This is a genomic window from Microbacterium sp. 5K110 (genome assembly GCF_005774735.1).
GTDB lineage: Bacteria > Actinomycetota > Actinomycetes > Actinomycetales > Microbacteriaceae > Microbacterium.
The window spans coordinates 1-50,304 of sequence record NZ_VBUM01000012.1; the positions used below are offsets into that span (position 1 = coordinate 1).

At 67.1% G+C, this 50,304-nt stretch carries 49 protein-coding genes; 16 read left to right on the forward strand and 33 right to left on the reverse strand.

Translation table 11 applies throughout. The features are described 5' to 3' along the window. From FE256_RS04905 to FE256_RS04975, 14 genes are all read right to left on the reverse strand, one after another. The coding region (locus tag FE256_RS04905; RefSeq protein WP_138173445.1) for an MBL fold metallo-hydrolase at window positions 1-666 on the reverse strand (666 nt) is incomplete at its 3' end. 256 nt (window positions 667-922) lie between these two features. Next, window positions 923-3,154: an alpha-xylosidase gene (gene yicI, locus FE256_RS04915; RefSeq protein WP_138173359.1), complete on the reverse strand. Its 2,232-nt coding sequence runs from the start codon at window positions 3,152-3,154 to the stop codon at window positions 923-925. Then, on the reverse strand, window positions 3,154-4,041 hold the full coding sequence (locus FE256_RS04920; protein WP_138173361.1) for a carbohydrate ABC transporter permease: 888 nt from the start codon (window positions 4,039-4,041) through the stop codon (window positions 3,154-3,156). Before FE256_RS04920 ends, yicI begins: the two co-directional genes overlap by 1 nt. Next, the gene (locus tag FE256_RS04925) at window positions 4,038-5,003 is read right to left on the reverse strand and encodes a carbohydrate ABC transporter permease (protein WP_138173363.1); all 966 of its coding nucleotides are present in this window, start codon (window positions 5,001-5,003) and stop codon (window positions 4,038-4,040) included. The genes FE256_RS04920 and FE256_RS04925 overlap by 4 nt, the downstream gene beginning before the upstream one ends. Continuing rightward, the gene (locus tag FE256_RS04930) at window positions 5,003-6,328 is read right to left on the reverse strand and encodes an ABC transporter substrate-binding protein (RefSeq protein WP_138173365.1); all 1,326 of its coding nucleotides are present in this window, start codon (window positions 6,326-6,328) and stop codon (window positions 5,003-5,005) included. Before FE256_RS04930 ends, FE256_RS04925 begins: the two co-directional genes overlap by 1 nt. A gap of 114 nt (window positions 6,329-6,442) precedes the next feature. Next, on the reverse strand, window positions 6,443-7,459 hold the full coding sequence (locus FE256_RS04935) for a LacI family DNA-binding transcriptional regulator (protein WP_138173367.1): 1,017 nt from the start codon (window positions 7,457-7,459) through the stop codon (window positions 6,443-6,445). Between the two features lie 150 nt (window positions 7,460-7,609). Continuing rightward, window positions 7,610-7,960, reverse strand: a complete 351-nt coding sequence (locus FE256_RS04940) for a hypothetical protein (RefSeq protein ID WP_138173369.1) — start codon at window positions 7,958-7,960, stop codon at window positions 7,610-7,612. Between the two features lie 51 nt (window positions 7,961-8,011). After that, window positions 8,012-8,653 (reverse strand): pyridoxamine 5'-phosphate oxidase, encoded by a 642-nt coding sequence (gene pdxH, locus FE256_RS04945; protein ID WP_138173371.1) that lies wholly within the window; start codon window positions 8,651-8,653, stop codon window positions 8,012-8,014. A gap of 72 nt (window positions 8,654-8,725) precedes the next feature. Beyond that, window positions 8,726-9,565: a hypothetical protein gene (locus FE256_RS04950; protein ID WP_138173373.1), complete on the reverse strand. Its 840-nt coding sequence runs from the start codon at window positions 9,563-9,565 to the stop codon at window positions 8,726-8,728. Continuing rightward, the gene (locus tag FE256_RS04955; RefSeq protein WP_171024203.1) at window positions 9,562-10,428 is read right to left on the reverse strand and encodes a protein phosphatase 2C domain-containing protein; all 867 of its coding nucleotides are present in this window, start codon (window positions 10,426-10,428) and stop codon (window positions 9,562-9,564) included. The genes FE256_RS04950 and FE256_RS04955 overlap by 4 nt, the downstream gene beginning before the upstream one ends. 52 nt (window positions 10,429-10,480) lie before the next feature. Continuing rightward, window positions 10,481-11,203, reverse strand: a complete 723-nt coding sequence (locus FE256_RS04960) for a vWA domain-containing protein (RefSeq protein ID WP_138173377.1) — start codon at window positions 11,201-11,203, stop codon at window positions 10,481-10,483. A 138-nt stretch (window positions 11,204-11,341) separates the two neighbouring features. After that, complete coding sequence (locus FE256_RS18095) at window positions 11,342-15,334, reverse strand: hypothetical protein (RefSeq protein WP_171024204.1); 3,993 nt, start codon at window positions 15,332-15,334, stop codon at window positions 11,342-11,344. Continuing rightward, the gene (locus FE256_RS04970; RefSeq protein WP_171024205.1) at window positions 15,334-16,059 is read right to left on the reverse strand and encodes a PP2C family protein-serine/threonine phosphatase; all 726 of its coding nucleotides are present in this window, start codon (window positions 16,057-16,059) and stop codon (window positions 15,334-15,336) included. Before FE256_RS04970 ends, FE256_RS18095 begins: the two co-directional genes overlap by 1 nt. A 5-nt stretch (window positions 16,060-16,064) precedes the next feature. After that, on the reverse strand, window positions 16,065-17,384 hold the full coding sequence (locus FE256_RS04975) for a hypothetical protein (RefSeq protein WP_171024206.1): 1,320 nt from the start codon (window positions 17,382-17,384) through the stop codon (window positions 16,065-16,067). A gap of 147 nt (window positions 17,385-17,531) precedes the next feature. Here FE256_RS04975 and FE256_RS04985 point away from each other — a divergent pair, with 147 nt between their 5' ends. Then, a complete protein-coding gene (locus FE256_RS04985; RefSeq protein WP_138173385.1) occupies window positions 17,532-18,608 on the forward strand; it encodes an alkene reductase in 1,077 nt (358 codons plus the stop codon). Here the strand turns inward: FE256_RS04985 and FE256_RS04990 are convergent. Continuing rightward, a complete protein-coding gene (locus FE256_RS04990) occupies window positions 18,587-19,030 on the reverse strand; it encodes a nuclear transport factor 2 family protein (RefSeq protein ID WP_138173387.1) in 444 nt (147 codons plus the stop codon). The genes FE256_RS04985 and FE256_RS04990 overlap by 22 nt on opposite strands. A gap of 107 nt (window positions 19,031-19,137) precedes the next feature. Next, the gene (locus FE256_RS04995; protein WP_171024207.1) at window positions 19,138-19,776 is read right to left on the reverse strand and encodes a DsbA family oxidoreductase; all 639 of its coding nucleotides are present in this window, start codon (window positions 19,774-19,776) and stop codon (window positions 19,138-19,140) included. A 101-nt stretch (window positions 19,777-19,877) separates the two neighbouring features. Here FE256_RS04995 and FE256_RS05000 point away from each other — a divergent pair, with 101 nt between their 5' ends. Continuing rightward, entirely contained in the window at window positions 19,878-20,471 is a 594-nt protein-coding gene (locus tag FE256_RS05000) for a TetR/AcrR family transcriptional regulator (protein ID WP_212743477.1), read from the forward strand. 26 nt (window positions 20,472-20,497) lie between these two features. Here the strand turns inward: FE256_RS05000 and FE256_RS05005 are convergent, their stop codons facing one another. The 7 genes from FE256_RS05005 to FE256_RS05035 are packed head-to-tail and all read right to left on the reverse strand — an operon-like array spanning window position 20,498 to window position 29,126. After that, window positions 20,498-21,745, reverse strand: a complete 1,248-nt coding sequence (locus FE256_RS05005) for an MFS transporter (protein WP_138173393.1) — start codon at window positions 21,743-21,745, stop codon at window positions 20,498-20,500. Beyond that, complete coding sequence (locus FE256_RS05010) at window positions 21,742-22,638, reverse strand: nitrilase-related carbon-nitrogen hydrolase (protein ID WP_138173395.1); 897 nt, start codon at window positions 22,636-22,638, stop codon at window positions 21,742-21,744. The genes FE256_RS05005 and FE256_RS05010 overlap by 4 nt, the downstream gene beginning before the upstream one ends. Beyond that, window positions 22,635-23,489, reverse strand: coding sequence for an ATP-binding cassette domain-containing protein (locus tag FE256_RS05015; RefSeq protein WP_138173397.1), 855 nt, complete (start codon window positions 23,487-23,489; stop codon window positions 22,635-22,637). Before FE256_RS05015 ends, FE256_RS05010 begins: the two co-directional genes overlap by 4 nt. Further along, a complete protein-coding gene (locus FE256_RS05020) occupies window positions 23,486-25,222 on the reverse strand; it encodes a dipeptide/oligopeptide/nickel ABC transporter permease/ATP-binding protein (RefSeq protein WP_138173399.1) in 1,737 nt (578 codons plus the stop codon). The genes FE256_RS05015 and FE256_RS05020 overlap by 4 nt, the downstream gene beginning before the upstream one ends. A gap of 4 nt (window positions 25,223-25,226) precedes the next feature. After that, window positions 25,227-26,162, reverse strand: a complete 936-nt coding sequence (locus FE256_RS05025; protein ID WP_138173401.1) for an ABC transporter permease — start codon at window positions 26,160-26,162, stop codon at window positions 25,227-25,229. Between the two features lie 59 nt (window positions 26,163-26,221). Then, window positions 26,222-27,739, reverse strand: a complete 1,518-nt coding sequence (locus FE256_RS05030) for an ABC transporter substrate-binding protein (protein ID WP_171024208.1) — start codon at window positions 27,737-27,739, stop codon at window positions 26,222-26,224. Between the two features lie 49 nt (window positions 27,740-27,788). Next, window positions 27,789-29,126, reverse strand: a complete 1,338-nt coding sequence (locus FE256_RS05035; RefSeq protein WP_138173405.1) for an amidase family protein — start codon at window positions 29,124-29,126, stop codon at window positions 27,789-27,791. A 159-nt stretch (window positions 29,127-29,285) separates the two neighbouring features. On the opposite strand from FE256_RS05035, the gene FE256_RS05040 reads away from it, so the two are divergent. The 4 genes from FE256_RS05040 to FE256_RS05060 all read left to right on the forward strand — a co-directional run bounded on the left by FE256_RS05040 (window position 29,286) and on the right by FE256_RS05060 (window position 34,292). Next, entirely contained in the window at window positions 29,286-30,533 is a 1,248-nt protein-coding gene (locus FE256_RS05040; protein ID WP_138173407.1) for an ROK family transcriptional regulator, read from the forward strand. Between the two features lie 786 nt (window positions 30,534-31,319). Next, window positions 31,320-32,495 (forward strand): TRAFAC clade GTPase domain-containing protein, encoded by a 1,176-nt coding sequence (locus tag FE256_RS05050; protein ID WP_138173409.1) that lies wholly within the window; start codon window positions 31,320-31,322, stop codon window positions 32,493-32,495. After that, window positions 32,492-32,833: a hypothetical protein gene (locus tag FE256_RS05055; RefSeq protein WP_138173411.1), complete on the forward strand. Its 342-nt coding sequence runs from the start codon at window positions 32,492-32,494 to the stop codon at window positions 32,831-32,833. The genes FE256_RS05050 and FE256_RS05055 overlap by 4 nt, the downstream gene beginning before the upstream one ends. Before the next feature lie 190 nt (window positions 32,834-33,023). After that, complete coding sequence (locus FE256_RS05060) at window positions 33,024-34,292, forward strand: Shedu immune nuclease family protein (RefSeq protein ID WP_171024209.1); 1,269 nt, start codon at window positions 33,024-33,026, stop codon at window positions 34,290-34,292. A 149-nt stretch (window positions 34,293-34,441) separates the two neighbouring features. On the opposite strand, the gene FE256_RS05065 is transcribed toward FE256_RS05060, so the two are convergent. The 7 genes from FE256_RS05065 to FE256_RS18105 form a co-directional block, all read right to left on the reverse strand. After that, window positions 34,442-34,657 carry a Wadjet anti-phage system protein JetD domain-containing protein gene (locus FE256_RS05065; protein ID WP_138173415.1) on the reverse strand — a complete coding sequence of 72 codons (216 nt, stop codon included), beginning with the start codon at window positions 34,655-34,657 and terminating at the stop codon, window positions 34,442-34,444. Window positions 34,658-34,672: 15 nt separating this feature from the next. Further along, window positions 34,673-36,019 (reverse strand): SMODS domain-containing nucleotidyltransferase, encoded by a 1,347-nt coding sequence (locus FE256_RS05070; RefSeq protein WP_138173417.1) that lies wholly within the window; start codon window positions 36,017-36,019, stop codon window positions 34,673-34,675. After that, a complete protein-coding gene (locus FE256_RS05075) occupies window positions 36,016-37,212 on the reverse strand; it encodes an SAVED domain-containing protein (RefSeq protein ID WP_171024210.1) in 1,197 nt (398 codons plus the stop codon). Before FE256_RS05075 ends, FE256_RS05070 begins: the two co-directional genes overlap by 4 nt. Window positions 37,213-37,263: 51 nt before the next feature. Next, the gene (locus FE256_RS18100) at window positions 37,264-37,422 is read right to left on the reverse strand and encodes a hypothetical protein (protein WP_171024211.1); all 159 of its coding nucleotides are present in this window, start codon (window positions 37,420-37,422) and stop codon (window positions 37,264-37,266) included. 77 nt (window positions 37,423-37,499) lie between these two features. After that, window positions 37,500-38,507, reverse strand: coding sequence for an ImmA/IrrE family metallo-endopeptidase (locus tag FE256_RS05080; RefSeq protein WP_138173421.1), 1,008 nt, complete (start codon window positions 38,505-38,507; stop codon window positions 37,500-37,502). Then, a complete protein-coding gene (locus FE256_RS05085; RefSeq protein ID WP_138173423.1) occupies window positions 38,497-39,153 on the reverse strand; it encodes a hypothetical protein in 657 nt (218 codons plus the stop codon). The genes FE256_RS05080 and FE256_RS05085 overlap by 11 nt, the downstream gene beginning before the upstream one ends. Continuing rightward, a complete protein-coding gene (locus FE256_RS18105) occupies window positions 39,150-39,674 on the reverse strand; it encodes a sigma-70 family RNA polymerase sigma factor (protein ID WP_171024212.1) in 525 nt (174 codons plus the stop codon). Before FE256_RS18105 ends, FE256_RS05085 begins: the two co-directional genes overlap by 4 nt. A gap of 988 nt (window positions 39,675-40,662) precedes the next feature. On the opposite strand from FE256_RS18105, the gene FE256_RS18355 reads away from it, so the two are divergent. From FE256_RS18355 to FE256_RS05105, 3 genes are all read left to right on the forward strand, one after another. Next, a complete protein-coding gene (locus FE256_RS18355; RefSeq protein ID WP_212743478.1) occupies window positions 40,663-40,815 on the forward strand; it encodes a LysE family transporter in 153 nt (50 codons plus the stop codon). Between the two features lie 420 nt (window positions 40,816-41,235). Further along, window positions 41,236-41,949 (forward strand): alpha/beta fold hydrolase, encoded by a 714-nt coding sequence (locus FE256_RS05100; RefSeq protein ID WP_005050723.1) that lies wholly within the window; start codon window positions 41,236-41,238, stop codon window positions 41,947-41,949. An 80-nt stretch (window positions 41,950-42,029) separates the two neighbouring features. Then, window positions 42,030-42,860, forward strand: a complete 831-nt coding sequence (locus FE256_RS05105; RefSeq protein WP_289508574.1) for an alpha/beta fold hydrolase — start codon at window positions 42,030-42,032, stop codon at window positions 42,858-42,860. 51 nt (window positions 42,861-42,911) lie between these two features. Here FE256_RS05105 and phtC read toward each other — a convergent pair whose 3' ends face one another. Further along, window positions 42,912-43,640 carry a 3,4-dihydroxyphthalate decarboxylase gene (phtC, locus tag FE256_RS05110; protein ID WP_138173429.1) on the reverse strand — a complete coding sequence of 243 codons (729 nt, stop codon included), beginning with the start codon at window positions 43,638-43,640 and terminating at the stop codon, window positions 42,912-42,914. 187 nt (window positions 43,641-43,827) lie between these two features. Here phtC and FE256_RS05115 point away from each other — a divergent pair, with 187 nt between their 5' ends. The 7 genes from FE256_RS05115 to FE256_RS05145 are packed head-to-tail and all read left to right on the forward strand — an operon-like array spanning window position 43,828 to window position 49,181. Then, on the forward strand, window positions 43,828-45,180 hold the full coding sequence (locus FE256_RS05115; protein ID WP_252370902.1) for a Rieske 2Fe-2S domain-containing protein: 1,353 nt from the start codon (window positions 43,828-43,830) through the stop codon (window positions 45,178-45,180). After that, window positions 45,177-45,770, forward strand: coding sequence for a 3-phenylpropionate/cinnamic acid dioxygenase subunit beta (locus tag FE256_RS05120; protein WP_138173431.1), 594 nt, complete (start codon window positions 45,177-45,179; stop codon window positions 45,768-45,770). Before FE256_RS05115 ends, FE256_RS05120 begins: the two co-directional genes overlap by 4 nt. Next, window positions 45,767-46,081, forward strand: a complete 315-nt coding sequence (locus FE256_RS05125; protein ID WP_138173433.1) for a hypothetical protein — start codon at window positions 45,767-45,769, stop codon at window positions 46,079-46,081. The genes FE256_RS05120 and FE256_RS05125 overlap by 4 nt, the downstream gene beginning before the upstream one ends. 14 nt (window positions 46,082-46,095) lie before the next feature. Next, window positions 46,096-46,290, forward strand: a complete 195-nt coding sequence (locus tag FE256_RS05130) for a ferredoxin (RefSeq protein ID WP_005050734.1) — start codon at window positions 46,096-46,098, stop codon at window positions 46,288-46,290. Between the two features lies 1 nt (window position 46,291). Next, window positions 46,292-47,515, forward strand: a complete 1,224-nt coding sequence (locus FE256_RS05135; protein ID WP_138173435.1) for an NAD(P)/FAD-dependent oxidoreductase — start codon at window positions 46,292-46,294, stop codon at window positions 47,513-47,515. A gap of 39 nt (window positions 47,516-47,554) precedes the next feature. Next, on the forward strand, window positions 47,555-48,331 hold the full coding sequence (locus FE256_RS05140; protein WP_252370903.1) for an IclR family transcriptional regulator: 777 nt from the start codon (window positions 47,555-47,557) through the stop codon (window positions 48,329-48,331). Between the two features lie 16 nt (window positions 48,332-48,347). Continuing rightward, window positions 48,348-49,181 carry an aldo/keto reductase gene (locus FE256_RS05145; RefSeq protein WP_138173439.1) on the forward strand — a complete coding sequence of 278 codons (834 nt, stop codon included), beginning with the start codon at window positions 48,348-48,350 and terminating at the stop codon, window positions 49,179-49,181. 94 nt (window positions 49,182-49,275) lie between these two features. On the opposite strand, the gene FE256_RS05150 is transcribed toward FE256_RS05145, so the two are convergent. Both FE256_RS05150 and FE256_RS05155 read right to left on the reverse strand, forming a co-directional pair. Continuing rightward, window positions 49,276-49,512 (reverse strand): hypothetical protein, encoded by a 237-nt coding sequence (locus FE256_RS05150; RefSeq protein ID WP_138173441.1) that lies wholly within the window; start codon window positions 49,510-49,512, stop codon window positions 49,276-49,278. Window positions 49,513-49,697: 185 nt separating this feature from the next. Next, a partial coding sequence (locus FE256_RS05155) for an rRNA methyltransferase (protein ID WP_138173443.1) occupies window positions 49,698-50,304 on the reverse strand: 607 nt, incomplete at its 5' end.

Consider the following 50,304-nt stretch of genomic DNA (forward strand, 5'->3'; position numbering starts at 1 on the left):
CGCCACCCCCGACCGACCATGAACACGAACCGGCACCGTTCTGAAACCGCACGTCGGCGCGTCCGCGCGGGCGGGCGAGGGCGCGCGGATGCGCGGCCGCGCGGGGGCCGGCGCATCCAGAAGGGCGGGCACCGGGTTGCACGACTCCGCCGTCTGCCGCACGTCGGCGAGGTACCGCCGGTCGGCCGCCAGCCGCGCCAGCGCGTCCGAACCCACCGATCCGTGCCCGGGAATCACGACCCGCGCGGCCCGCGCGTACGGCTCCAGCACGTCGAGCGCCCTCTCGTACGCCGGAACGTCGTCCGGATCGAACGGCAACGGCAGCTCGACATCGCTCAGCATGTCGCCGGCGACGAGCACCCGCGGCCCCGGCAGCCAGACCGCCGTATGTCCCGGCGGGGAACTCCGCCCCGACGCCCGCCGCGGCACGTCTCCGAACGACGGATGCCACAGAAGATGGTCGTGATGCGCGTGGGTCGCGAACCCCTCAGCGACCGTCAGTCCCCGCTTCCGCAGCGCCGCGGCGAGCGCGTCGAGTTCGTCCGGCATCCATCCCGGATCGATCAGCAGCGCCCGACCGGATTCAACGACCACCGTCGTATTCGTCTGCATCACGCGGCTCGTGGCGACGAGCACACCCGGTGCCACCTCGCGGAGCGGAACCATCACGGAGCCGCGTCGATCACGCAGAACCGGTTACCCTCGGGGTCCTGCAGGATCACGTAGTCCGCGTCGGCGAGCCTGCCGTCCCATTCCACCTCGGTCGACCGCCGCGCGTCGAGGGACAGGTTCGGCCCGGTGCCGTCGGCCGAGTGCAGCAGCGCGAAGTCGCCGCCGACCAGAACCGGATCTGGGCGTGCAGATCATCGACGCGGATGACGATCGACCCGACCACGAGCATGCCGTCAGCGTACGCCGGGGGTCACTCCGTCACCTCCGCGCGATCCACCAGGAACGTCTCCGTCCGCCCGTCGGGCGCCGTCACCGTCACCTCGGCCACGCCCTCGCCGCCGGGGAAGACGCGCAGCGTCAGCCCGTCGAGGTAGTCGTAGTCGGGCCGATCGTCGCGCGCACCCCACGGCAGAACAGCCCCGGGCCGCACGTACAGCGGCAGCGAGTCGAAGCCGTGCTGCTCGCGCCGCCACCCGCCGCCGGTCACGCGCTCCCCGGTCAGCAGGTGCGTCCACTCCCCCGCGGGCAGGTAGACGCTGACGTCACCGGATGCCGAGAACACGGGCGCCACGAGCAGGTCCGGGCCGAGCATGTACTGCCGGTCGAGATGCAGGGTCGTGGGGTCGTCGGGGAACTCCAGCGCCATCGGCCGCATCATCGGGACGCCGCTCACGGCCGCCTCGCGCGCCGCCGCGTACAGGTACGGCATCAGCCGGAGCTTCAGCCGGGAGAACAGCCGCGTGACCTCGACGGCCTCGTCGTCGAACGCCCACGGCACCCGATACGAGTCCGATCCGTGGAAACGGCTGTGCGACGACAGCATCCCGTACGCGACCCAGCGCTTGAACACCGCCGGGTCGGGCGTGCCCTCGAAGCCGCCGATGTCGTGGCTCCAGAACGCGAACCCGCTCCAGGCCAGCGACAGCCCGCCGCGCAGGGTCTCGGCCATCGACGCGAACGTCGAAGAATTGTCGCCGCCCCAGTGCACCGGCATCGTCTGCCCGCCCGCGGTCGCCGACCGGGCGAAGAGCACGGCCTCGCCCTCGCCGCGCTCGTCGACGAGCACCTCGTGCACGGCGGCGTTGTAGAGCTGCGCGTAGAGGTTGTGCATGCGCTCGGGGTCGGTGCCGTCGTGCCACACGACGTCGGTGGGGATCCGCTCGCCGAAGTCGGTCTTGAAGCAGTCCACGCCCTGAGCGATCAGCCGGCGCAGGGACGACTGGTACCACCGCACGGCATCCGGGTTGGTGAAGTCGACGAGCGCCATGCCCGGCACCCACAGGTCCCACTGCCACGTCGAGCCATCCGGCCGACGCACGAAGTAGCCGTTCTCGGCCCCCTCGGCGAACAGCGGTGAGCGCTGCGCGATGTACGGGTTGATCCACACCGACACGCGCAGACCGCGATCGTGGAGGCGGCGGAGCATGGCATCCGGGTCCGGGAACACGCGCTCGTCCCACGTGAAGTCGCACCAGTTGAACTCGCGCATCCAGAAGCAGTCGAAGTGGAACACCGAGAGGGGCAGGTCGCGCTCGGCCATGCCGTCGATGAACGAGTTCACGGTCGCTTCGTCGTAGTCGGTGGTGAACGATGTCGTGAGCCACGTGCCGAACGACCACGCGGGCACGACGGGCGGGCGACCGGTAAGCGCGGTGTACCGCTCGAGAACGTCCTTCGGGGTGGGACCGGCGATGACGAAGTACTCCAACACCCCGCCCGAGACCGAGAACTGCACGCGTTCGACGTTCTCAGAACCGACTTCGAACGACACGTGTCCTGAGTCGTTGACGAGCACGCCGTAGCCGCCCGACGAGACGTAGAACGGCACGCTCTTGTACGCCTGTTCGCTCGAGGTGCCGCCGTCGGCGTTCCAGATGTCGACCGTCTGGCCGTTCTTCACGACGGGTCCGAAGCGTTCGCCGAGGCCGTAGATCGTCTCTCCGACGCCCAGGTCGAGCTGCTCGTGCAGGTAGTGGCGTGCGGCCGGCACTCCGGTGTCGGCGCCGGCGTTGCCGATCACGCCGGTCTCGACGTCGGCTCCATCGGCGAGGCTCACCCGACCGAGTGATCGGATGCCACTGCCGGTGAGCCGCGTCCCGTCGAGCTCGAACGACAGGTCCCACGGGGCGCCGGGCGCAACGCGGGCGACGAGACCACCGGTCGCGAGGGCGCCCCCCTTGTCGGTGACCTCGACGGAACCGCCGCCGGCCGCGGCGCCGGGGAGTGCGAACCCCGTCGCACGGGTATCTCCGGCGTGGTGGACGACGCGGACCCGCACGACCCCCTCGAGCGGAGACGACAGGGTGACGGTCAGGACCGTGCGGTTGAGCACGTCGCCGCGTTTGGCGATGACCTTCGTCGGTGCGTGCACGACCAACCCCGGACCATCGGGGGTGTCGGTCGGGCCGATGTCGTACGCCTCGGCGGCGTAGTCGACGGTGACGCCCGGACGCATCAGCCAGAACCCATCGGTGAACTTCATTACTTGACTGCTCCTGCCGTGATGCCGCGTGTGAGCGTGCGCTGAAAGATGAGGAAGAAGATGAGCGTCGGGATGATGCCCAACAGGGCCGACGCGCTGATCGTGGTGACGTCCATGAGTCGGTCGCCCTGGAGCACGCTGATCGCGACCGGGACGGTCTGGTTGTCGTTGGATGCCAGGAACGTCAGGGGGATCAGGAACTCGTTCCACGTCCAGATGAAGAAGAAGATGACGAGCACCGACAGCGTCGGGCGGCTGATCGGGAAGATCACGCGCCACAGGATCTGCCAGCGGCTCGCGCCGTCGATCGCGGCGGCCTCGAGGATCTCGCGGGGGAACGTGCCGTACACCGACGACAGCAGGTAGGTGCCGAACGCCGCCTGCACCACGGTGAAGACGATGATGATCGACCACACGTTGTCGTACAGGCCCACGGATTTGAACATGTAGTACAGCGGGTACAGCAGCGCCTCCTGCGGCAGCAGGTTCGCGAGCAGGAACAGCAGCACGATCCCGGTGCGTCCGCGGACGCGCCCGATGCCGATCGCGAAGGCGTTCAGCACTGAGATCAGCACCGCGAGCACCGCGACGACGCCCGAGATGAGGATCGAGTTGCCGACCTTGCGCGGGAAGTCGACGCGGTTCCAGAAGTCGACGATGCCGCCGAAGTCGAGCTGCTGCGGAAGGGCGAGCGGGCCCGAGGTCGCGTAGTCGACGGGCGACTTGAACGAGTTGACGAGCACGAGGTAGAAGGGCGCGAGCACGAGCAGCGCGCCGACGACGACGAGCGCGAGCAGCAGCCAGTCGACGGGGCGGCGACGGGTCATGCCGCCGCGTCCTCCGCGGCGCCGGGGACGTCCCGTGGTGATGACGGCGGTGGTGGTCATAGTCCCGCCCTTTCCTTGCGTTCGAGCGAGGTCTGCACCCGGATGAACACGATCGAGACGATGACGACGACGATCGTGAGCACGGTGGCGATCGTCGCGCCGTAGCCGACGTTCCGCTTGGTGAAGAACTCGAGATAGGCGTAGTACGCCGGGACGATCGTCGATCCCGCCGGACCTCCCTGCGTGATGACGTACACGGGCCCGAACACCTTGAGCGCGGCGATCGTGCAGGTGAGGGTGACGACGAAGATCTCGGGGCGGATGATGCTCATCGTGATCGCGGTGAACCGCTGGAACCAGTTGGCGCCGTCGAGTTCGGCGGCCTCGTAGAGCTCGGGGTCCACGCGCTGCAGCGCCGCCATGAACACCACGACCGGGTACCCGATCTGCACCCAGACCAGCACGACCATGAGCACGATGAGCGCCGAGGGCATCTGCCCCAGCCAGTCATACGAGGGGAGGCCGAGCCCGCCCAGGATCTGGTTGAGCGCGCCGGTGTCGCCGGGGCGGACGATCCACCCGATGACGATGCCGGCCACCGCGACCGGCAGGATCTGCGGCAGGTAGTAGGTGGCGCGGAGGAAGCTGCCGACCTTGCCGCCGAACTTGCGGCCGACGACGTCGAAGAGCAGGGCCGCGACCGCGAGGCCGACGACGGTGGGGACGACGACCATCGCGAGGACCATCCACACCGAGTTGGTGAACGAGGTCCAGAAGTCGTCGTCGGTGAGCAGCTTGGCCCAGTTCTCGAGCCCGATGAACTCGGGGTCGCCGACGCCGCGCCACTTGGTGAAGGTGAGGAACACGTTCCACACGAGCGGCACGATCACGATCACCAGCAGCAGCACGAAGCCGGGCAGCAGGTACAGCCAGTAGCCGGCAGTGCCGCCGCGGCGCTGGGGGATGGCCGGCTGCTCGGGCGGGAGTGCCACCCGAGCAGCCGGACGCGTGAGGAGGGCCATCAGCGGAAGTCCGCCGTGCCTTCGTCGTACTTCTTGCCGAGGTTCGCGTTCGTGGTCGCGGCATCCTGCGATCCGGTGACGAGACCCTGGAGCTCCTGCACGAGCACGTCGTAGAAGCCGGGAGCGGGCCAGTCGGGGTAGAACGACAGGCCGTCGTCGGCGAGCACGCCGTTGAACGTGTCGATGAGCTCCTTGCTCTTGGCATCCGTGATGTCGGCGGTGTTCGCCGCGACGGGAACGCCGCCGTTGTTGCCGATGATCGCCTGGATCTCGGGGCTCATCGTGATGTCGATGAACTGGTAGGCGAGGTCCTTGTTCTTCGAACGCTCCGGGACGACCCACAGGTTGCCCGACGAGCCGAGCGAGAGCTTCGACCCGGGGAAGGCCGCGAGCGTCCAGTCGAACGTCGTGGCTTCGCTGGCCATGCGGCCGTACCACCACGAGCCCGACACGAAGATCGGCGAGGTGCCGTTGATGAAGGAGACGCCGGCGTCCTCGGCCTTCACCGACGAGACGTCCTTGGCGATGTAGCCCTTGTCGACGTACTCCTTGAGGGTGTCGGAGGCGTAGGTCACCTCGGACCCCTTCCAGTCGACCGGGTTCTTGTAGAGCTGGTAATCGTCGACCCACGATCGGTCGGCCTTGCTCAGCGCGAGCTGGTACCACAGCTGCCCGAGCGGGTACTCGGCACCCGCCTCGGCGAGGGGCGTGATGCCCTTCGCGACGAAGGCGTCGAGCACCTTCACGAACTCGTCGTAGGTCTTGGGCACTTCCAGGCCCGCCGCGGCGAAGGCGTCGAGGTTGTAGTAGACGCCGACGAACTCGCCGTAGTTGGGCACGCCGTACCAGGTGTCGCCGCCCATGACGCCGTCGGAGGAGTACTTCGCCGTCGTCTGCAGCGACGGGGCGAGCTTTGCATCCCAGCCGTACTGGGTGACGGCGTCGCTGATGTCGGCGATGAGCCCGGTGCTCGCGAGGAAGCCCGCGGTCGCGTTGCCCTTGTTGAACTCCATGAGGTCGGGCGCGGCGTCGGTGTCGAGCACCTGGCTCGCCGTCTTCTGGATCTGCTCGAAGGACTTCTCCTCGATCTTCACCGTCGCACCGGTCTTCTCCTCGAAGATCGGGACGGCGGCGTTCCAGGCCTTCGCCATGGCGCTGTCGGCGCCTTCGTAGTGCCACAGGGTGAGGGTCTTGCCCTCGCCGTCCGTGGATCCGCTGTCGCCTCCCCCACCGCTGCAGGCGGCGAGGGTCAGGGCGGCGACGGCGATGGAGCCGACGACCGAGAGGGCTCGGGTCGCGCGTCGTTGGGCGTTCGTGCGTGCCATCGTTGGCACTCCTTTCACTGTGTTCCGCTGGTTCAGGGGTGTCCGCTAGCGGAGGCGGATGTGTCGAAGCGCTTCGATTATGGGCGAACGGCACAGGCTGTCGAGTTGGGCGGGTCAGGCGGAGCCGGGCGCGGCGACGGAGCCGCGCTCGAGATAGGTCGGCGGGATGAGATGGAGGCCGGATGCCACGGGGCGCCCGGCGACGAGCTCGATCGCCAAATCGACCGCGAGCTCGCACGAGTTCTGCGGGACGAGCGGGATCGAGTCGACCGGGGTGGCGAGGGCGTCCGTGTCGAAGCTGCTGCCGACCGAGACGATCGACACATCGTTCGGCACGCTCTTGCCGAGCGCGGCGAGCTCGACGAGCATCACCTGCAGCACTTCTTCGGGCGCGTGCAGGACGATCCCGGTGACCCCGGCCCCGACGAACGCGCGCACCGAGCGGCGCACGAGATCGCGGTCGGTGACGACCTCACCGGATGCCACTGCGGTGGCGTTCATCCCGCGTTCGGTCGCCCGCTCCAGGACGGCGCTGCGGACACGGGGCGGGAAGTTCGACTTCTCGTACGCGCGGCGAGACCCGCCGATGAGCCCGATCTCGCGGTGCCCGGCGTCGGCGAGCCGGTCGACGGCCTGGACGGCGGCGCTCTCGAAATCGAGGTCGACGCACACGAGTTCGTCGTGCTCGTTCGGGATGCCGACGAACACCGTCGGCGTCGCGCTCGCGCGGGCGATCGCGACGCGCGGGTCGGCGGGGGCGACGTCGAGCACGAGGATGGCATCCACGAGTCCGCTCGCGGCGACGCGCTTCATCCCGGCCGAGGCGTCCTCGTCGGTGAGAAGGAGCATGTCGTACTCCTTGCGCCGCGCCGCGACGGTCATCGCGTGCATGAACGCCATGTGGCTGGGCGCGTGACTGTCGGCGCGGAGCGGCTCGGACAGCGCGAAGATGTTGGTCTGACTGCCGGCGAGCATCCGTGCTCCGGCGTTGGGGCTGTACCCCAACTGCTGCACGGCATCCTGGATGCGCCGGCGCGTATCGGCCGAGACCGGACGCTTGCCGCTCAGCGCGTACGAGACGGTGCTGATCGACACGCCCGCAGCGCGGGCGACCTCGTCGATCCCTGCCATAGCGACTCCTTCGTAGCTGTCGAAGCGCTTCCCAGAAGCGCTTCGACAGCAAAGTTAGACCACGTTCGCCGTCGAGCGCAAGAGGTAAGTTGGCGCGGGCAACAAAAGGGCACCTCCCACCGAGGGCCGGGCACGCGGGGGACGAATGACTCAGCGCTCGTCCGACTCCCGACGCCGCTGGATGGCCTCCGCGATCGGGTCCATCGGGAGAGCCGGCCCGAACTGGGCGTTCGGCTTCGTGTCGCGGTGCGGATGCCGCGGTCGCCCCCGTCCGAGGGAGATGTCGCTGTACGCGTCCGACGCGTAGAGGTCTTCACCGCGACGGGACGGCGCGCGACGACGGGTCGAGAGGAGCGAGACCGCGGCCAGGGCGACCACAGCTCCGACCGGCAGCGCCCACAGCGGAGTGTCCCACTCCAAGGCGAGCGACGCCCAGTAGAGGGCGAAACCGCCCACGAGGATCACGGCGATCGCGATCCGCCGCCAGAGCTGCAGGGCCATACTCGACGGTATCCCGCCACGGGCGATCCCGCGACCCCGACGAACGGCCGGTCAGGGCTGACGACGCTCCGCCGCCCACTCATCGCCCTCGCGCGTGAACACGATCCGGTCGTGCAGCCGCGACGGGCGGCCCTGCCAGAACTCGATCTCGCGCGGCTCGATGCGGTAGCCACCCCAATGCGGTGGCCGCGGCACGGGTGCGTCGTCGGCGAAGCGCGCTTCGACGGCATCCATGGCGTCCTCGAGGGCGGCTCGGGATGCCACGGGCTGCGACTGCGCGCTCGCCCAGGCCGACAGCTGCGACCCGCGCGGACGCGACGCGAAGTACGCGTCGTCGCGCTCGGCAGGCAAAGGCGTCGCCGCGCCCAGGACGATGACCTGCCGCTGCAGCGCGTACCAGGGGAACAGCGCCGACACCGACGGGTTCTCCGCGAGCGCGCGCCCCTTCCGCGACTCCCGGTTCGTGAAGAACCACAGCGCGCCGTCGTCGTCGATGCCGCGCAGCAGCACGGTGCGCGAGGTCGGTGAGCCGGTGGCATCCACCGTCGACACCACCATCGCGTTGGGTTCGGGCAGGTCGGCGGCATCGGCGAGCCACTGCTGTAACAGCGCGATTGGAGACGCGGCGATCGCGCCGTCGTCGAGTTCGGCAAGTGTGTAGTCGAGCCGGTGGGCGAGGGGGTTCTCGGTCATCGCGGGGCCTCCGGATCGGTCGCGGGAGGCACCATCGTACGGCCGGGCGGGGACGGGCGCGCGCCGTCCCGTTCACTCACCCCCCAAGGCCGCGACGTAGTCCGCCGGAGCGGGACGGGACCCCGCCGGTCCGAGCCCGTGGGCGACGAGATGCCGCACCTTCGAACGGCGCGTCATGGCAGGGAGCGCGTCGGCATCCGTCGGTCCCGGCTGGGGTCGCACCATCTGCGCGGCGAGGATCCGCAGCAGCCACGTCGCGAGAAGGTATCTGTCGTTCTGGATGGAGGCCCCGGTGCCGTGCGGATCACTCCAGTTGGGCTGCGTGCGGAACTCGAGCGTGGGATCGTCGTGACGACGTACGCCGTCGCAGTCGAGGAAGTACGTCGAGGGGTCGCCCGAGGTCGCGAAGAGGATGTTGCGGGAGTTGGCGTCCGTGTAGACGAGTCCGTGCCGGTCGAGGACGTCCCAGGCGGTGGCGAGGTCCCGCGCGAACCGAAGGCGCTGCTCGGCGGTGAAGGTCCCGGCCACGCTCGTGGCCCGCGCCACATGCTGCCCCTCGAGGAGGTGCCACCCGCCCTGGAACGGGAACGAAAACCTCGGTTCCGCCCGCGGAATCAGCACACCCACGGTGTCGCCCTGTCCGTCGATGATCCGATGCGCGGGCCAACTGAAGGAGCGGGCGGCCAACTCCCGGTCCACGGGTGAAAGGTCGTACTCCTTCAGGTCGATGAGTCGCTGGATCGCTGCGGCCTCGGCCCCGCTGCGCGGGCGGGTGTAGATCTTGGCCAGGAAGGAGACCTCAGTGCACGGGACGACCGATCCCTCGAATCCCGAGGCCGCAGAAGCGGGGTCCGCCGGGAGCAGACCCAGATCATCGACCCGGACCGCCGCCGCCTTGCGCAGCCCGATCATTTCTCACCGCCCACGAGATCGGATTCGCCGGTACGGGCGGGACGGAACATGGCCACGGCGGTGCGGTCGTCCCGCGCCCCGACTCGCTCGAAGTCGACGTCGCAGAGGAACTGGGCGATCGAGGGCGGGCGCGTCCACGAGTGGCCGAGACCGTGACCCACGGGATTCTCGGCGCGGAGGTGCGCGTCAATGCCGTCGGTGGCGACCAGGAGCACGTCTCCGGGAACCAGCATCGCCGTGCCTCGAGCGGTGGGCTCGACGTGCAGCGGGAGCGCGGGGACATCGTTGGCGAGGACGGCCGCGGTCTCCGCCGTGACGCGTCGCCACGCCGGATGTCCTTCGACGACCTCGCCCGGCGTGAACACGCTGGCGCGCGAGTCCCCCCACTCGGCGACCGCGACGCGCCAGGGGGCGTCGGCGTCGCCGATCCGCACCATGGCCACGGTCAGTGTGGTGGCGAGGGCGGCGGGATTGAGGCCGAGGTCGCGTGCCGTGGCGCCGATTCGCGCCGCCACGACGCGACCCAGCGTTCGTGGGTCGCCGAGACCGGACGAGAGCAACTCGACGGCCGCGCGGGTCGCCGTCCAGGCGCCGATCTGGCTGTGCGAGGCGGACCCCACGCCGTCAGCGACGGCCACGAAGAGGCGGTCGTCCGACGTGGCCCAGGCGTACGAGTCTTGACGCACGTGCCCCGGATCGGCGCGATGGGAGAGCCCGCGAACGCTCGCGGCACGGAGTTCCACATCGGTCCCGACGATCGTGCCGTAGTCGGCCTGGATGGACGCGGGCGTGGCCGCGGCCGAGCGTTCGGGCAGGACGACCTCGGTCGAGATCGAGTGCGGACGCCCGAACAGGCGCTGCATGGGCCCGAAGGGCCGCGCCGCGCGCGACCCCCCGGCTTCCTGAGTCTGCTTGCTACGCACCGGAGACCACATCCAGCTGTGTCATGCCGGGCACGGTGGTCGGGATGGGGGCCGGGACCGCCGCCCCCGCCGCGGCGGCCGACGCCGAGTTCAGCACGGTGCGGACCAGCGCGGGAAAGAGAGCCGCGAACGCCTGTGCGGGGTCGGTGCCCTGATCGGCGAGCCACACCATGCCACGATCCCGTCGAGCGATGCGACGAAGGACGGCCTCGTCGGCGCCGGCGACACCGAACACGCAGATGTTCGGAGCGTACGGAAGGCTGCAGAGGGTGTCCAGCTCGCTCTCCCACCCCGTGTCGGTGGGCCCGCCGTCCGTGATCATGTACACCGTCGGGCGGTAGACGAGCGTGGAGCGGTGGGCGGCCACGAGAGTCTCGAGGCCGCGACGGGCCAGAGCGAACGCCTCGCCATATCCGGTGCTACCGCTGGCCGAGAGCACGGGGGGCGTGGCGGCGGCGTCCACGTGGGTGTAGGGCATGACCACGGACGCGGTCGAGGCGAACTGGATGATCTCGACGACGGCGGTGTCGGCCGCCTCCGGGTGGATCTGTAGCGTCGAGATGAGGGAGGTCAGGCCCGCGTTGAGTGCGGCGATCGGCGAGATGGGCCCGGGGCCGGAGGCCATCGAACTACTCGTGTCGCCCAGCAAGCACACCGGCACGAGTGCGCTGACGGGCACGTCGACCGGCGGGGCGTAATCGGTGTGGGTGGACATTTCGGACTCCTTCGACGAGGGGCATCGCCCGGCTGAAACGGCGCCACTGCGGCGCCGCTCCCCGAGGAACCGCGGTCCTTCGGGGTGATCTCAGCGTCTCGCTCGAGAGGGTCCGGTTCTTCCGGCGCCGTCGGAAAGTCAGTCCGAGAACGAAAGGGCGACGACGTCGCCGCGCGCAGCGTCGGTGACTACTAGACGGTCACCGCTCCAGGCGACACCGGATGCCAGCATTCCGGGGTCGAGTCGAACGACCCGCCGTTCCCCGTCCGTGAACAGCAGCACGGGACCCCACCCGGCGGCGGAGACGGTGCTCACCGCGACGACGCCCTCGTCGGAGATGGCGATGTCGGATGCCTCCAGACCGAGAGGTGCGAGATCTCCGAGGCAGGTGCCGTCGTACGCGGGGTCTTCGTCGCAGCCGAGCGTGTAGGCGACGTCGCCCGGCACCGTTCCCAGGAGCCCCGCGCTCGGGTCGACGATGCGGACGCGCGACACCCGCTTCTCTGCAAATATCGCTGTTTCGGCGTAGGCCGTGACTAGGGCATCCCCGATCACCACGGCGTCCACAGCCGTCGGACGCAGGGGGAAGGCGACCTCGCCGTGAGCGTCCCGGGCCTCGGTGGGAACAACTCCGCAGTCGGGAGCGGAGGCTTCCCCGGACACGACTCGATCCGGATCGCCGGCGATACGCCCGAACGCGTCCGCGGACGGCGCGAACCATCCGGTCGTCTCCGTGGCAGCGCCCAGCTGAGTGGGGTCGAACGAGAAGATCCCGTCGCACAGCGCCAGCACGACCGTGTTCGTGTCGCCTTCCGAGCTGCGAGGAGAGGCGAGATCCCGGATGCCGGGTACGTCGATCTCGAAGTCGCCGAGGTCGACGCTGTCCCAGTCGATGACGATCTTGGTGCGGTCGATGTCCGGCGGGAGGTCGGGCGAGTAGGCACCGAAGGCGCCGACGGTTCCGTCTGACGTCGTGATCACGCGCGGGGTGAGCGCACGGTAGGACGACGTCGCGCCCGACCACGGGTACCGCGAGGACCCGTCGTCGGACAGGACCGCCCAGTGCCCGGGAGCGAACCATGCAGCACCGCCCTCGACCCGCTCGGGCGACACCGCGAGCATCGTCGCCGCCTCCGCGCCTTTGCGCTCGGTGAGGACACCGCCCTCCGGCATCCAATCCGAAGACTTCGCGTCCAGGGACCACAGCGCGGAACTGCAGCCGGCGCCCGCGGGTGCCGCGAGCAGGATCGACCCGTCAGGTCTCACCGCCAAGGGATTCTGAGCCCATCTCGTGAGATCGAGGACGGACACACCCGCGCGCGGCGGGACGCAGGTGTCCGTCAGCTGGCCTTGGGTCGAAGAGATGTCCGACCCGCCCCTCGCCTGCTGCCCCCGGTTACTTTCGGCGTCCACGTCGGCGCCGATGAAGCCCGCCGTTCCGTCGGGCTTCCGACACACGTCGTCGTCAGCGGTCGGCGTGTACCACGAACGGTCCGCGACCCGGGGAAGGGGGATGATCGACGAATCCAGGGCGAACCCCTGCAGACAGCCCGCGAACTCCACGAGCAGACGCCCGCCGTGCTCGACCGCGGGACCGACATACTCCGTCACCGTGTCGGTGAGACGCACACTCGGACGATCATCCAACGGCCGGTACGCCAAGTACCCGGTCGACTCGTCCTGAGTGCGTTCGATCACCGCGCCGCTCGACCCGTCGGCGACGATGCTCCAGGAGTTTCGCCGACAATCCGCACCCGACGCGGGATCCTTCCATGTCGGCGGAGCCACTCGCGCGTCGCCGAGCGGATCTGTGACCTTCACGACCTGCACCACCGTGGGCCTCCACGGGGAGGCGTCCGGGCAGGACGCCATCGCCTTCCACTTCTCGACTTCCTCGGGATGTCCCCGCTCGAAGGCCTCCTCGTCGACGTCCGTGAGGAGTATTCCGCCGTCGACGACGACGAGCGCAGCGTCCCGATCGAACGCGTCGGCGCGGACAGCGGCATCAACGGTCCGGGCCACGGGGACCTCGGGGGTGAGGTCGATGACCGACACGCCCTCCGCGCCGACGACGGCGAGGTGCCCGGGGTCGAGGAACCCCAGATCGTTGAGGGACGTGAGCCGGTCCCCTGCGGGCACCCCGCCGGGGGGAGTCAGCCCGGGGAGCGTCGCGGCGAGGGCATCGAAGGGCGACCCGGCCACTTCCGCGGTCGGCGTGGCGCCGGCTCGTTTGTGGGGGATGCGGACCTCGGGAATCCAGGGTGCGCTGGGCCGCTTGATCCACACGACGTCCGCTTCGTCGGCGTACCGTTCCAGCACCGCGATGGAGCCGTCCTCGGCCACCGCGAGGCCGTCGGGATTGAAGAACGCGGGCTCGTCGCCGGGCATGCCGGTGTACAGCGTCTCCGCCGAGGCGGCGAGGGTGGGCGGAACGGCGGCACCGCCCAGCGATGACCCGACGACGGCGACCGTCATCGCGATCCCCAGGGTGGCAGCGGTCGGCACCCACCACCTCGACCGTCGACTCCGTTGCAGACGCGCGGCGTAGTGCTCGCGTTCGACCACGGCCACGACGAGCGCGTTCACCCCGACCGCCGCCGCCGCCGCGCCGAGAGCGACGACCTCCGGCCACGGGCCGGTGGACACGCCGGCGGGCGTCGGCGGACTCCAGAGGGATGCCGCTGCCCAAGTCCCGACCACGATCGAGGCGGTCGCGAAGCCGACGGCGGCCGACACGGGCGACCACCGCTCCAGGAGGGGCGCGCGGTGACCACGCGGCACGCCCCGACCGAGGATGCCTGCACCGGCACAGGCGACGAGCCCGAGGATCGCGAACGCCGCCCCGACCGCGAGCGAGGCAGCCCGCTCGGATGCGGCAGACGGGATCGCGCCCCCGGGTGGCAGCGTCGCCGCGGAACTCGCGGCGAAGCCGACGACAAGGCCCACCGCGGCGGCCGTGAACAGTGCCCCGAGCCGCGCCGGCGCCATCAGGCGCCGAAGCGACGCGAGGGCGCGACGGTCCCGGGGCGCCCGTGCGGCGACCCCGAAACGACGACGTGGGAGCGGACCCGACGGCATCCATCCCCTGCCGTGAGCGTCCGCGACGGCGACGTCCGTGAACGCCATCAGTCGATCCAACGCGCGGGCAGGGTGGGGCCGGTGTTCACCGTCGAGCTGCACCCGCTCGAGATCGGTCCCGGCGTCGACGACATCCTGAGCGAGCGGTCCGTTGATGATTTCGATCCGCGTTTGCGGAGCGTCTCCCCGCCCGGAGTGGAGGATCGCCACCGCGAGTCGGTGCACGGCCGCATGCACCGAATCGTCGTGCGCGCCGTCCAGCGCGCATGCTCCCGCGTCATTGCACGCATCGGTGTCGAGGACGAGCTCGTGCCGCTGTCGCGAGAGACGCGGATCGTCGCGTCGCAGAGCGGCCGTTCCTCTTCCCAGAGTGAACGGGGTATGACCCCCATGCAGCAGTTCCCACAGGGCGATTCCGGCCGCCTCGATGTCAGCGTCGGCATCGACGATGCGTCCGGATGAGCCCCAGTCTCCGACGACGACCTGCAGCACTCCGTCGCGGTCGACCATGAGGAGGTTCTCCAACCGGATGTCTCCGTGACGCGACGGAACACCCGGCTCGGATGCGGCAGCGAGCGCTCTCATCACGCGGACCAGCGACGCACCGGCCATGGTCGCGACCTCGCCGACGACGCTCTCCACCTTCGATCGCACCACGGGGTGATCCAGCTGACTCAGTCCGGTGGGACCTGCCGAGAGCAGCGCGTCGAGCGAGAACATCCCGCGCTCGAGCACCAGCACGTCCATTCGCCGCTGTCTCCGGTAGCCCAGCATCATCACCACCGGCAGGTCATGAAGATTGCGGTAGGCGGCGATCTCGGTGCGGAGGCGGGGACGCGCGCCGTCCTCGCCGTCGGCGATCTTCACAGCCGCGGCCACCGGCCCGCTCCACTGCGCCTCGAACGCACCCTCGACGACTCGAGACGACAGACCGCTCCCCGCCCGCTCCGCGTCGATGCGGTTCTCCGGGGAGTCGTCGAAATGCACCCATCCCCCGGTCCGCAGGCGCACGGAATGGAAACCTTTCGGGGCGGTGTGGAACCTCCGTGCCATCAACGGATCCTTTCGGTCGGGATCGAAATAACGGCGAGCGTTGCGTTGTCCACGGCGCCGCCGACGGCGTCGATCTCGGCCAACACCATCTCCGCCGGATCACGCTCGGCGCGGCTCGCTGTGGCGATGACCTGAGCCGCCCGCCACGGCGCGAGAACCTCGTCGACTCCGTCGCTGGTCACCAGGACGGCGTCGCCGGGGCTGAGCCGCCAACACTGCACCGTGAGGCTCCCCCGGTCGCCGGTCGGGGACACCCATCGCGTCAACGCGGGGGACGTGCTGCGTGGACCGAGGCCGTCCGCGTACGCCGATGCCGCGCGGTGCGTCGTCGTCGACTCGATCGGCTGTCCGTCGCGGACGAGCGCCACCCGGCTGTCGCCGAGGCTCAGGGCCCAGCAGAATCCGCGGAACACCACGGCCGCGGCCAGGGTGGATTGCGAACGCGCATCCACACGGCCCGCGGTGGCGGCAGCGCGGAGGTCCTGCGTGACCGCCTCCGCCGTGGAGTGAAGGAACGGCGCGGGGTCACGGCGGTGGGCGGGGAAGACCGCGAGATGGTCGCGGGCGGACCGCGCAGCGACCTGGGCGCACGCGCCCGCGTCCGGCGAGGAGCTGACTCCGTCGGCGACGACGACCACGGCGAACCGAGGTGTGGCGTGGATGGCGGCGGCATCCTGTTGCTCGAAACGAGAGCCGCGCACGGACACCGGACCGCTCGTGCGCACGCGCATCATCGACGCTCGGGCGCGTCGTCGAGCATGTGCGCGAGGTCGTCACGCGTGAGGACGCCGGCGTCGCTGAGGGCGATGGCAAGGTCGATGAGACCCTCGATGCGGTTGCTCTCGCGGAACTCCCCGAAATCCCCGGGCGCCGCGAACCGATTGAGGTGGAGTTCGGCCAGGGCGTCCATCCATTTCTTTCGATCCGGGCGGCGCCGGACCCTCACCTGTTTCCCGACGATCCAGACGAACACCTTCCGGTACGCGTACCTCGTGGCATCCTTCAACGTCTCCTCGGACATGGCGAACCGGGATGCCGCCGTCGCCGATGTCCGACGAACAAGGTCGTCGCGGGAGCTGCGGCGGCCACCTTCGTACGCGTCGAGAGCCGCGGCGAGCGCTTCGCCCGCCTGCCCGGAGGCCTCCGGCACGATGTACTCGCGCAGGTAGTCGAGCGCCTCCGAGCACGTGGTGGGCGTCGGAATGCCGCGCACCCCGAACCGCCCGGTCACGCGTAACCATCGGCCCTGGGTCTTGTGCCGCAACCGCAGGACGAAGCCGTCCCGCTTGTGCCGCTCGACGACGTGGAGTGCAGCGCCTTCCGCTGGCCGGTCGGCCGTGAGCTGCTTGTCATCCACCCATGCATCGAACTGTCCCCGGTGATGGCGACCGAGGTCGACGAAGATGTGGATGAGGCGGCCCCGCGGGCTGATGACGAGGAGGGTGCGCGGGATGTTCTCCGCCACGGCGGCGAATTCATCCAGGAAGGGGGAGTACGTCAGGCTGAGGTTCCGATTGACGAGCGATCCGAGTTCGAAGCTCTCGCCTTCTTCCACGACGAATTCCTCGGCGTCGAGAATCGGAAATTCGATGCCGTCCTTCATCATCTCGACCACGAGCGTCATCGGCGGTGCTTCCGCGTGCATCCGGTCCCCCTCGGCTCCCCCGGCGAGCATCTCGGCATCAGTGTAGGACTGCGCGCGGGAGCCGTTCGACGAAGACCGGCGCGGTGATGAGACGGCGCTGATGGTGGCATCCATGTCGCCCATTTTTGGACGACGACGGCGCGGGACTTTCCGGTCGCGCCGGAAAATGCGCGGCATCGATTCTCGGACAGTGGACCCAGCACTCGCCCCGAGTGCGAGAAGGGGGAAGAACCCATGGCAAAGGTACCCGAGGTCAAAATCATCGAGGTCGCGAAGGCTCTGGCCTTCGCCGCGGGGATGGCGGTGAACGTCGCGCAGGCGAACATCCAGCAGGCCGCGGCGACTTTGGCGCAACAGTACGGAGTGGCGTCGAGCCGCGAGATCGAGGCGGAGATCGCCCGCCACCTGCGGAACCGGGGGTGACGGCGAGATCGCTCACGGGGGACGCGGGGACGCCATCGGGGGTCCCCGCGTCTACTGCGTGCGGGAATAGCCGCCAGGCACCCTCGGTTGGGGAGAGCCGGCCCCGTTCCCCCTCGAAAGGACCCCCGCGTGAGCCTGTTCAGCCCCACCACCGTCGGCGATGTCGACGTCCGCAACCGCGTGTCGCTCGCCCCGATGACCCGCCTGCGCGCAAGCGCCGACGGCGTCCCCGGGCACCTCGTCGCGACTTACTACGCGCAGCGCGCGGGCATCGGTCTGCTGGTGACCGAGGGCGTGTTCCCGAGCGCCGAGTCGCGGGCGTACCCCGGTCAGCCGGGCATCGTCACCGACGAGCAGGCAGCCGGCTGGGCGAAGGTGGCGGATGCCGTGCACGCCGAGGGCGGAGCCGTCTTCATGCAGCTCATGAACGGCGGACGCGTCTCGCACCCGCTCCTCACCGGAACCGACCGCATCGTCGCCCCCTCGGCGATCGCGATCGAGGGCTCGACCCGCCTCGCCGACGGCACGAAGGTCGACTTCCCCGTGCCGCACGCCCTCGCGACGGAAGAGCTCGCCATCGTGCGCGACGAGTTCGTCGCCGCGGCCCGTCGAGCGGTGGATGCCGGCATCGACGGCGTCGAGCTCCACTCGGCCAACGGCTACCTGCTGCACGAGTTCCTCTCCCCCGCGTCGAACCAGCGCACCGACGCCTACGGCGGCTCTCCCGAGGCTCGTGCCCGGTTCGTCATCGAGGTCGCGCGGGCCGTGGCCGCCGAGATCGGCGCCGGTCGCGTCGGCATCCGGATCTCGCCCGCCCACAACATCCAGGACGTGTGGGAGAAGGATGACGCCGAGACCCGCGCCACCTACGAGGCGCTGATCGCCGGGCTCGCGCCCCTGGGACTCGCGTACCTCAGCGTGCTGCACGCCGACCCCGCGGGCGAGCTGATCCAGGACCTCCGCCGCGCGTTCGGCGGCACGTTCATCGTGAACTCCGGCTTCTCGGTCGTCACGACGCGCGACGAGGCCGTCCAGGCCATCGACGACGACATCGCCGACCTCGTCGCCGTCGGCCGCCCCGCGATCGCCAACCCCGACCTCGTCGCCCGCTGGGAGCAGGGCGCCAACGAGAACGAGGTGCACCAGCCCTCGGTCTACGGCGGAGACGAGCGCGGGTACACGGACTACCCGTTCCTCGAGGGCTGAGCGACGAGATTCGGGCCGACGTTCACCATCGACCCCATGCGGACGATGCGGCGACGGATGCGCAGGCCCGAGTCGGTCCGGACCGTCTCGTCGTCGTACCAGGCGTTCGCGATCGTGCCCGCGAGGTTGTCGCCCTCGAGCACGAGCGCGTCGCCGTAGGTGCGAGCGGTCAGGGGGTCGACCCCGGTGATGACGGTGTTGGTCATGCGGTGGAGGGTCCGGCCGGCCGGGTCGTGCGTTTCCTGCATGAAGGCGCTGAAAGCGTCGCCGCTTTCCCAGCGCGCGAAGCCGAAATCGACTTCAGCGTCGTCGGTGAAGACGGTGCGGAAGAGGTCCCAATCCCGCGTGTCGATTCCGGTCGCGTACCGGTAGACGAGGTCGAGGACCTCGAATCGCAGGTCGGCACTGATGGTGACGCTCATGGTGTCCTTTCGATTGTCGTTCACGGGTATTTCGGGAACGGTGCAGGCGCCATCGGCACAGACGATGGCGACCCCGCCGCTCAGATCGCGAAGCGGGGGCGACGCCGTCATGCGTTCGCGACCTGGGCGAGGATGCTCTTCAGCTGGTCCACCTCGACCGCGCCGGGGATCGCATAGGCGCCGTCGATGACCACGAACGGAACGCCGCGCGCTCCCAGCTCGTGGGCCGTGGCGGCATCCCGGTCGACGGCCTCCGCGAACTCGCGCGACTCCAGCGCCCGTCGAGCGGATGCCACGTCGATCCCGACGTCGGCCGCGAGGTCGAGCAGCGACTCCACCGTGCCGATGTGCCGCCCCTCGGCGAAGTACGCGGCGTAGAGGCGGTCGCTGAGTGACGCCCGCGCTCCAACGGTCTCCGCGTAATGCAGCAATTCGAGCGCCAGATGCGAATTCGTGGGGCGAATTCTCTCGGGTTCGTACCCCAGCCCCTCCGCGGAGGCCGTCTTCTTCATCGCGGCGAACACGCGTTCCTGCTCGGCGGCATCCATTCCGCGGTTGGCCTCGAGATATTCGCGAGCGTCGAAATCGACGGGGAAACCGGGCTGCAATTCGAAGGATCGATGCACCACGTCCACCTCCCCGGGAAAGTCCGCCAGCGCCTTCTTCCACCGGGCATCTCCGACGTAGCACCAGACGCACTGCACGTCGGACCACACCTCGATCCGCATCGGTCGGCTCTCTCGCATGGTTCCTCCTGGCTGGCATCCGTCCGGCAGCGGACGTAAAGTGGGGGGTGGCTCCGTTTCACAATATGGGGTCACCCCCCACTTGTCAAAGAATGGATGCCATGGCCAGGCCCCTCCGCGCAGATGCCCGCCGCAACTACGACGCGATCGTCCAGGCGGCGGTGGAAGAAGTCGGATCACGGGGGGCGACGGCATCCCTCGAAGACATCGCGAAGCGCGCGGGCGTCGGATCGGCGACCCTGCACCGCCACTTCCCCACCCGCAATCTGCTGCTGCAGGCCGTCTTCGCCGACGGTATTGCGGCGCTGGCCTCCCGCGCGTCCGACCTGGCGCAGGAACGCGATGCCGGAAGCGCCCTGCGCACCTGGCTGTCGGAGCTCGCGGCCTACAGCGCGAGCACGCGCGGCCTCGCCGACACTCTCGACCTGTCCGCCGGGGTCGACGCCGACCCCGACATGCACACGTGCGAGATCCTGCTGCTGGGGGCGGCCACCACCCTGCGGGATGCCGCGGCGAGCGCCGGCGCGATCCGCCGCGACGTCGGCGCGTACGACCTGCTGTCGCTCGTCAACGCGATCTCGCTCGAGGCCCGGAACCACACCGATCCCGAGGCGTTCGCGACCCGTCTGCTCGACCTCGCGTTCGACGGCATCTCCCGTTCGACGCCATCTCCCGCGACGGACAGTCGCACCTGATTGGGGCGCGTCGCCGGGCGGGCCGGTCAGGACCGACGTGCCCTTCCCAGCGTCAGCCAGGCGAAGAGCACGCAGACGAGAACCGTGGCCCCGAGGACGGCCGAGGCCGAGCGGGGATCGAGCGAGTCCGCGAGCACCCCGAAGACCGGCGCGCCGACGGGGATGCCGATGAGGAGGAAGACCGAGAACACCGCGGACACCCGCCCACGGAGCTCCGCGGTCGCGCGCGCCTGGACCGTGCTGCCGGATTGCGTGACCAGCATCATCGCGGCGAACCCGGCCGCGACGAGGGTGCCCATGTAGACCGCGATGTTCGGGCTGGCCAGCGCGAGGATCGCGAGCACCCCCACTCCCACGGCCCCCCATCGCACCAGGACGACGGACGTGCTGTTGCGCCAGGCGGCGACGAGGGCGCCCGCGATCGTGCCGACCGCGAGGGCCGTCGCGGCCAGCCCCACCTGCTCGGGGCCGGCATCGAAATCCTCCGTGAGGATCAGCGTCGCGAAGGTGACGAAGTTCGGCCCGACGAGTCCCCCCACGGCGGCGATGACGAGCACCTCGGGGAGGACCGGGTCGCGTTTGATGAACGCGAGCGCGGGCCCGAGCCCCCTCGACACGGATGCCACGACCGCGTGGCGCGGCCCTCCCAGCGTCGCGAGGACGATGGCGAATCCCCCGAACAGCGCGGCCCCCACCGCAAACGGCAGAACGAACCCCGTTGACGCCACCAGCACGCCCCCGACGGCGGGGCCGACGAAGCGACCCAGCTGGAGGAAGAGGGCGTTGAGGCTGACGGCGTTCGCGATCCGACCCGTGGACACGAGGTCGACGACGACGGCCGATCGCATCGTCTGCTCCATGAGAGAACCGAGGCCGAAGAGAGCGGCGAGGACGAGCACCGAGGTGATCGAGGCGAGGCCGAGGGCGATGAAGACCGCTTGCGTCGTGGCTACGGTCATCATCACCAGTTCGCCGACCATCAGCACCCGTCGGGGGCCGATGCGGTCGGCCAGCACTCCCGTCCACGGCCCGAACAGCAACAACGGGAGCGACTGGATTGCGAGCGTGAGTCCCAGCAGCGCGCCGCTCCCGCCGGAGAGCTCGAGGATGAGCAGGGACTGCGAGAGCTGGATCATCCAGCTTCCCGTGTAGGCGAACTGCGCTCCGAGCGCGTACCGGCGGAATCTCAGGTCGGCGAAAGACGAGAACATGCGCGCCAGGGTGGCGAGGAGCCCGCGACCGGCAGACTCCTCGCCGTACGTGCCCTGCGTCACGGAAGGGGCAGAGCCGCGAGCGGATCCGCGTCGAAGATCCGGCGTACGCGCGACAGGTCGATCTCGGCGACGAGGATGCCGTCGTGGTCGTGCGCGAGAGGCTCGACGACATCCTGGCCGTCGGGGCCGAAGATGTGCGTGGCTCCACCGCCGACGCTGATCTTGCCGGCCCGTTCCGGCGTGTCCGAGTACCGCTGCGCGAACTCCTCGCCGATCACCTGCGTCGGCGCGACGACGAACATGCCGCCTTCGGCTGCGTAGAAGCTCGTCGCCCCCATGTTCACCTTGGCGCCCATCGTGACGACCTCGGGGACCAGCCCGAACGCGGGCCACGCGGCCACGTGGATCTCCTCACCCAGCCCGTACATCACATGACGGAGCATCGGTCGCTTGTGCTCCGAGCAGTTCAGCGCGCCGATCGTTCCGATACTCGTGTCCGTGACGACGAGGTTGGTCTCGGGGTCGCCCGGGGCGAAGAACGAACCCTCGACCGACGACGGCTTGAGCTTGCGGCGCGCGAGAACCGTCGCGCCGGTCTCGTCGATGATCCACTGCGCCATGTAGATGCGGCCGGCGTCATCGCGTTCGCTCAGACCGAGGACGACCTGGATGCCGTGCTCGGCCGCGGCATCCGCGATGCGAACGTGCTCGGGCCCGCCGTGCACCGCCGAGTTGGCGATGTAGTGCTCCCGCTGGTCCGCCTGCCACTCGTCCGTCCCGAGCCAGAGGAACACCGGGTAGCCCGGGAGCCACACCTCGGGGAACGCGATCAGGTCGGCGCCGGCGGCGGCCGCCTCCGCGATCAGTGTCAGCGTTTTCTGCGTCGTCGCCTCGAGATCGAACCACACGGGCTCGCTCTGTACGGCCGCGACGGTGAATCGACGTTCGCTCATGGGGTGTTTCCTTTCGAAGCCGCGTCGAGGAGGCGGAATTCCGTCCTGCGTTCGCGTTGGCGGATGGGGTCGGGGACAGGGGATGCCATGATCAGGCGCTGGGTGTATTCCTGCGTCGGCTGGGCGGTCACGGCATCCGCCGGACCGGATTCGACGATGCGGCCGGCCTCGAGCACGGCGACATCGTGGGCCATGTGCCGCACCACGGCGAGATCGTGGGAGATGAAGAGGTACGTGAGCCCGAGTTCCCGCTGAAGGTCGAGGAGCAGGTTCAGCACGGTCGCCTGTGTCGAGAGATCCAGCGCGCTCGTGGGCTCGTCGCAGACGATCAGCTCGGGGTCGACCGCGAGGGCCCGCGCGATCGCGATCCTCTGCCGCTGCCCGCCGGAGAAGTCCCGTGGGAGGCGCCGGGCGGCATCCGTGGGAAGGCCGACGTGATCGAGAAGGCCCCGGACCTTCGCCCCCGCGTCCACGGACGACAGCCGCTGGTGGAACTCCAGCGGCTCGCGAAGCGACTCCTCGATCGTCTTCGTCGGGTTGAGGGAGCTGTACGGGTCCTGGAAGATCATCTGGATGCGAGAACTCATCTCCCGACGGGCTCGCTTCGCGGTTCCGGCGAGATCGTTCCCTTCGAAGAGGATGCGGCCCCGGGCCGGACGGACGAGACCGACGACCGCGCGGCCGATGGTGGATTTTCCCGATCCGGACTCGCCGACCAACCCCAGGGTCTTGCCGCGGGCGATCGAGAGGTTCACGCCGCTGACCGCGCGGTGGAGGCGGGTGCGCAGTCCCCGCCGCCGGTAGGTCACGTCGAGTTCCTGGATGTCGAGGAGGACCGTCTTGTCGTTCATCGCGACTCCATCAGGGCGTTCAAGGTGGGCAGCGCGGTGAGCGGGACACGTCCGTAGGGGTTCGCCGCCAGAAGGGCCCGCGTGTACGGGTGCGTCGGCGAGGCGAAGAGCTCTTCGACCGGCGCCTCCTCGACGACAGACCCGTTGCGCATCACGACGGCGCGATCGGCGATGTCGGCGACGACCCCGAAGTCGTGCGTCACGAGGACCAGCGCCATCCCGGTGCTCTCGGTGAGCGAGCGCAGGAGCAGCAGGATCTCCGCCTGCACCGTGACATCGAGCGCGGTCGTCGGCTCATCGGCGATCAGAAGCGTGGGTTCGCCGGCGAGGGCCATGGCGATGCACACGCGCTGGGCCATGCCACCGGACAGCTGATGCGGGTACGACGCGGCGACGCCCGCGGCATCCCGCAGATTGACCTTCGTCAGGAGCTCCATCACCCGCGCGCGAACCTGAGGGCGCGGCACGATGCGGTGCGTCTCGAGGACCTCACTGATCTGGCTGTAGACGGTGCGGACGGGGTCCAGCGCGACCATGGGTTCTTGGCCGATGTAGGCCAGACGAGTCCCGCGGATCCGGTTGAGCTGCGCATCGGTTCGTCCGAGCAGTTGCTGCCCCTCGAATCGGATGCTCCCGCCGTCCACCTCGACGCCGCGAGGGATGAGCCCGAGGATCGCCATCGCGGTCATGGTCTTGCCGCTGCCGGATTCCCCGACCAGAGCCACGCGTTCACCGGCTCGGACGGAGAGATCGACCCCGTGGAGGATCGTGGCCCCGCCGTCGGTCGCGACGCGAACGGTCAGGTCTCGCACGTCGAGGACGCCGTCGGCCTCGCCCGACTCCGTGATGCGGAGCGGTCGCTTCCGCAGGGTGGGCCGCCACGGCGCGCCGGAGACCTGTGCTCCGCGGAGCCGCGAACGCAGGTGGTCGCCGATGACGGCGAACGAGAGCACCGTGAAGACGATGACGAGTCCCGAGGGGACCATGAGCCACGGCTGGCGGTTGATGGCGGCGCTCGCGTCACTGACGAGTCCGCCCCAGCTGGGCGCGGGCGGTGGCGTCCCGAGCCCGAGGAAGTTCAGTCCCGACTCGGTCAGCATGGCGATACCCAGGATCACGCTGGCCTGTACGAGAACCGGCGTGACGATGTTCGGTGCCACGTGCCGCAAGAGGATGCGATGTTCCGGCAGGCCCGAGACGCGGGCGGCGTCGACGTAAGCCTCGGCGCTGGCTGACCTCGCGGCATCCCGCGACAGTCGGTAGAAGACCGGGCTGGTGATGAGTCCGAACACGGCCATCGCGCTGTAGATGTTGCGACCGGTCATCGCCAGGATCGCGAGAAGCAGCACGATCACAGGCACGCTCTGCACCACGTCGAAGACGCGGGAGATCACCGTGTCGACCGCGCGGCTGGAGTATCCGGCGATCAGCCCGAGTGATACGCCGATCGTCGCGGCCACCAGAACCGCCTCCGTGGCGCTCAAGAGGCTCACCCGGCCGCCGTAGAGCAGACGAGAGAGGACGTCGCGGCCGAGCGCATCCGTGCCGAGAGGATGCACCAGCGAGGGAAGCTGCATGGCGCTGGAGAGGTCCTGCTGGATGGGATCGTGTCCCGTGAAGAGCGGCGCACCGAAGCACCCGACGACGATCACGATCAGCCAGAGGGCCGCCAGCGCGAGACCGAACGTCGGACGCGGAAGGCGGGGGCGACGGGAAGCGGAGGAGGATGCCATGAGGTCACCGCACTTTCGGGTTGAGCCAGGCGACGATGACGTCGCTGATGAGGTTCACGACGATCACGAGAAGAGCCATGACGAGCACGAGCGCCTGCATGAGCGGGAGGTCGAGACGGTTGACGGCCTCGAAGATGAGGCTGCCGAGCCCGGGGAGTCCGAAGACCTGCTCGATCACGACGACGTTGCCGAGCATCGTGATGAATTGCAGGCCGACGACGGCGATGATCGGTCCGGCCGCGTTGCGGAGGAGATGACCCCACACGATCGAGCGGGGGCTGATCCCCTTCGCCCTCAGCGTGCGCACGAACTCCTGGTTCATGAGGCCGAGCATCGCCGCCCGGGTCTGCAGTGCGACCGCGGCGGTCGCTCCGGCCGCCAGCGCGACGGCGGGAAGGATGATGTACCGCGCCCATTTGCCCGGGTCGTCGAACAGGTCGGTGTAGCCCGACGGAGGAAGGACGCGCAGCCAGATGGCGAACACGATCACGATGACGAGACCGAGCCAGAAGCCCGGCACCGACATGCCCAGGGTCACCACGACCTGCGCGACGCGATCCAGTGCCCCACCTCGCACGGCGGCCGCCGCCCCCAGGGAGACGCCGACGAGGACGGTCAACACGGTGGCGGCGCACGCGAGCGACAGCGTCACGCCGATGCGACCCGCGACGACGTCCGCGACGGGCTGCGACGAGAAGTAGCTCTGCCCGAGGTCGCCGGTGAGGGCGGACCCGAGCCACTGCGCGTACCTTTCCCCGATCGGCAGGTCCAGGCCCAGCTGCGAGCGCAGGGCGGCGATCTGCTCCGCGGACGCGGACTCGCCCAGGATCGCCGTGGCGGGGTCACCGGGGAGAAAAGGCACCAGGAGGAAGGTGAGGAGCGAAACGACGAAGAGGATGGGGAGGGCGAGGGCGATCCGTCGCCCGATCACAGCGAGCATCGTGCCTCCTTTCGAGGAAGGGGTGGTGAGCGGAGGGCGCTCCGCTCACCACCCGGTCGTCAGGACGTGGGAGCGAACGAGTAGATCCACGGGGTGCTCATCCCCGGCCAGATCTCGACGTTCACACGGGGGTCGGCGTAGGCGATCGTGTAGCCGTTGTAGATCGGCACGAACCAGGCTTCTTCGGTCAGGATGCCGTTGATCTTCTGCCACTTCTCGGCGGCGTCCTCGGGCGTCGCCGTCGCGATCTGCGCGTAGAGGTCGCTGATCTCGGTGCTCTCCGACTTGAAGGGGTTCTGGAGCCCACCGGGGAAGAGGATGTTCGGCGCGAGCGAGAAGAGGTCGAGCTGGGCGTTCTGGAGCGTGTACGCCGGGGTCACGCCCTTCTGAACGTCGGGGAAGAAGTTCGCTTGGGAGTCGTTGATCGTGACGGTCACTCCGACCTGGGCGAAGTAGCCCTGAATCGCCTGGATGAGAGCGGTGTGGATCGGCGGGATCGTGATCGCCATCTCGAACCCATTCGGGTACCCCGCCTCGGCGAGGAGCTTCCGCGCCCGGTCGGGGTCATACGTGTACGTGCCCTCGAGGGCTTCGTCGTAGCCGGCGGTCTGGGGCCCGAACCACTGGTCGGTCACCGTCCCGTAGCCGAGCGCGACGGTGTTCAGGATCGCCTCGCGGTCGATCGCGAAGTTCAGCGCCTGCCGTACACGGACGTCGCCGAGCGCGGGAAGCATGGTGCCGTCGCGGTCGGAGAGAACGATGCCGACGGTGTTCGTCTCCGCCGTGATGACGTTCAGACCCGCCGACTTCGCCGCGTCGGCCGTGTCGGCGGCACCGTAGGCGATCTGAACTTCGCCCGCTCGCACGGCATTGAGCACCGCGTTGGCATCCGCGTACTTCTTGAATCGCAGCTCGTCGTACGGGAATGCGTCGGCACCGCCCCAGTAGTCCGGGTTGCGGACGAAGGTCCAGTGATCGCCGGTGAGCGAGTCGGCGGCATCGAGGGTGTACGGCCCGGTGCCGACTGGCGCGGTCGCCAGGGTCCCGCCGTCGATCGCGGCGGGGCTGGCCATCATGCCCAGGTTCTTCGAGAGCGTCAGCTCGAGGGAGGGGTCGGGCGAGGAGAGGGCGAGCGACACGGTCGAGTCGTCGACGACGGTGACCGACGCGACCTTCGAGAAGAGGCTGGCGTCGGGTCCCGCGGCGGTGGCGACGCGGTCGAGGTTCTCCTTGACGGCTTCTGCGTTGAACGGGGTGCCGTCGCTGAACGTGACGCCCTCACGCAGCGTCATGACGAACTCGAGGTCGGACGGACGCTCCCACGACGTGGCGAGGTTGGGTTCGAAGCCGCCGTCGACCGTGTAGCGGATCAACTGGTCGTAGACCGGCTGCAGCATCCACGGCGCGACGCCGGAGTCGGAGAGGATCGGGTCGTACGTCGTCAGCGGTCCGATGACGGCGATGCCCAGTTCGTCTGTTGCGCCCTCGGCGGAGCCGGTGGCGGTGGAGCCGGAGCAGCCGGCCAACAATGCGCCGGTCATGACGACGGCGAGGGCGGAGAGGAGAGTTCTTCGCACGCGATTTCCTATCGTGTCGGGGATTGCAAAGAGAACGGAGAGGGGCGGGTCATACCTCGGGCAAGGGGGCGGATGCCGGTGCACCGAGGTTCTTCTCGAGTCCGTAGGCGAGATCGAGAAGCATCTGCTCCGCATCCGGCTGCGTCGCCAGTGCGGTGGTGAAGTGCATGAGTCCGTCGGCGCCGACGGCGCCCGGGATCGTGAGGGCGGGATACCCCGACTTCGAGCTGAAGTAGGCCGCACCGCCGCCGGGGAACAGCACGACATCGACCGAGAACCGCTCGTGGATCCGCTCGAGGGTGCGACGCGTGCCGGATCGCTCGAGCTGCCAGACGTCGTCGCGATGGGATCGGTCGCGCTCCAAGTCGACCTTCGCCGAGCGGAGCAGATTGTCCGCGCCGTACGGCATCCGGGCCGTCGGGTCGGCGAGGTAGTGGGCGACGAGCGAATCGAAATCGTCGACGCCGGTCGGTGCCCGTACGCCGGCGAGGTAGGGGTCGATGTTCTCGCGGAAGTCGTAGGTGGGCACGGTGAGGTCGCCGTGCCCTCGCCAGGGGAGGTCCTCGAGCAAAGGGACGAGGGCGGCACCGGCGGCCCGTAGGTGTGCGAGCCGCTCGCGCCAGTGGGCGAGGTCCTCGCCGGAGACCCCCGCGAGCATCGGGATTCCGACCGTCAACGACTCCATGCGGCGGTCGTCGAGGCGGGAATGGAACTCGTCCGCGCGCTCGTGCACGATCGCCGACATCGTGGCCGCCAGGTGCCGCGACGAGAGCGACATGGGTCCCGGGGTGTCCTGACGCGGTGAGATCGGAACGACTCCGCGGACGCTGACCCGGCCCACCGTAGGGCGGAGGCCGAAGACACCGTTCAGGCCCGCCGGATTGAGGATGGATCCGCCGGTATCAGTGCCGATGGCGACATCGACGTACCCTGCCGCGACCGCGACGGCGGCACCCGAGCTCGAGCCGCCCGTCGACAGTCGTGGGTTGTGGGGGTTGAGCGGGCGGCCACCGAGTGCGCTGTAGCCCGCCGGCGCGGCGAACGTCACCCAGCCGGACAGTTCGAGCTGGGTGGTCTTGGCGACGAGCAGGGCCCCCGCGTCACGGAGCGCGTCGACGACGTCGGCGTTCCGCACAGGCTCGGCGCCCTCGAGAGCGAGAGATCCCGTCGTCGTCGGAAGTCCCACGACGTCGATGTTGTCTTTGACGGCGACGGTCAGCGCGCTCAGGGGCCCCTCGGGATGGGTGGCCGGTCGGGGCGCCAGGGAACTGATCGCGTTCAGCCCGTTGTGGCCGCCGTCGAACGCGCGGATGCGACTCCGGGCCGCGTTCCATTTTTGCTCACCGAAGGACGAAACCGGCGGTGCAATAGGCGTTGGGTTGATCACAAAAGCAGTAGACCACGCCGAATACGCCGCGCTTTCCTGCGGAAGCGAGACTTAATGGACGTGCAACGTCACGGAAACATGCCGACGTTTACAGGAAGGATCTCTGCAATTTTGTCGTCAAAAGTACCGAACCGGACGGATTAACGTATCGTGGCGTCCATGACCGATCTCTCCCATCGCAGCGTCTCGTTCGCGTCGTACAACCGCGCTGCCGCCCTCGATCTGATCCGGCGGAGCGGTCCGCTCACTCGACGTGAACTGGCGGATGCCCTCGGACTCTCACGCGCCGGGATCGCCACGGTCGTCGATCAGCTCGTGATGAGCGGCGCTGCCGTGGAGGAGCAGGGGGAACGAACGAAAGGGGGCCCCGGACGACCTCCGCGGCTCATCACCCTGGTCGAGGTGGGAGGCGCGAGTGTCCTCGCCCTCATCGTGCGGCCTCGACGCGTCGAAGCGGCGCTCGTGTCGTCCGGTGGCGAGGTCACGGCGTCGAGGTCCGCGGAGATGCCCTTGAGTTCGGATGCCTCGGCTTCCGCGCGAGAGCTCATCGCCCTCGCGAAGGCGGTGACGGCGGGCGTCGAACCTGGCCCGTCGGCGGCAGCGCTGGTTCTGCCGACCCTCGTTCACGACGGCGGACGCATCGACCACCACGGTGCGCGAGAGTTGATGCCGACGTGGCTCGACGAGGACGTGGTGCTCTCCCTCGAACTCGAGCTCGGACTGTCGGTGGACGTGGTGAACGAGACGGTCGCGGCGGCCGTGGGCGAGGCGGCGCTCGCGGGCACGGGGGTGGAGCGCTGCGCGATCTACGTCAAGGTCGGCGCCTCGGGCACCGGGATGTGCACCCTCGTGGGCGGCGTTCCGTTCGGCGGCGCCTCGGGCATCGCCGGCCAGCTGGGGCACATCAGCATCCGCGGCCAGGGGGTGCGCTGCCCGTGCGGTCAGCGTGGGTGCATCGCCGCCGAGATCGACTATCAGGTGCGCGAAGAGCTCGAACGGCGTCGCGGGCACCTCACGCGCTTCTCCGTCGAAGACCTCGTCCGCGAGGCGAAGGACGGCGAGCCCGCCACGCGACGGTTCTTCTATGACATCGGCATCCAGCTCGCCCCCGCTCTGGGCGCGGCGATCAATCTTCTGCAGCCGTCCACCGTCGTCATCGGCGGGGATCTCGCGGACGGTGACACCGGCTTGCTCGCCGGCCTGGAGGGCGAGCTGTCCCTCTCCGTGCACCCCGGTATCGCGGAGGGACTGCAGGTGTCGGTCTCGCGCTTCGGCTCGATCTCTACCGCAGTCGGGGCCGCGTCGCTGATCGGTGATCGTGCGCGGAGCCAGGGGCAGCGGATGCCGGTCCCCCTGACGCCTCATCCCGCGGGTGCGCCGACCGCGACCATCGTCTCGCCACGTTGACGGCCGTAGTGACGAAGTGTGCACTCGACGAGCTCGAGATTCAGCTCCACCCCGTCGAGCAGCCGCGGCCCGCTCCGACCGACCCAGGGCGCTTCAGTGCCCCTATCGTGTGTTCCCGGTGGAACCGATCAGCCCTGTGTGTAGAAGAATCGTTCGCCGGTGATTTGCCCGTTCTGGTTGTTCGTCGCGACGTGACCCTCCGAGTTGGTCCCCGCGCTCACCCCGACCCAAACCGTGTCACCCAATGACGGGGGATGGGGGTGAGGCCAGACCGCGCAGCCAGTGGGCGAGGTAGAGCGACTCGCCCCGTCGACCAGCAAGACGTCGGCTCCGCGCATCCACGGCTCCTAACGCTCTCGGCCAATGGTGGGCAACGCGGTGAGTTTGAGAACCCCGACCGACGTCGACCCGAGGTCGGTCGAGGCGAGCGACGCCTTCCCAGCGCCCCACGACAGTTCGCCACACGCTCTCGGGCGTGCACATCGAGTGTTCCTACTGCGCGGACGGGACCGCCAGCGCACGGGACTCCTCGATGGTCTTACCGAGGAGTTCGACGAGGGCGGCGCGATTGCTGTCGTTCGTGATGCCGCCGGGGGTCAGGATGGGCTTCACGATTCACCCGGATCAGTCGAGGAACTGTCGGACCGCTCAGACTTGACTGTGCTGGTGCGACGGTTCCGGGGCGCGACGATATGAAATGTCCACGGTCGGCGGCAGCAAGTCGCAAGCGATTTGTTCATCTTGAGGTTCGTTCTGAGGCCACGCCAGGCTCGGTAGGTTTCACATATGGCGAAGAACCGGAAGATCGAGCAGCAGATCGCTGTCTTTGGAGAGAGCGGCAGCGGCAAGACCGTCCTGGTCTCATCGTTCTATGGCGCGACACAACAACAGTCGTACAAGGCCGAGCACCCTTACGAGGTGGTCGCGGACAAGCAGTCCCAGGGTCGCTCGCTGTACCAGGCGTACCTCGGCATGCGCGGATCCGCGACCGTCCCACTCACTACCCGCTTCGACTCGGAAACCTATGCCTTCACGGTTAGGGCAAAGGAATCTCCGCAGGGGAACGACGAGAAGCGTCGACCATTCGACGCAGTGCAGATCGTCTGGCATGACTACCCCGGCGAGTGGTTCGCTCAGGATCTCGAGGGACCCGAGGCAGATGCGCGGGTAGCCACCTTCCGGCGGCTCCTTCGATCGGATGTCGCTCTTCTCCTCGTAGATGGGCAACGGCTCGTCGACAACGCTGGAGAGGAGGAGCGGTACTTGAAGTCGCTCCTCGCCAACGTGAGCAACGGTCTCCGCCTGATGAGAGACGATTTGCTCGAGGGAGGCAAGAAGTTCGTCGAGTTCCCCAGAATCTGGGTGCTGGCCCTCTCGAAGTGCGACCTGCTCCCCGGCATGGGCGTGATCGATTTTCGCGACCTCGTGATCGAGAAGGCCACCCATGAACTCAACGAACTCGAGAGCACGCTTGCGAGCTTCATCGAGGCGCCCGAAGCATTGTCAGTGGGCGAGGACTTCATCCTGCTCTCGTCCGCAAAGTTCGAGCCCGGCAAGATCGAAGTCACGGAGCGTGTGGGGCTCGATCTCATCCTTCCACTCGCGGCCATGTTGCCGTTTGAGCGTCACGTCAAGTGGGCAAAGGGGATGACGGAGCGGGGCAAGGTCTACGAGCACCTTGTCGCGGGAGGGGTCTCGATGGCCGCCGCGCTCGGAGGGCTCGGGACCCTGGCCACGAAGCTTGCAGGCAAAGACAACAAGCTTCTGTCCTCCCTCGGTCTCATCCTGACTCACTTCGGCTCTGCGATTGAAGATCTTGCGAAGATGGGCGGCGACAAGCTCACAGCGGCGAACCGGGACGCGGTCTCCAAGCACGAGAACCTGCGGAGCACCCTCACGGGATTCCAGCTGAAACTCGATGAAGCCGAAGCCGACGAGGTCTTTCTGCGGAGTAGTAAGTGACGTTCATCTGGGCAACGCGCGGCCGCACGTGGGGGTTTAGGTTCTTGTTCGATGCCGGCCTCGCCGATCCGCGGGCGGAGTACCTCCGCCGTTTCGCCGGTGTCGAGAATGCGATGCCCGCATTTAGGAGGGACGGCGACGTCGTGGTCGCACGCTTCCCCGACCCGCTGAACAGACGCGACTCCGCGGGACGTGTTATCCCGCACGAATTCGTCGTGTTCTCACCGACGTCCAACGCGATTTCCTCGGTCGACGACGCAATACGCGAGCTATGGCCCGAAGTGGATGGGACCTTCAAACGCATTTGGGACGGACCGGACCCCACGAAGAGTCACTGACCAGATTGGAGATCACATGGCCCGCTTTGGGAACAGCGCAGACCCGAGCCTCCGGCTAGAGACGACTACAGGCGCTTTGGGTCAGCTCCAGTACGTCGCCTTCCCGGCGCGAAGGACTCGGGTCTCACCGACGGAGCACATCGAGACCTCGAAGCGACATGTCCTACTGGAGCGATCGCTCGAGGACGGCATGATCACGATCGCACCCCTCAATACGCTCGCGGGCAGCGAACGCTTCTTCCAGTCGAAGTATCCGAAGCTTCTACGGATCACGTTCGCTCATTCGGAAGCAGGGGCGGTGGAGAACCCGTTCGAGGAGGAGGGTGAGCCCGTCCTTTTTGGACCAGACACCTTTCACGTTGACGAGTTTCTCGAATCACTCCCACCTGGTTTCGTGAAGGATCCTCAGTACGGTCTGGGACTACTGAAGGACAACAACCGGCTGGTGCGGCTGATCGAAGACCACAGCGAGTGCTCGGAGCTGAGGATCGTACCCGGGTCAGGCATCAAGGTCGACGACGACGTGTTCCGCGTGGGGCAAGCCGCATGGGAAGAACTCTGGTCGGAGATAGTCCGGATCAACAATCGCGGAAACCTCGCAGCGAGTCGCGTGAAGGACTCCTGCGTGAATAACTACCTCGCGGACGCCCTCGGACTCGAGCAGTCCCGGCCGAAGCTCGGTCGGCTCACCATGTCGAAGCTGCTAACTCGAGCAGCGAACGGCGAAGAAGCGCTGACCGAAGATGACCAGGTCGAGCTTCTGTCAGCGATGCAGGCGCAGGCTCGGGTAGCTGCTGAGGTTGCACCGGATACCGTGGTCGCCCTCCAGCACGACCTAGAGCTTGTGAATCTGGACCGACTCATCGAACGATTCGAAGCCGACCTCGAGAAGAAACACGGTGAGGAGCACTGGCAGCAGTTCTTCGCGTCAAATGCGTTCGCTCTCCAGCAGGTGTTCGGCTCACCTCTGGTTAGCGTCGCGTCAAAGGCGTCCGTCGGCGGAACGAAGCTTGACGGCTCCGGCAACAAGATCGCCGACTACCTGTTCAAGAATCCGCTCACCGCCAATGTGGCGCTCGTCGAGATCAAGACCCCGACTACCAAGATCGTGAAATCGACCGCCTACCGTGACGGCGTCTACGGCATCACATCCGAACTCTCGCAAGCCGTGACTCAGGTTCTAGACCAGGCACACCAACTCAAGCTGCACTTCGCCAACGTCAAGAGCGACTCCCGCCAGTACGACCTCGAGGCGTACTCAATCGGTTGCTTCGTCATCGCCGGAAGGCTGCCACCGGCCGATCAGCCAGACAAGACGAAGTCCCTTGAGCTGTTCCGAGGTAACTCTCGCGCCGTAAGCATTGTCACCTTCGACGAGGTCCTCGCCAGCCTGAGGCTTCTACGTGACCTGCTAACTGACGAACCGTCCGCGACCGGTCCCGGCGCCGAGCCGAACTAGCCGCCCACTTGATCGGCGAGATCCCTTGCTCCCACCTGCGGGCGGTGCAACAACGAGTTCCGTTGAGATAGGCCTTGCTCGTACTAGACACTTCTCCGGCGCACAGTCACGGAGCCTCACCCGATTGGAGCCAGATCACCGCCCGCACATCAGCTAACTGCGATGTCCCAGCTCTGGCCCAGGGCAGCCTCTGCGGCGACCCACGGGATCCGCTCTTGCTCAAGCCGAAGGGGTCCCCCACCGCTCACGAGCTCTTCGATCGTGCGCAACTCCTCGGGCGTGAGCGTCGGATCCGACGCCTCACCACGCTCGGTCGGGTCGTTGTTCGCGAGGTGGTTGTTCGCGCCGCCGCAACGTCGGCACACGAGCGCTGCCTCGGGTCAGCGTGACATGATGATGACGTCCTGCGTGGCGGTTGCGACGGCGACTCCGTCCTTCACGATCCACGCCTGCACCCAGTGAGCGCCGGGGAAGTCGCTGGTCTCGCGGATGAGTTCGCCGCGCTTGAGGATCTCGCCACGGAAGGCCTTCCTGTTGGCAGCCTCGGGCCCGGCGTTGCGCACCTTCCAGTACACGTCGTAGGGGCCGTCCACCGTGCAGTCCGCGATCTGGAACTCGAGGGCCCGGCCGATGGGGACGAGGTTTCCATTCGTTGCCAGTGGACGGAAACGTCCCCTGCCCTTCTTCGTCGGCGACATCTTCCCGACGATTCGAAACGTCGACGTGGGATCCCGCTGCTCCGGGAAGCCGTACTGTTCGGTCAGCGTCTTCTCTCCGGGAGCCATCTGATGCTCGTACGTGGGCAGAGCGGCTGAGGCAGCCAGGGCGAGAGACGACGTCGTGCTCGCACCGAACGAGTCCCCGAACAGCTTCTGCCACTTCTCGACGCTGTCAGATGCTTCAGCGTCGAGGGCTTCGCGAGCGAGCCGCGCCCACCGCTTCAATTGGCTCTTGAGGTTGTCGAACCCTGTCTGAGTGAGACGGTCCGCGAGGTTCTGGCCGATGCGGTCATCCACCCACGGCGGAGCGGGGTGCACGTCGAGGTAGTCGCGGAGGTCTTCGAGCAGGGCAGTGAAGGTCGTCGCGACGTTACCGTAGTCATCGACTCCTGCGAAGCTCTTCACCCGCTCGGCCAGCAACGCACCGAGCACAACGGAGGGACAGTCGATGGAACTGCGGTCGCGAAGCCACTTTGCAAGGCGAATGACGCGAATGAGGTGGCCGTTAGTCGTGCTGTTCTGCTGTTTGAGCCAGCGGGTGAACTCCGTCGGGTCCTGACGTAGGAACTCGTTCTTCGTGCGGTGAGTGATGTACGTCTTGCCGTCGGTGCGCTCCACGAACGGTACGACGTCGATGTGGAAGCTGTTTGCGAACTGGATCGTCACGCATCGTTTGCCAAGTACGGTCTTGTCGGCGTAGCGCGGCACTGCGTCGAGCGCGTTCTTGAGTTCGACGGTGTACTTCTTCGGTTCCCAGTCCACCTGCTCGACCATCGGCAGGAGGACGTCGGCGTCGAAGTCGTTGCCGGAGAGCGGCTTGATGATGGTGCCGTGAGCGAACGAGCCCTGCGGGATGAGACTTCCGTCGAGCTTGTCCTCGAGCAGGGTGCTCTCCTCCAGCGCCGTGTCCAGTGAGGACGTCCGGGTGTGGAGGAGGTCGAGACGAGTCTGGTTGAGGTTGACGTGGTCGCGGAGGAAGAGATTGAACTCCTTGATGCGCGCGGTCATTCGCCGACCTCTATCGCCGCCTTGTATGCGTCGTCTCGGAGCTGGTAGACGACGATGTTCGGCTGCGCCGCGCGCATCCGATGCCGACCCATCGTGATGGCCGCCGGCGCGGGTGCGGCGGCGACCAGGTGCAGGACACGCACGCCCGGAAGGTCGCTCTCGATACGCGCGAGCGCGTCCCTCCACGCGAGCGCGAACGACTCCTGGGCCGAGCGGCTGCCCAGCAGGTCCGGACGCGGCGGCTGGTCCTTCGGCGTGATGGTGACCCTGGGGAGATTCCTCAGGTGGCCTGGGAGACGCTCTTCCTTCACAGGTGCGCTCAGCTCGACGAGCACTGCTGCCTCGTTCGAGTCGCCGGCACTCATGACGGTCTCGAACGCTGGGACATTACCGTCTCCGTCACTCCACGCCCAGGCGGTCACGTCATCTGTGCGCTTCCGCGCGAAGAGCCGCGTCTCGGTCTTGTCGTCGAGCTTGGACCCGAGATAGACGAGCGACGGGATAGGGGCCAGAGCGAAGACGCTGAGCGACTCTACGTCGCCGGCAGCCACCGCCTCCGCGATTCGGGCCGTGAACCGGTCGATCTCCGTTCGATGGGCGTCCCACGCCCATCCGTCGTCGTCGTTCCCAGGGAGGTGGATGGTGAAGGCCCCGTTGCGCGTATCTTCCCCCATGCCCGTGTAGCCATCGTGACGTAGTGCCTCCGCAACCTGAGGAAGCGATATCGGTGCTCTCGTCCCGCGGACGTCGGCACTCACCGTCACGACGGATGTACGCCGCAGCGTTGCGAAGTCGGTGACCTCCCGCACCCGCTTCTCATGGAGCAGCTTCTTGGTGGTCAGGAACTCAACCGTGTACTGGTCACGGTACGCCTTGTCGTCGACTCTCTTGTGGCACGAGTAGCACAGCAACATCAGATTCTCTTCAAACGCGCGCTCGTCAGCGGCCAGCGCAGAACCGCCTCGAGGGGACTCCTTACCCGATCGTGCTCCGACGATGTGTGCGATCTGCCCGTTAGGGATCGCGTGCCATGACCAATCGGTGGCGTCCAAGAGGTAGGTGGAGCAGAGCACGCACCGCCCCGCCGCTTTGGCCCAAAGGCGCAGCCGTGTGCTCTCCGGTACGTCCTTCCGAAGCACCGCGGTGTCGCGTTCCGGGACCTCGATGAGTTCCTTCGTCGACTGTGTCGTCATCGTGCGCTGCTCTCTCATGAGGGAGCGACCGCAGGTTCGCGGCCGCTCCGGTTAGTTCTTCTCGTTGCGTACGCCCTTGTGCTGATCTGGGCTGCCGTTCATGATGCGACCTGTGGCGGTATCCCGCTTGAACCAGGTGCCGTTGTGCTGGAACTCGCTCCGGCCGCGCACGGCGCCGTTGCGATGACCGCGTCCGGTGTTCTTCGCCACGCTCTCACCTCCTCCGGAGGCGGCTTGTGGGTGCCTCCACCATGTAGTCGAGGCAGCACCGTCAGGTGTAAGCGCCATCAGCGGCAGTCGACGCAGATGCCGTCCGAGAGGAGGGCGGGGCGGTACAGCAAACCGCACTCCGTGCAAAGTTCGTCGAGTACGGCGGCCCGTTCGCATCTGCAGAGCCCGCACTTCGGACAGTAGGGCTTCCCACATGTTGGGCAGGCATAGCCCCGCACCTGGAAGTCCGTGCCGCAGCAGTAGCCCCGCAGTTGGAGTCGAGTGTCGAAGGCGCGGTCGATGAACGGCGCGGCAGTCCCGGGGGTCCATAGGTCGGTGTCCGCGAAGACGCACACGATCTTCTGGCGTGTGACTACGACATCTACGTAGAAGTCATCCTCGCTCCACCGTCCGCGCCACCTGATCCGCTCGGTGCGAGTCGCCTTCTCCGGAAGCTCAAGGAGATGGTGCCCTTCGGGGAGGCGCTGGCCGCGCCAGGGGATGACCTCAGGCCATCCCCTTTCCGGATCGGGGCGGACGCTGGCGTCTGTGACCTCCCCGGTGAGCCTGTCGATGAGGGCAATGGCGCCCATGCCGCGCAGTTGTTCTGCGACGGCAATCATGCATACTGGGTGGCTGGCATGGGTCGCGTCGTAGAGGTCGAGTATGTGATGCGCGCGAACCGGACCGGACCCGATGAGCTCCGCGGCGATCTGCGCCGGAAGCAGCAACTCTCTCGCGAATCGGTCGCAGATCGTCTCGAGCACTCTGCCGTCGTTGTCGTTGTCGGCAAGCCAGTCCAGCACCGGATCCAGTCGAGCGACCGCCCAGTGTCCAAGCTCGTGAGCAAGCGTGAAGTTCTCTCGCCGGTTACCCGTGGGACGGTATAGCACTACCCCGTCGTCCAAGAAGGACATTCCGTCGCAAAATCCGCCATCCTCGCGCGATTGGCTGAGGTCAGCGGCGGGTTCGACCACGAGGTCAAGCTGGGATGTGAGGGTTGCGAGGGGGGCGCTAGGAAACCCGGCCCGGACGTCAGCCGGTAGCGCCTCTACGGCGAGACGAACGCAGTCGTCAATATTCACGTGCGCCTTCGACCGAACGTACGAGGGTGTCCAGCGCACTGAGGACCTGGTCAGTGTCCGGCAGTTGTCCACGGTAGACCGTCGCGGCCATTCGGCTATCGAGTTCCGCCCGCGCTACCGCAAGAGCGATGTGCCTGACCCGAGCCCAACGCGCAACGATGTCCTCGAATGCCGGCGCCCTCCGAATTGCTTCGAAGCGATCTGTCGCGGCGTCCGGCGGTTGAATGAGCGCGTCGACGGCGACCGCCAACTCATCGGCGATTGCCTGCACGAGCGCCGGGGGAACGTCAGCGGCTGCGTTCTGCCATCGAACGACATCGGCTGTCGAAGGGTCCCAGCCGCGCAACTTCAGCCGCTGAGCGAGCGCGCTGGGGGCGATCCGAGCGTGTTGCCGGGCTCGTGTGAATGATCGCGGGTCCAAAGAGCACTCTCGATCCGGGACAAGCCCGAGCATGGCAGCAACCGGGTCCTCATCCAGTGGCGGTGCCCCCTGCGTTGCGAGCCACGCCGCGTCAGCGGTGAACACCAACGCGTCAAGGTGCGCCGCCTCCTCGGCGCTCGCACGCGATTTGCGTAGCAGTGTGGTTCGTTCGTCCGGCCGGGCGACCAGTTCGGTGAGGAGTCGGTCAAACTCTTCTTCGTTCATCTGGTCACTCCTTTCCGTACAAGCTCTTCGCGAAGCTTCAGCAACGCCGCCTTCAATATCTGGTTCACGCGCGGGCGGCTCACGCCGAGCTCATCTGCCACTTCACCCTGGGACCTCTGCTTCTGAATGATCTCTCGGACGACCTGTCGTTCGCGTTCATTGAGTACGGCCATGCTGTCCCACACATGTGCTCCGACGCGAGCCTGGTCTAGCTTTTCATCAGTGTCGGCGACAGCGTCCTCGCCGGGGTTGGCGTGGTCGTCCTGTTCCATGTCGAGCGCACGACCAAAGTGCCCAACGTCGGCGGCGCGGATGCGGTCGTAGGCCTTGTTCTTCACAACCCGCACGAGGAACGCCTCCCAGTTGCGGATCTCATCGGTTGGCGGGGACTTCATCACTGACAGGATCGCTTCGAGTACGACGTCTTCCTTCTCGTCCTGCAGGCCGACTTCACGCAGAACTGACGCGGCCACGCGGTGAAGCGTGTCCTTGTGCTGCAGATACAGCGGTCCGATGTCCACGAGCGCCTTACGTCCCCGAGCAAACCGAATCAACCATCGAATGTTCTCTCCACGGTGTAGTCGGGACAGGCTCCCGAGATGTAAGCAGCACTCACGCCGATTCTGTCGGAGTTCGCCCTTCTGCACGCGCGACACACAGCTGGCGTCGCGCCAGCCGTGAGCCACGGCCCGGACCTCCTCGCAATCGTGGCTTGACTCGGCACGCGCTATGTCAGTGTCGTGACCTTCGGGCGGAGCATGCGCCACCCGCGGGGCAGCCAGCCGCCGAGTGCGGGCGAGCCGGTCGCCCAGCGTGCAGAAGGAGCTGATTGACGTGCAGTAAGAGCGGCGTCGAAGAGCGGTGCGCGTTAAGTCTGTCCATCTCGACGCCCGTTGACTGTGCCCTGAAGGCGCACGCGAGCGCCCTCCTCGATGAGTCCCTAGGGACGAGGCCCATCCTCGCCAACTGACCCGAGGGCGAAGCGCTCGTCCGCTACCTGCGGTCGACGCTGTCTCGGCATGGGGGTACACCCACGCATACCTCAATTACCGAAGTGCCCATATCGACATCGCGTGGACATTTCATCCGCGAAATGGATATCTCAGAAAAACCCCTACAACTAAATCGCACAGAACTGTGGGTTCCCGCTCGAGATGGCATGAACCCCTCGCGATTCCACGGTAGTTGGCAACGGTTTCAGGGCCAGGATTCCACGCGAAATGGCATTTTCCTACAGTTGGTCCGACTCAACTCAGATGCCCGCTTGCGGCAGGCAGATCGACCTAGAGTGTGTTAACGAGTGAGCAGCCGCGCCGTTCAGAGGCGAGGGCGATCGCCGACGGGGCGGCTCACTCTTCTCCTCATCCCGGTGTTGCTCAGCGCGACCGGCGTCCTCGATCTCCGCATTCCTTGGCCGTGGCTCCATGGCGAGTCCGCGGGGGATCGTCCGGTCGAGCACTCACCCCTGAGAGCCCTGTCAAGGTGAGCTGGACCGGGACAGCCGCTGGAGTGCTCTATCTCGCGTGGCTGGCGTCCGCAACCCTGCGCCCCGGCGGCAACGGGCTATTCGAGACACAATCCCACGCGCGCGACTCCCGGTCGAAGCTGTTCCGGATGGGGCTCGTCACCAACCTGCTCAACCCCAAGGCCGCTGTCATGTAACTCGCGATCATCCCGCAGTTCATAGATCACGGGCAGGGAAACACGACCGCTCAGGGATTCGTTCTCGGCGGAGTTCAGATCATCGTCAGGATGATCGTCAACTCCCTCATCGTGCTGGGCGCCGGCACAATCTCCGGATTCGTGTCGACGCGACTCACATGGATCCGGCACCCCGCTCGGCGCAGTGGCGGTCACGCTGGCCAGAGAGGTCCCGCAATGCATCTCGCCCCTGAACCGGGCGATCATGCTGCAGGACCTCCGTGAGACGCCGCTCAGATAGACCGTCCTCCGGAAGCTCGACGAGTACGAATGACCCTTTCTGAAGGGATTGAACAGGACTGTTGTTCTGCACAGATTCTGCTAGGTAGAGTGGGATTCCATCCGACGGAACCCGCCGTCGGTGAACAAAGGAGTTCCAGAATGCGCATCGTCTTGGTTCATGGAGGTTGGCAGGGTGGTTGGGCGTGGGACGGCGTTGTCGCTGAGCTCACGAAGGCAGGCCACGAGGTATGGGCCCCAACCTTGCAGGGTCACGGTGACAACGACGACCGTGCAGGTGTCACGCTCTCGACCATGGCGGACAATCTCATCGGCCGGATCGCCGACAAGGGGTGGGACCGGTTCGTCGTAGTCGGCCACAGTGGCGGCGGCCCGCTCATCCAACTCGTAGCTGAGGCGATGCCGGAGCAGGTGGAGCAGGCGATCTTCATCGACGCGTGGGTACTCGCCGACGGCGAGTCGATCAATGCGATCCTCCCCGCCGAGTTGGCGAATTTCGCCCGTGGCACAGCCGCGTCCTCGCCCGACCAGAGCGTGCCGATCCCGCCGCAGCTATTCATGACGGCTTTCTTGCAGGACGGATCGGAGGAGCTTCACGCGCAGGTCGAGCCTCGTCTGGTGCCGTCGCCTGGCGGTTGGCTCGACGAGCCGATCCGTCTTCGGACGGCCGGCACCGGTGACGTGCCGAGCGGCTACATCTTCCTGCAAGAGGATCGGGCTGTGCCGCAGGAGTTGTACCGCGCATCAGCAGACCGGCTCACGAACCCCACGACCGCGAGCTCGCCGGGGAGCCACCAGGCAATGTTGACGCGCCCTGTGGAACTGGCAGCAGCCATCGTCTCCGTCATGTCGTGACGACGTTTCGCTCTTTCGCGACTTCCGCTGGGACCGTCGCTTACGCCGAATGGCTGCCCGGCGGCCCCGCCCGTGCGACGGTGCTGCTCGTTCACGGCGGGGGGGTGGGCCCCGATGGCTGGAGTCGAGCGATCGGCGGGCGACCCGGGTGGGCGCCCCGTCTCGCCGAGGCCGGATACCGCGCGGTCGTGATGACGTGGCCTGGGTTGTCGGCTGGCGGCGCATGGGACCCCGACACGCCGCTGGATGGGGCGGCGGTCGCCGGCGCGATCGTGGAGCTAATCGCTGCGCTCGGCGGCCCGGTTGTCCTCGTGGTCCACTCCATGTCCGCCGCTTTCGGCTATCGGGTCGCTTTCCACCATCGGGATTCACTGATCGCCCTAGTCGCGCTGGCGCCCGCTCCCCCCGGGGATATCCAGCCCGAGCCCGCCGTGCTGGAAGAGGACGCCGATCACATCGTCGTCCAGGGACGCCCGCTCACCTGGAGGCTTCCCCGTCGCGGCTGGTGGCATCCCGGACCAGAGTTCATCGAGGCGAAGCTGGTCGGTGCGAGCGAGCAGTTCCCACCCGGTCACCTGGACGAGCTCCGTTCACAGCTGGTGCCAATCCCAGCCGGGCTCCTCCTCGAGCGGCAGAACGTCCGCGGTGCGCAGGTCCACATCGGCGACAGGGAGTTGGACGGCCTACCGACCCTCGTGATGGTCGGTACCCACGACACCGATCATCCGATCGAGTCGGACCGCGCGACTGCAGACTGGCTCGCCGAGCGGGGCGGCGATGTCAGGTTCGTCGCGTTGACGGCAGCGAACGTGGCTGGCAACGGCCACATGCTGATGCAGGAGTCGAACAGCGATGCGGTGCTCAACCTGGTGACGGAGTGGCTCGGTCCAAATGTACGCCCGCGGCGGTGAGGATGGTGCAGTTGATCGCGACCCGGGCTCCGGACATCTGTGATGGCCTGACTACAGCAGGAGCCGTTGCTCAGCAAGTTCCTGCAGCAGGAATCGCCAGAGATGCCCGTCGTTGAATGCGTCACCCAGGTCGGGCAGGTCGGCGAGGTCGTTGTCATCGATCGGTATAGGCTCGGCCCCTGCCTGCAGAACGGCGAGGTGCACGCGAGCGAGGCTGTCGACATTGATCGCGCGGATGACGGCCTGCGGGACGCTCTCGCCGACGGCCGTGAGGCCGTGACCGCGCAGGATGCCGACCGGCCGCGTGCCGAAATCGTCCGCCATGGCCGTCGCGCGTGCGTGGTTGCGGATCAGCGCAGACGAGGGGTGCGCGGGGATGCCGTCGCGCGCCATCCGCATAGCGGGGATGTTGAAGGCACCGACAATCGGTAGCAGTGTCCGTCCGGTTAGCGAGAACGCGACGACAGCCGGCGGATGCGCGTGGACGACGGATCGGGCCGCAGGATTGCGGCGCAGCAGCTCAAGATGCAGAGACAGCTCGTTCGGCGCCCGGTACCCGCCGGCGAGCTCGAACGATCCCTCGAGGGGCACGGCGAGGATGTCGTCGGCGGTGGTGAAACGCAGCCCTCGCTCCTGCGGTCCGCGGGCTCGGATGAGGACGGTGTCGTCGTCGACCCGCAGGCTGACGTGCCCGAGGATGTCGTCCACGAGCCCCCGGACCGCGAGCACGCGGCAAGCATTGGCGACGAGCATGCGTTCGTCGACGTAGTCGTTCATCATCCACTTCTCCTTCGAGGCGTGATCTCCGATTGCGAATTCCTGGAAAATCTAGCAGAATCAGATTCTGTCTTAAAGAAAACCGGTCTCGACCGACATCATCTTCAAGGCGCGGAATAGGACTCTGACATCAGGAAGCAGCGGCCCAATGGCGAGCAAGACGACGATCTTCGAGGACGTGCGGCGCGGCATGATCCCGGCGCACATCTATAACGACGAGGAGATCTTCGAGCAGGAGAAGAGCAAGCTCTTCAGCCGCGCGTGGATTTTCGTCGGACATGAATCCGAGATCCCTCAGCCCGGTGACTACGTGGTGCGGCATGTGCTCGACGACTCGTTTATCGTCGTGCGCGACGAGAGTGGTGAGATTCGGGCGCACTTCAACATGTGCCTGCACCGCGGGATGCAGGTATGCCGCGCCGAGGTCGGCAACGCCTCCCACTTCCGTTGCCCCTACCACGGGTGGTCATACCGCAACGACGGCCGGATTATGGGCCTCCCGTTCCACGAGGAGGCCTACGGGGGTGAGGCAGGGTTCAACAAGAAGGGTGCACGACTGCTCCCGGCGCCGAACCTGGACACATACAACGGTCTGATCTTCATCAGCATGGACCCGAACGCGCCGACCCTGCGGGAATACATCGGCGACTTCGCGTTCTACCTCGACTACTACACCGGGCAGAGCGCCAAGGGCATCGAGCTGCGTGGCCCGCAGCGGTGGCGCGTCAACGCGAACTGGAAGATCGGCGCCGAGAACTTCGCCGGCGACATGTATCACACGCCCCAGACCCACACCTCGGTCGTCGAGATCGGGTTGTTCCGTGAGCCGAAGGCGGAGAAGCGCAAGGACGGCAACACGTACTGGGCCGGCAACGGCGGCGGCACGACCTACAAGCTCCCGCCGGGCAGCCTCGAGGAGCGGCTGCGCTACGTCGGATATCCCGACGCGATGATCGAGCGGATGAAGGAGCAATGGTCGCCTGAGCAGCTCGATGTGATTGGCCGTGACGGGTTTATGATCTCAGCGGCATCGCTCTTCCCGAACATGAGTTTCGTGCACAACTGGCCGAAGGTGGAGGACGGGGACGACGTGCTGCCCTTCATCTCGATCCGTTCGTGGCAGCCCATTAGCGAGAACGAGACGGAGGTCTACTCCTGGTTCGCGGTCGATGCCGAGGCGCCGGAGGAGTTCAAGGAGCTCTCGTACAAGGCCTACCTTATGTGCTTCGGTAGCACGGGAATGTTCGAGCAGGACGATGTCGAGAACTGGGTCTCGCTGACCACGACTGCCAAGGGTTCGATGGCTCGACGGCTCCTGCTCAACAGTCGGATGGGGACTCTCAAAGACGACACTCCGGTCGTCGCTGCGCTGACGCCTGAACAGTTCGCCGGTCCAGGCGTCGCGCACGTTGGTTACGGCGAGTACAACCAGCGTCATCTGCTCGATCGTTGGGCCGACTACCTCGACACCGATGACGAAGTCGAGGTGCAGGTCGCGAGCATCGGTACAGGCATCACCAACAACGGGGAGGCACCCGCATGATGAACACCGAGACCGGTGTCCAGATTTCCGGGCAATCGCCTCTCGGCGCCCACGCCACGCGCGCCGATCGAGTCGGGCGGTCCCTACTGTTCTCCGACGAACTGCATCTCGAGGCGCATCGTTGGTTGATTGAAGAGGCTTACACCCTCGACGAGCAACGGTACGAGCACTGGCTTGAGACGCTTACAGAGGATATTCACTACATCATGCCGGTGCGTCAGACGACGGCTCTCGGGTCTTCCTTCACGACGGCGAGGGGGATGTCGCACTGGGACGAGAATAAGTACTCGCTCAGCCGCCGGGTCGCGCGATTCCTGACTGAACACGCTTGGACGGAGGACCCTCCCTCACGCCTGCGTCACTACGTGACGAACGTGCGTGTGTTCCTGTCCTCGGTCGAGGACGAGCTCATCGTCGACTCCGCCGTCCTGCTGTTCCGCAGCCGGGGAGACGTCAACGAGCCGTCAATCATCTCCGCTCACCGCGAGGACGTATTGCGTCGCGTCGGTGACGACCTGCAGTTGGCACGTCGGGTGATCATGGTGGACGAGTCGGTGCTCCGCACCCAGAACCTGGCGATCTTCCTGTGAGCGGCCTCGACTGGGAGGGTGCCGACGTCGATCGTGATGCCGCGGCGGCTGCGGCGGCGGAGCGCGAGCGTCTTGTCGCCCGCACCGTCGGAGAGCCGCTCGTCATCGCCAACGAGTTTTCGGAGATCGAAGTGCGCCGCGTGGAAACTCACAACGGCACGAGGCTACTGATCGACGCCCCGAAAACTGGCCAGTGGATCGCGATCGACCCCATGGAACTCGAGGCCCTGACCTGGCAGACCACGCAGACGTTCTCCGAGATGATCGCGCGGCCTGACCAGCCGATGTTTCCCGAAATGCGACCGCAGTAGAAAAGGAGAGACCGATGGCACGGATCATCGCCGACCGCAGCGCCTGCCAGGGCTACGCCAATTGCGTTGTCGCCGCGGGCGACTACTTCGACCTAGATGACGACGCCCTAGTGATCGTTCTGCGCGAGGACCTGCCCGACAGTGACCGCAAGCGAGTAGAGGAGGCGGCGCGCAGCTGCCCCGTCTCCGCCTTGGTTGTGGAGGACTGACGTGTCGCGGGTCGTCATCGTCGGCGCCTCTGTTGGTGGGCTCAAGACCGCCCAAGCCCTTCGAAGCGAGGGATTCGAGGGCGAGATCGTCCTGATTGACCAGGAACGCCATCCCACCTACGACAAACCTCCGCTCTCGAAGAAGTACCTCACCGGTGAGACGGCGCGACACGAGATCGAGCTTCTCTCCGAGCACGAGACGCGGGGGATCGGAGCCATCTCAATCTTCGGCACGCCCGCGGCATCCCTCAACCTCGAAGGCCAGGTTGTGACGCTCGAGGACGGTACAGCCGTCTCATACGACACACTCGTGATCGCCACCGGGTCACGCGCCCGTCGCTCTCCGTGGGGTGAAGGTGAGCATATTCACTTGCTGCGTACCAGCGGCGATGCCGAGCGCTTGCGGGATGAGCTGGCCACAGCGCGGCACCTTGTGGTCATCGGCGCAGGCTTCATCGGGGGGGAGGCTGCCGCAACCGCGATCACGGCGGGCGTACGGGTCAGCATGGTTGACCCGTTCCCGGCGCCGATGTCGCGGGTGCTCAATGCCGAAGTCGGCCAGATCTTCAGCCGCAAGTATGCCCAGGAGGGCGTCGAGGAGTACTTCGGAAGGACAGTCGAAGGCGTCGAACAGACGGCAGACGGGGTGCGCGTGGTGCTCGATGGCGGCGAGATCATCGAGGCCGATGCAGCTCTCGTCGGTATCGGAGCTGTGGTCAACACAGAGTGGCTCGAGGGTTCCGGCATCGAACTCGACAACGGGGTGACCTGCGACTCTGGGCTGCGGGCCATCGGGCATCCTGAGATCTTTGCCGTCGGCGATATCGCACGTTGGGCGAGTGCGTCGCGCAACGTCTCGCTGCGCCTCGAACATTGGACCAATGCCGTTGATCAGGCTCGCGTCGTCGCACACAACATCGTCCACCCTGATGATTGCGAGGACTACGACACGACCGAGTATGTCTGGAGCGACCAGTACGACTGGAAGATCCAGGTGGTCGGGCGCACCGGCGCCGACGACATCGTCATCATCGGGTCCGAGGAGGACCAGCGCTTCGCCGTACTTTACTCGGAGAGTGACGACTCACTGACCGGCGCGCTCGTCGTCAACTGGCCGCGGGCGCTCGTTAGCACGCGGCGAGCGGTGGCTACGAGAACCGATCGAGCCGAGGTCGCGGCGCGCCTGACCGGCGACGGCGCGCGGTCGGTCACGCCCGCGGTCTGAGGATGGTCCCCGTGACCACAAGGCGATACGATTTCTGTTGTGCAGAAATCGCCCGGCGACGGTGTAGCGCCCCAATACCCGATCGAGTCAGTGGACAACGCACTGCGGTTGCTCATCCTTCTTGGCGAGCGTACGGAGGTAAGGCTGACCGACGTCAGCGCCGAACTCGGGGTGGCGTCTTCGACGGCGCACCGCATCCTCGCAATGCTCATCTGGCGCGGATTCGCCCGTCAGGATCCGCGCACGAAGACCTACGGTCCGGGTCCGACACTCACGAGCGTGGCCTTCTCAATTTTCCGGCGCATGGATCTTCCGCGCCTGGCGCAGCCGATCCTCGAGGATCTCAGTTCCTCGATGGGCGAGACGAGCCATCTCGGCACCCTCGAAGGCGCGAACGTCCGCTTCATCGCGGCGTCCGAGCCGGCGGCGGCAGTCCGCGTCGCCTCACGCCTCGGACGGGAGATCCCGGCGTACGCGACCTCGACCGGCAAGGCGATGCTTGCCAGCCTGCCGACAGAACAGCTCGGGCGCTTGTTTCCAACGGACTCACTCCCCGCGGTGACCTCGCATACCGTTCAGTCCCTTGCGGACCTCGAGAAGGAACTCGAAACCGTTCGGCGCCAGGGCTACTCGACGAACCGCGAGGAGAGCGAGGACGGTGTGGCATCGGTCGCAGTCTCGGTCGCGAACTCAGCAGGCATCAATCTCGCCATCAACCTCGCTGCCCCAGTCCATCGTCTTCCGGTCTCGAAAGTCGCGACCTTCGGGCGAGCACTCAAGGACGCCTCGATGCGGTTGAGCGAGGCGTTGGGCTAATCACGGGGGTGCTCCAGTGAACCCCGCCCCGATCCCGCTCCTCCACGGACACTCGATTCCGCGTCTGGGTCTCGGCACGTGGCCGCTCAAGGGCGACGCGGTGCACGAGATGGTCGCGCTGGCGCTCGACATCGGCTATCGACTGATCGACACGTCTCACAAGTACCTCAACGAGGCCCCGGTTGGCGCGGCGATCCGAGAGAGCGGGATCGCTCGCGAGGAGATCTTCGTCACCAGCAAGTTCAACAAGGAGAATCACAGCGTAGATGGTGTCCAGCGCGCCTATGACGAGAGCCTCAGACGGACCGGGCTCGACTACCTCGATCTATTCCTCATTCACTGGCCAGTGCCTTGGCTCGACACCTACGTTGCGGCCTGGCGGGGTCTTGTAAGACTCGTCGAGCAGGGGCGGGTCGGGGCGATCGGCGTCTCAAACTTCAAACGACCACATCTGGAACGGATCGTCGCCGCTACCGGACGCGTGCCCGACGTCAACCAGATCCAACTGAGTGCCGACCTGGCGCGCGACGATATCCGTGATCTGCACAAGCGGTGGGGCATCGTGACCGAGGCCTGGAGTCCGCTCGGGCGCGGCGGCCCCTTGCTCACACATCCCGTCGTGGTAGACATCGCAGACCGGGTCGGTCGCACCCCCGCGCAGGTGTTGTTGCGGTGGCATGTGCAGCACAACATCGTCCCGATTCCGCGCGCGGACGACCCCAGACAGCTGCGGGAGAACGCGCAGATCTTCGATTTCAACCTCACTCACGACGACCTTGCGGAGCTGAGGAACCTCGATCGCGGTGAATCAGCGGCACGAGATTCCGACTCAAAAGAGAACGGACATTAGCGCGTTTCTCCCTGACTCGATCGCGTTTCAAGTTTCAGGGGCCGAGCGATCACGTCGAATCCGGAAACGATCAATTTCGGGATGCGTGCGGAGGCTAACCGTTGTCGAGCAGTTCGAGCAGCCGTGTAGTTACGCGCCAGGTTCGGACTGTCATCTGTTGAAACATCGGCATAGCGAGTACGCGCTGAACGCGGGTCTTGGTCGCTTGCGCGGCTACCCGCGAGAAGTACAGGACACCCGGCCCGATTGCCATCGCGTCGACGCCCTCGCGCATTTCGGGAAGATCTGCAAACGCCGCTTCGGCCGTGAGGGGATCCTTTACGAAGAACACTTCGCTGCGTAGCCGATCTGATCCGTGGTCCGATGGTGCTTGGGCGATAATCGCTGCTAGCTTCCAACAACGTCGCCGGCCAGTACGGTCGGAACCAAGACAGTGCTCAACGCTGTAACCGGGCTCTATGCAGCCCCACGAATTTTCTGCCCGAAGGAACAATGCTGACGAGCTACACGGAAGATTCAAACTCGATGCTGGAGTCGGCTGGCGATGCGGCAGAGGATGACTGCTCGGCTTCCGATTCGGAACCATGCGAGAGGTCGCCGGGGGCCGGTTAGGCGCACCTTGCGGGCGCGGGTCGTCACTGCGATCACGGTTCCCTCGTCGAGTACCTCTTCCAGCGAATTCAGCATGCCGTCGAGGCCTCGTGCAGCATCCGGTCCGTGCCACGCTGTCTGCTCGCCGTAGGGGATATCGGTGACCACGACATTGGGGCGTCGCCCGTTCAACGCGCGCCGGAGTTGTGCGGGGTCGAAGACGTCGGCTGGTGCGATGTTGTAGTCGAATGAGCCGTCGCCTGACGCGAGCCGGCGAGCGAGTCGCTGTGCAGCGGCGGCGGCATCGAGGTAGGCGGGTTTGCTCAGGCGCTCGGCGCGGGCCTGCAGTTCATTCGCGCGGGCGGTCATGCCGTGCTTGCTCAGAAGGGCGAGGTTCTTCCGGGCGAGTTCCAGCGCCGCGTGATCGACGTCGGAGCCGAGGACGCTGGTGATTCTGTCTCTATGCAGGAGTGTGAGAGTGGTGAGGAGGTGGCCGCTGCCGCAGCATGGATCCCATACCTGGGCGGTGGGG

Bases quoted from the DNA above. Each gene is read 5' to 3' on its own strand.
- yicI (WP_138173359.1), bottom strand. From the start codon at position 3,154: ATGAAGTTCACCGATGGGTTCTGGCTGATGCGTCCGGGCGTCACCGTC.
- FE256_RS04920 (WP_138173361.1), bottom strand. From the start codon at position 4,041: ATGACCACCACCGCCGTCATCACCACGGGACGTCCCCGGCGCCGCGGA.
- FE256_RS04925 (WP_138173363.1), bottom strand. From the start codon at position 5,003: ATGGCCCTCCTCACGCGTCCGGCTGCTCGGGTGGCACTCCCGCCCGAG.
- FE256_RS04930 (WP_138173365.1), bottom strand. From the start codon at position 6,328: ATGGCACGCACGAACGCCCAACGACGCGCGACCCGAGCCCTCTCGGTC.
- FE256_RS04935 (WP_138173367.1), bottom strand. From the start codon at position 7,459: ATGGCAGGGATCGACGAGGTCGCCCGCGCTGCGGGCGTGTCGATCAGC.
- FE256_RS04940 (WP_138173369.1), bottom strand. From the start codon at position 7,960: ATGGCCCTGCAGCTCTGGCGGCGGATCGCGATCGCCGTGATCCTCGTG.
- pdxH (WP_138173371.1), bottom strand. From the start codon at position 8,653: ATGACCGAGAACCCCCTCGCCCACCGGCTCGACTACACACTTGCCGAA.
- FE256_RS04950 (WP_138173373.1), bottom strand. From the start codon at position 9,565: ATGATCGGGCTGCGCAAGGCGGCGGCGGTCCGGGTCGATGATCTGGGT.
- FE256_RS04955 (WP_171024203.1), bottom strand. From the start codon at position 10,428: ATGCAGCGCCTGTTCGGGCGTCCGCACTCGATCTCGACCGAGGTCGTC.
- FE256_RS04960 (WP_138173377.1), bottom strand. From the start codon at position 11,203: ATGTCCACCCACACCGATTACGCCCCGCCGGTCGACGTGCCCGTCAGC.
- FE256_RS18095 (WP_171024204.1), bottom strand. From the start codon at position 15,334: ATGGCACGGAGGTTCCACACCGCCCCGAAAGGTTTCCATTCCGTGCGC.
- FE256_RS04990 (WP_138173387.1), bottom strand. From the start codon at position 19,030: ATGAGCGTCACCATCAGTGCCGACCTGCGATTCGAGGTCCTCGACCTC.
- FE256_RS04995 (WP_171024207.1), bottom strand. From the start codon at position 19,776: ATGCGAGAGAGCCGACCGATGCGGATCGAGGTGTGGTCCGACGTGCAG.
- FE256_RS05000 (WP_212743477.1), top strand. From the start codon at position 19,878: ATGGCCAGGCCCCTCCGCGCAGATGCCCGCCGCAACTACGACGCGATC.
- FE256_RS05010 (WP_138173395.1), bottom strand. From the start codon at position 22,638: ATGAGCGAACGTCGATTCACCGTCGCGGCCGTACAGAGCGAGCCCGTG.
- FE256_RS05015 (WP_138173397.1), bottom strand. From the start codon at position 23,489: ATGAACGACAAGACGGTCCTCCTCGACATCCAGGAACTCGACGTGACC.
- FE256_RS05020 (WP_138173399.1), bottom strand. From the start codon at position 25,222: ATGGCATCCTCCTCCGCTTCCCGTCGCCCCCGCCTTCCGCGTCCGACG.
- FE256_RS05025 (WP_138173401.1), bottom strand. From the start codon at position 26,162: ATGCTCGCTGTGATCGGGCGACGGATCGCCCTCGCCCTCCCCATCCTC.
- FE256_RS05040 (WP_138173407.1), top strand. From the start codon at position 29,286: ATGACCGATCTCTCCCATCGCAGCGTCTCGTTCGCGTCGTACAACCGC.
- FE256_RS05050 (WP_138173409.1), top strand. From the start codon at position 31,320: ATGGCGAAGAACCGGAAGATCGAGCAGCAGATCGCTGTCTTTGGAGAG.
- FE256_RS05060 (WP_171024209.1), top strand. From the start codon at position 33,024: ATGATCACGATCGCACCCCTCAATACGCTCGCGGGCAGCGAACGCTTC.
- FE256_RS05070 (WP_138173417.1), bottom strand. From the start codon at position 36,019: ATGACCGCGCGCATCAAGGAGTTCAATCTCTTCCTCCGCGACCACGTC.
- FE256_RS05075 (WP_171024210.1), bottom strand. From the start codon at position 37,212: ATGACGACACAGTCGACGAAGGAACTCATCGAGGTCCCGGAACGCGAC.
- FE256_RS05085 (WP_138173423.1), bottom strand. From the start codon at position 39,153: ATGAACGAAGAAGAGTTTGACCGACTCCTCACCGAACTGGTCGCCCGG.
- FE256_RS05100 (WP_005050723.1), top strand. From the start codon at position 41,236: ATGCGCATCGTCTTGGTTCATGGAGGTTGGCAGGGTGGTTGGGCGTGG.
- phtC (WP_138173429.1), bottom strand. From the start codon at position 43,640: ATGATGAACGACTACGTCGACGAACGCATGCTCGTCGCCAATGCTTGC.
- FE256_RS05115 (WP_252370902.1), top strand. From the start codon at position 43,828: ATGATCCCGGCGCACATCTATAACGACGAGGAGATCTTCGAGCAGGAG.
- FE256_RS05120 (WP_138173431.1), top strand. From the start codon at position 45,177: ATGATGAACACCGAGACCGGTGTCCAGATTTCCGGGCAATCGCCTCTC.
- FE256_RS05130 (WP_005050734.1), top strand. From the start codon at position 46,096: ATGGCACGGATCATCGCCGACCGCAGCGCCTGCCAGGGCTACGCCAAT.